At 72.0% G+C, this 56,767-nt stretch carries 48 protein-coding genes and 3 tRNA genes; 29 read left to right on the top strand and 22 right to left on the bottom strand.

All coding sequences use genetic code 11. The features are described 5' to 3' along the window. Positions 1–506: 506 nt before the first annotated feature. The gene (locus ACFXAZ_RS16155; RefSeq protein WP_384590519.1) at positions 507–941 is read left to right on the top strand and encodes a hypothetical protein; all 435 of its coding nucleotides are present in this window, start codon (positions 507–509) and stop codon (positions 939–941) included. 220 nt (positions 942–1,161) lie between these two features. Here ACFXAZ_RS16155 and ACFXAZ_RS16160 read toward each other — a convergent pair whose 3' ends face one another. The 3 genes from ACFXAZ_RS16160 to ACFXAZ_RS16170 form a co-directional block, all read right to left on the bottom strand. After that, entirely contained in the window at positions 1,162–2,964 is a 1,803-nt protein-coding gene (locus ACFXAZ_RS16160) for a stealth family protein (RefSeq protein ID WP_384590522.1), read from the bottom strand. Positions 2,965–2,978: 14 nt separating this feature from the next. Continuing rightward, a complete protein-coding gene (locus ACFXAZ_RS16165; protein ID WP_384590525.1) occupies positions 2,979–4,676 on the bottom strand; it encodes a stealth family protein in 1,698 nt (565 codons plus the stop codon). Positions 4,677–4,938: 262 nt separating this feature from the next. Next, positions 4,939–5,676 (bottom strand): SDR family oxidoreductase, encoded by a 738-nt coding sequence (locus ACFXAZ_RS16170; protein ID WP_384590528.1) that lies wholly within the window; start codon positions 5,674–5,676, stop codon positions 4,939–4,941. Between the two features lie 186 nt (positions 5,677–5,862). On the opposite strand from ACFXAZ_RS16170, the gene ACFXAZ_RS16175 reads away from it, so the two are divergent. After that, a complete protein-coding gene (locus ACFXAZ_RS16175; protein WP_384590531.1) occupies positions 5,863–6,309 on the top strand; it encodes an SRPBCC family protein in 447 nt (148 codons plus the stop codon). Positions 6,310–6,314: 5 nt separating this feature from the next. Here the strand turns inward: ACFXAZ_RS16175 and ACFXAZ_RS16180 are convergent, their stop codons facing one another. Further along, on the bottom strand, positions 6,315–6,956 hold the full coding sequence (locus ACFXAZ_RS16180) for a response regulator (protein WP_384590534.1): 642 nt from the start codon (positions 6,954–6,956) through the stop codon (positions 6,315–6,317). Continuing rightward, positions 6,953–8,242, bottom strand: coding sequence for a sensor histidine kinase (locus ACFXAZ_RS16185; protein WP_384590739.1), 1,290 nt, complete (start codon positions 8,240–8,242; stop codon positions 6,953–6,955). Before ACFXAZ_RS16185 ends, ACFXAZ_RS16180 begins: the two co-directional genes overlap by 4 nt. A 352-nt stretch (positions 8,243–8,594) precedes the next feature. Between ACFXAZ_RS16185 and ACFXAZ_RS16190 the strand changes: the two genes are divergently transcribed. Continuing rightward, the gene (locus ACFXAZ_RS16190; RefSeq protein ID WP_384590537.1) at positions 8,595–9,254 is read left to right on the top strand and encodes a heme-binding protein; all 660 of its coding nucleotides are present in this window, start codon (positions 8,595–8,597) and stop codon (positions 9,252–9,254) included. A 6-nt stretch (positions 9,255–9,260) separates the two neighbouring features. Here ACFXAZ_RS16190 and ACFXAZ_RS16195 read toward each other — a convergent pair whose 3' ends face one another. After that, positions 9,261–11,069 carry a copper resistance CopC/CopD family protein gene (locus ACFXAZ_RS16195; protein ID WP_384590540.1) on the bottom strand — a complete coding sequence of 603 codons (1,809 nt, stop codon included), beginning with the start codon at positions 11,067–11,069 and terminating at the stop codon, positions 9,261–9,263. A gap of 241 nt (positions 11,070–11,310) precedes the next feature. Then, complete coding sequence (locus tag ACFXAZ_RS16200) at positions 11,311–13,569, bottom strand: penicillin acylase family protein (protein WP_384590543.1); 2,259 nt, start codon at positions 13,567–13,569, stop codon at positions 11,311–11,313. A gap of 164 nt (positions 13,570–13,733) precedes the next feature. Between ACFXAZ_RS16200 and ACFXAZ_RS16205 the strand changes: the two genes are divergently transcribed. From ACFXAZ_RS16205 to ACFXAZ_RS16240, 8 genes are all read left to right on the top strand, one after another. Continuing rightward, positions 13,734–14,447 (top strand): siderophore-interacting protein, encoded by a 714-nt coding sequence (locus ACFXAZ_RS16205; RefSeq protein WP_384590546.1) that lies wholly within the window; start codon positions 13,734–13,736, stop codon positions 14,445–14,447. A gap of 27 nt (positions 14,448–14,474) precedes the next feature. Further along, a complete protein-coding gene (locus tag ACFXAZ_RS16210; RefSeq protein WP_384590549.1) occupies positions 14,475–15,188 on the top strand; it encodes an HhH-GPD-type base excision DNA repair protein in 714 nt (237 codons plus the stop codon). Positions 15,189–15,258: 70 nt separating this feature from the next. After that, positions 15,259–15,942, top strand: a complete 684-nt coding sequence (locus ACFXAZ_RS16215) for an HdeD family acid-resistance protein (RefSeq protein WP_384590552.1) — start codon at positions 15,259–15,261, stop codon at positions 15,940–15,942. Then, positions 15,939–16,451 carry a hypothetical protein gene (locus ACFXAZ_RS16220; RefSeq protein WP_384590555.1) on the top strand — a complete coding sequence of 171 codons (513 nt, stop codon included), beginning with the start codon at positions 15,939–15,941 and terminating at the stop codon, positions 16,449–16,451. The genes ACFXAZ_RS16215 and ACFXAZ_RS16220 overlap by 4 nt, the downstream gene beginning before the upstream one ends. A gap of 50 nt (positions 16,452–16,501) precedes the next feature. Continuing rightward, positions 16,502–16,639 carry a hypothetical protein gene (locus tag ACFXAZ_RS16225; protein ID WP_384590558.1) on the top strand — a complete coding sequence of 46 codons (138 nt, stop codon included), beginning with the start codon at positions 16,502–16,504 and terminating at the stop codon, positions 16,637–16,639. Between the two features lie 139 nt (positions 16,640–16,778). Continuing rightward, positions 16,779–16,967, top strand: coding sequence for a YegP family protein (locus ACFXAZ_RS16230; protein ID WP_384590561.1), 189 nt, complete (start codon positions 16,779–16,781; stop codon positions 16,965–16,967). Positions 16,968–17,238: 271 nt separating this feature from the next. Then, positions 17,239–17,535, top strand: a complete 297-nt coding sequence (locus tag ACFXAZ_RS16235) for a type II toxin-antitoxin system VapB family antitoxin (RefSeq protein ID WP_384590564.1) — start codon at positions 17,239–17,241, stop codon at positions 17,533–17,535. A gap of 150 nt (positions 17,536–17,685) precedes the next feature. Next, positions 17,686–18,375 carry a LytR C-terminal domain-containing protein gene (locus ACFXAZ_RS16240; protein WP_384590567.1) on the top strand — a complete coding sequence of 230 codons (690 nt, stop codon included), beginning with the start codon at positions 17,686–17,688 and terminating at the stop codon, positions 18,373–18,375. A 65-nt stretch (positions 18,376–18,440) separates the two neighbouring features. On the opposite strand, the gene upp is transcribed toward ACFXAZ_RS16240, so the two are convergent. Beyond that, complete coding sequence (gene upp / locus ACFXAZ_RS16245; protein WP_384590570.1) at positions 18,441–19,076, bottom strand: uracil phosphoribosyltransferase; 636 nt, start codon at positions 19,074–19,076, stop codon at positions 18,441–18,443. A 1,051-nt stretch (positions 19,077–20,127) separates the two neighbouring features. Here upp and ACFXAZ_RS16250 point away from each other — a divergent pair. From ACFXAZ_RS16250 to ACFXAZ_RS16280, 7 genes are all read left to right on the top strand, one after another. Next, the gene (locus ACFXAZ_RS16250; protein WP_384590742.1) at positions 20,128–20,661 is read left to right on the top strand and encodes a hypothetical protein; all 534 of its coding nucleotides are present in this window, start codon (positions 20,128–20,130) and stop codon (positions 20,659–20,661) included. A 5-nt stretch (positions 20,662–20,666) separates the two neighbouring features. After that, positions 20,667–21,161, top strand: coding sequence for a tRNA adenosine(34) deaminase TadA (gene tadA / locus ACFXAZ_RS16255; RefSeq protein WP_384590572.1), 495 nt, complete (start codon positions 20,667–20,669; stop codon positions 21,159–21,161). A 64-nt stretch (positions 21,162–21,225) separates the two neighbouring features. Continuing rightward, positions 21,226–21,313: transfer RNA gene (locus ACFXAZ_RS16260), tRNA-Ser, on the top strand. A gap of 370 nt (positions 21,314–21,683) precedes the next feature. Next, positions 21,684–21,860 carry a hypothetical protein gene (locus ACFXAZ_RS16265; protein WP_384590575.1) on the top strand — a complete coding sequence of 59 codons (177 nt, stop codon included), beginning with the start codon at positions 21,684–21,686 and terminating at the stop codon, positions 21,858–21,860. Further along, positions 21,860–22,153 (top strand): Dabb family protein, encoded by a 294-nt coding sequence (locus tag ACFXAZ_RS16270; RefSeq protein WP_384590578.1) that lies wholly within the window; start codon positions 21,860–21,862, stop codon positions 22,151–22,153. The genes ACFXAZ_RS16265 and ACFXAZ_RS16270 overlap by 1 nt, the downstream gene beginning before the upstream one ends. 494 nt (positions 22,154–22,647) lie before the next feature. Next, positions 22,648–23,436, top strand: a complete 789-nt coding sequence (locus tag ACFXAZ_RS16275; protein WP_384590744.1) for an RNA polymerase sigma factor SigF — start codon at positions 22,648–22,650, stop codon at positions 23,434–23,436. Between the two features lie 495 nt (positions 23,437–23,931). After that, positions 23,932–24,843, top strand: coding sequence for an RNA polymerase sigma factor SigF (locus ACFXAZ_RS16280; protein ID WP_384590581.1), 912 nt, complete (start codon positions 23,932–23,934; stop codon positions 24,841–24,843). A gap of 268 nt (positions 24,844–25,111) precedes the next feature. Here the strand turns inward: ACFXAZ_RS16280 and ACFXAZ_RS16285 are convergent, their stop codons facing one another. Then, positions 25,112–25,303 carry a hypothetical protein gene (locus ACFXAZ_RS16285; RefSeq protein ID WP_384590584.1) on the bottom strand — a complete coding sequence of 64 codons (192 nt, stop codon included), beginning with the start codon at positions 25,301–25,303 and terminating at the stop codon, positions 25,112–25,114. Positions 25,304–25,624: 321 nt separating this feature from the next. Between ACFXAZ_RS16285 and ACFXAZ_RS16290 the strand changes: the two genes are divergently transcribed. From ACFXAZ_RS16290 to ACFXAZ_RS16305, 4 genes are all read left to right on the top strand, one after another. Then, positions 25,625–26,077, top strand: coding sequence for a MarR family winged helix-turn-helix transcriptional regulator (locus ACFXAZ_RS16290; RefSeq protein ID WP_384590587.1), 453 nt, complete (start codon positions 25,625–25,627; stop codon positions 26,075–26,077). Between the two features lie 124 nt (positions 26,078–26,201). Next, positions 26,202–28,826, top strand: a complete 2,625-nt coding sequence (locus ACFXAZ_RS16295; protein ID WP_384590589.1) for an MFS transporter — start codon at positions 26,202–26,204, stop codon at positions 28,824–28,826. Positions 28,827–28,868: 42 nt separating this feature from the next. Then, positions 28,869–29,690 (top strand): YceI family protein, encoded by an 822-nt coding sequence (locus ACFXAZ_RS16300; protein ID WP_384590592.1) that lies wholly within the window; start codon positions 28,869–28,871, stop codon positions 29,688–29,690. 97 nt (positions 29,691–29,787) lie between these two features. Then, the gene (locus tag ACFXAZ_RS16305) at positions 29,788–30,261 is read left to right on the top strand and encodes a PPOX class F420-dependent oxidoreductase (protein WP_384590595.1); all 474 of its coding nucleotides are present in this window, start codon (positions 29,788–29,790) and stop codon (positions 30,259–30,261) included. A 202-nt stretch (positions 30,262–30,463) separates the two neighbouring features. Here the strand turns inward: ACFXAZ_RS16305 and ACFXAZ_RS16310 are convergent, their stop codons facing one another. From ACFXAZ_RS16310 to bla, 7 genes are all read right to left on the bottom strand, one after another. Then, positions 30,464–32,989, bottom strand: coding sequence for an MMPL family transporter (locus tag ACFXAZ_RS16310; protein ID WP_384590598.1), 2,526 nt, complete (start codon positions 32,987–32,989; stop codon positions 30,464–30,466). A gap of 140 nt (positions 32,990–33,129) precedes the next feature. Further along, positions 33,130–35,253 (bottom strand): ArnT family glycosyltransferase, encoded by a 2,124-nt coding sequence (locus tag ACFXAZ_RS16315; RefSeq protein WP_384590601.1) that lies wholly within the window; start codon positions 35,251–35,253, stop codon positions 33,130–33,132. Beyond that, complete coding sequence (locus ACFXAZ_RS16320) at positions 35,250–36,911, bottom strand: glycosyltransferase (RefSeq protein ID WP_384590605.1); 1,662 nt, start codon at positions 36,909–36,911, stop codon at positions 35,250–35,252. Before ACFXAZ_RS16320 ends, ACFXAZ_RS16315 begins: the two co-directional genes overlap by 4 nt. A gap of 13 nt (positions 36,912–36,924) precedes the next feature. Next, positions 36,925–38,520, bottom strand: coding sequence for a sensor histidine kinase (locus ACFXAZ_RS16325; RefSeq protein ID WP_384590608.1), 1,596 nt, complete (start codon positions 38,518–38,520; stop codon positions 36,925–36,927). Next, entirely contained in the window at positions 38,517–39,257 is a 741-nt protein-coding gene (locus ACFXAZ_RS16330; protein ID WP_384590611.1) for a response regulator transcription factor, read from the bottom strand. The genes ACFXAZ_RS16325 and ACFXAZ_RS16330 overlap by 4 nt, the downstream gene beginning before the upstream one ends. A gap of 204 nt (positions 39,258–39,461) precedes the next feature. Continuing rightward, positions 39,462–40,355 (bottom strand): DUF2797 domain-containing protein, encoded by an 894-nt coding sequence (locus tag ACFXAZ_RS16335; protein ID WP_384590614.1) that lies wholly within the window; start codon positions 40,353–40,355, stop codon positions 39,462–39,464. Between the two features lie 142 nt (positions 40,356–40,497). After that, entirely contained in the window at positions 40,498–41,451 is a 954-nt protein-coding gene (bla, locus tag ACFXAZ_RS16340; protein WP_384590617.1) for a class A beta-lactamase, read from the bottom strand. A gap of 208 nt (positions 41,452–41,659) precedes the next feature. On the opposite strand from bla, the gene ACFXAZ_RS16345 reads away from it, so the two are divergent. From ACFXAZ_RS16345 to ACFXAZ_RS16355, 3 genes are all read left to right on the top strand, one after another. Beyond that, positions 41,660–42,607: a LysR family transcriptional regulator gene (locus ACFXAZ_RS16345; RefSeq protein ID WP_384590620.1), complete on the top strand. Its 948-nt coding sequence runs from the start codon at positions 41,660–41,662 to the stop codon at positions 42,605–42,607. Positions 42,608–42,620: 13 nt separating this feature from the next. Further along, the gene (locus ACFXAZ_RS16350) at positions 42,621–43,529 is read left to right on the top strand and encodes a serine hydrolase (protein WP_384590623.1); all 909 of its coding nucleotides are present in this window, start codon (positions 42,621–42,623) and stop codon (positions 43,527–43,529) included. 538 nt (positions 43,530–44,067) lie between these two features. After that, on the top strand, positions 44,068–44,199 hold the full coding sequence (locus ACFXAZ_RS16355) for a hypothetical protein (protein ID WP_384590626.1): 132 nt from the start codon (positions 44,068–44,070) through the stop codon (positions 44,197–44,199). Positions 44,200–44,709: 510 nt separating this feature from the next. Here the strand turns inward: ACFXAZ_RS16355 and ACFXAZ_RS16360 are convergent. Beyond that, complete coding sequence (locus ACFXAZ_RS16360; protein ID WP_384590629.1) at positions 44,710–45,807, bottom strand: DUF1152 domain-containing protein; 1,098 nt, start codon at positions 45,805–45,807, stop codon at positions 44,710–44,712. A gap of 79 nt (positions 45,808–45,886) precedes the next feature. Here ACFXAZ_RS16360 and ACFXAZ_RS16365 point away from each other — a divergent pair, with 79 nt between their 5' ends. Beyond that, a complete protein-coding gene (locus ACFXAZ_RS16365) occupies positions 45,887–46,627 on the top strand; it encodes a GntR family transcriptional regulator (RefSeq protein ID WP_384590631.1) in 741 nt (246 codons plus the stop codon). 275 nt (positions 46,628–46,902) lie between these two features. After that, positions 46,903–47,340, top strand: a complete 438-nt coding sequence (locus ACFXAZ_RS16370) for an ATP-binding protein (RefSeq protein ID WP_384590634.1) — start codon at positions 46,903–46,905, stop codon at positions 47,338–47,340. Positions 47,341–47,511: 171 nt separating this feature from the next. On the opposite strand, the gene ACFXAZ_RS16375 is transcribed toward ACFXAZ_RS16370, so the two are convergent. Continuing rightward, positions 47,512–47,584 (bottom strand) — tRNA-Arg (locus ACFXAZ_RS16375). A gap of 213 nt (positions 47,585–47,797) precedes the next feature. Continuing rightward, positions 47,798–47,888 (bottom strand) — tRNA-Ser (locus tag ACFXAZ_RS16380). A gap of 253 nt (positions 47,889–48,141) precedes the next feature. On the opposite strand from ACFXAZ_RS16380, the gene ACFXAZ_RS16385 reads away from it, so the two are divergent. Both ACFXAZ_RS16385 and ACFXAZ_RS16390 read left to right on the top strand, forming a co-directional pair. After that, positions 48,142–48,612: an SSI family serine proteinase inhibitor gene (locus ACFXAZ_RS16385; protein ID WP_384590637.1), complete on the top strand. Its 471-nt coding sequence runs from the start codon at positions 48,142–48,144 to the stop codon at positions 48,610–48,612. A 309-nt stretch (positions 48,613–48,921) separates the two neighbouring features. After that, the gene (locus ACFXAZ_RS16390; RefSeq protein ID WP_384590640.1) at positions 48,922–53,439 is read left to right on the top strand and encodes a PAS domain-containing protein; all 4,518 of its coding nucleotides are present in this window, start codon (positions 48,922–48,924) and stop codon (positions 53,437–53,439) included. Between the two features lie 71 nt (positions 53,440–53,510). Here ACFXAZ_RS16390 and ACFXAZ_RS16395 read toward each other — a convergent pair whose 3' ends face one another. The 3 genes from ACFXAZ_RS16395 to ACFXAZ_RS16405 form a co-directional block, all read right to left on the bottom strand. Next, positions 53,511–55,178 (bottom strand): long-chain fatty acid--CoA ligase, encoded by a 1,668-nt coding sequence (locus ACFXAZ_RS16395; protein ID WP_384590643.1) that lies wholly within the window; start codon positions 55,176–55,178, stop codon positions 53,511–53,513. A gap of 106 nt (positions 55,179–55,284) precedes the next feature. Continuing rightward, on the bottom strand, positions 55,285–55,842 hold the full coding sequence (locus tag ACFXAZ_RS16400) for a SigE family RNA polymerase sigma factor (protein ID WP_384590646.1): 558 nt from the start codon (positions 55,840–55,842) through the stop codon (positions 55,285–55,287). A 495-nt stretch (positions 55,843–56,337) separates the two neighbouring features. Beyond that, on the bottom strand, positions 56,338–56,664 hold the full coding sequence (locus ACFXAZ_RS16405) for a hypothetical protein (protein WP_384590649.1): 327 nt from the start codon (positions 56,662–56,664) through the stop codon (positions 56,338–56,340). Positions 56,665–56,767 lie beyond the last annotated feature (103 nt).

Below are 56,767 nucleotides of genomic sequence, written 5' to 3' on the forward strand. Positions count from 1 at the left end.
CTTGTGGGGTGCACCACCCACCACCAGTTGTATTAATCCCCCCCCCCCCCGCTGGCCCCCGGGCCCACGTGGCCCCGCCCCCCCCCCCGGGGGGGGCCCCCCATTCGACGTTGTCCAGTTTCTTCCAGTTGTGACAGTCCGTGTTCGGGCTGAGCGGGCCACCGAGCGACTTGGTGTTCTTGGTCTCCTCCCTCCGCACCTGCGGGCGCTTGGGGCGGTATCCGGCCTTCCTGCCGTCGATGTCGTAGTCCGCGCATACACATCGGCGCAACATCGTATCGACGACGATCTGATACTGGGTGAGGGGCCGGAACCGTGAACACAGTCAGTCCTCGAATGCCGCCGAAGTGACTTCGCGCTCCAGCTCCGCGCGGTGGTGCTCGTAGGTCCCTGTACCGCTAGCGCTGAAGGGGCGGGTGCGGTGCGCCTGTGCCTGGTTCGCTGGGGGTATGGAAGTCGTTGCGACAAGTCTCATAGCCGTGGTCGGTACGCTGCTCGGCTCGGCCGTGACCCATCTTTTCCAGCGGCGCACCGCGCTGCGGGCCGAGCGGTTCACCCGTGACGAGCAGTTGCGGCGGGAGCGGATCGACGCGTACTGCGCCTACGCGGGTGCGCTGGCGAATTATCGGCGCGGTCAGCTGGACTTCTGGTTCGCCAGGCACGATCTCCGTTCGGGCGGGGAGGGTTCGGTGACTGAGTTGCGGCGGGAAACGGAGCGGTCGCGGACCGCGGCCATGGAGGCCATGTTCCGCTCCGAGTTGCTCACGCACTCGGCGGCGCTGGATGCGCTGGGGCGGGAGGCGCTCAAGGCGGCCGACCGGATCCACGGTGCGCGGTCGCGGGAGGAGTTGGAGTCGGTCCGGGACGCGTCACGGTCCTTGATCTATGAGTTCGTCGCGGGGTCTCGGCTGCATATTCCGGGGCTGTACGTCGACCAGTAGTCCGGCGGACGGGGCACGCCCCTGTCGTCGGGACGGCCGAGAGCGCCGTGCGCGTCGGCAGTTCACCGTCCTGGGGGGCGCCGCTCCCGGAACGGCGTTGCTCGACTGCGCAGTGCCCTTCGCGGGGGACGCGAAGCACATCTGACCTGCGTCCCTCAGTTTGCCCTGCCGTCGATTCCGGTGGGCCCGTCACCATCGGGGAACAGCGCCGGGCCTGCGGTCAGTCGTGGGGCTGCGGCTCCCGGTGGACGGGCTGGGGTGGCACCGTTTGCGGGGCCGGGGGGCGGTGGGGGGAGGTCTCGTAGCGGCTGGGGAAAGGGTATTTGCGGGTCAGGAAGGTGTGGATCGCCGACTGGGCCGCCGCTCTGGACTCGGGTGGGGTGTCCACGTCGTTGAGGCAGAAGAAATCGACGTCTTCGCCGGAGGCCAGGCGGGCCAGGCGGCGGGGCATGTCGGGGGTGCCCAGTTGGACGTAGCGGAAGTGGTATTCCGCGGGGATGGCCCGGCCGGTGGCGATGGCCCAGTGGTGGTGGAGGGTGGAGGCGGGGGCCAGGTCGGTGGTGGAGCGGAAGCGGGAGTAGGAGGTGCGGTCGAGTTCCTCGATGCCGAGGGACTCCATTTCGCGCATCACCGAGAGGAGCTGGGGGTGGGGGGTGTGGAGGGATTTGTGGGTGATATTGCGGCCGTGGTAGCGGCTGATCACCTCGCGGGTGTTTTTTCCCGCTGAATTGGGGGCCGGTTCCAGGGGGTGGGGGGTGCCTACACCCAGTTTGAGGGGGGAGAAAGGGATGCGGGCTATTCCGTTGCCGTGGAAGAAGTGTTCGGCGGTGACCGGGCGGTTGATGAAGACGTCGTCGTTGAAGTAGAGGTAATGGTCCGACAGGCCGGGGATGTGGTGCAGTCGGCTTTCGATCGCGTGTGAATTGAAGACGGGGAGGGCGTCCGGCGGGAGGATGTCCCGGTGGTCGATGACCGTCAGGCCGGGGGTCGCCGGGTCCAGCCAGGATGGGGTCTGGCCGTCGGTGACCACGTAGACATGGCGGATGAAATCCGCGTACATCTCCAGTGAGCGCAGGGCGTACTTCAGCTCGTCGTGGCTCGTGTAACGGGACGCCCCGGTCTCGCGCGCGGCGATCTCGCCCGCCGACCGGCTCTGATGCGCCCGGCGTTTCGCGGCCAGCGCCGGATCGTCGCCGTCGACCCAGGTGTACACGGCGTCGACGGGGAAGAGCACCTCGTCGATGCCGGGCTCGGCGAACGGGGCGAACGTCGGCACACTGCGGCGGCGGCCCGTGATCGCGGCCGGGAGCTGCGCGGCCGGCGGGAGCACCTCCGAGACCGGGTTGCGGCGCGGGGCGACGAGCGCCGGGCCGAAGACGTCGGGCAGGCGGCTGCCCGGCACGGTGAGCCAGGCCGGGTCGGCGCCGGGGGAGGTTTCCAGGTCGCGGCCGTGGCGCCAGAACTCTATGTCGCAGCCCGCCTCCAGGCCGCTGAGCAGCTGGCCCGCCGGGCCCAGCCGGATCACGCCGGTCCGCAGCACCGGGGCCCCGCGGAGCGGCTTCGGCAGCCTGCCGTCCGCCCACAGCACGGCCCGGGGCACCGAGCCGTCCTGAGCCACCTCGGCCACATAGACGGGGGTGCCCGCGAACCGCTGCGCCGCCCGGGACAGGACCGTGGCCCGGTGCCGCTCCTCGACGCCGATGATCTGGCGGGGCGCGCCGCGGCCGTGCTCGGCGGGGACCAGGAAGTACGGGACGCCGATGGCCTCCAGCAGCGTGCACACGCGTTCGAGGTCGGCCTCGGCGGCGTCCGCCGCGGTGTAGGCGGCGACGGTACGGCCGTACAGGCGCGTCGGTCCGAAGGTGATCCGGCGCAGGCCGGGGACGGCGGCGCGCAGGCGGCGGCGGGACCGGGCGCGGCGCAGGGTCCACAGGCGGGACGACAGCCCGCGCCGCAGCCCGACCAGCAGATCCCGGGTGGCTCGCAGGCCGGTCGGGGCCGCGAGGTGCTGTCGGAAGTCCATGCCCCCGGCCCCCGTCAGTCGCGCTTCTCGAACGGGCTCGGGAAGGGGAAGTAGTCCTCCAGGAACTCGGCCATCCGCACGCTGACCTGCTCGCGCTCCTCCTGCGGTACGTCGACGTCGTTGAGGCAGAAGAAGTCGAAGCGGCGGTTGCGGCGCAGGTCCGCGAGGCGGCGCTCGGCGTCCGGGCGGCTGATGTTCACGTACCGGAAGCTGTAGCGGCCCGGCACGCCCTGGCCGGTCATCAGGGAGTACTGGTACAGGAGCGGGGCCGTCAGGGCGATGTCCTGCGGGGAGCGGAAGCGGGAGGCCGTGGTGCGGCGGATGTCCGCCGGGAAGGTCTCCTCCAGCGTGCGCAGGGTCTCGCGCTGCTGGGGCAGCGGGGTGTGCATGAAGTTGTTCGTGGTCATCCGGCCGAACTTGTCGAACAGCAGTCGCCGTACGTTCTTGCTGGCGGAGTTGGTGGCGGTCTCCTCGGCGTGCGGCTTGCCGACGCCGATCTTCAGCGGGGAGACCGGGATCTTCATCAGACCGCTGCCGTGGAAGAAGTGCTCGGCGCTGACCGGGCGGCCCACGAACACGTCGTCGTTGAAGTAGAGGTAGTGGTCCGACAGGCCCGGGATGTGGTGCAGGCGGGTCTCGATCGCGTGCGAGTTGAAGACCGGCAGGACGTCCGCCGGGAAGATGTCCCGGTGGTCGACGACGGTGATCCCGGGGGCGGAGTCGTCCAGCCAGTGGGGCTTCTGGCCGTCGGTGACCAGGTAGATGTGGCGGATGAAACCGGCGTACATCGCGAGTGAGCGCAGCGAGTACTTCAGCTCGTCGTGGCTGGTGTAGCGGGAGGCGTTCGTCTCCTTGTCCAGGATCTCGGCGACGCCCCGGTCCTGGTAGCGGGCACGCTTGGCGCGCATGGCCGGCTCCTCGCCGTCCACCCAGGTGTAGACGACGTCGACCGGGAACGTCACATCGTTGACGGTGGGCAGGGTGAGCGGGACGAAGCTCGGCACCTCGCGGTCGCCGACGCGCACGGTGGTCGGCTTCTGCTCGGCGGCCGGCAGGACGTCCGTGAGGCCGTTGTTGCGGGGCGCGACGAGGGACTCGGCGAACACGTCCTCGGACGCCTGCGGCTGCACCTTGGCCAGCCGGCGCTCGCCCTCCTCGCCCGCGAGGAGCGTCGCCCCGTCCTCCCAGAACTCCACGTCACAGGCCAGCTCGAACCCGGCGAGCAGTTGCCCGGCGGGGCCGAGGTGGTTCTCGCCGATGCGCAGCACGGGCGCGGTGCGCAGCGGGGTCGGCAGGACGCCGTCCATGAACAGCGCCGGGTGCTTGAGCTTGCCGCCGGGCAGGGGGCGGCCGATGGACACCGCCTTGCCCGCGTTCTGCGCCTCCAGGGCGGTGAGGAAGCGCTCGCGGTCCACGGCGTTCACCCCGACGGTGTGCCGGGTGCGGGAGGCCGGGACCAGGAAGTACGCGATGCCCTCCTGCTCCAGGGCCGCGACGACCAGGGCGAGGTTGGCGGCGGCGGCCTCGGCCGCGGTGAACCGGGTCACCACCCGGCCGTAGAGCTGCTGGCCGCGCACGGCCACGGGGCGGAGCACCGGGTCCGTGACCGCCGCCCTGCGTCGGCGCCGCATGGTACGCAGCTGCCACACCTTCTCGGACGCCTTCCGCTCAACTCGCGGTCGTATCCGGCGGGCGAAGGAACGGACGGTCACGTTCTGTGCTCCTCTTCATGTCCACCTGCACATCCCTGCCTTAGGCAGACGGACACACGTGGCGGAAGGTTGTAGAAACTTTCCTTGAGAATTAACTAGGAAAGAGTAGTTCGCATAGCCGAACGACAGACGCGAATGCTAGGGCCTTCGGCGGGCTGGGGGGTGTGATGGTTGTCACCAGATGGTTGTCACCAGCGACCATCGCCCGGGCGAGGGCCCTCGCCGGTCCTCAGTCGGTTCTCAGCCGGTCCTCGGCGTGCCCTCAGCCGGTTCTCAGCCAGTCCTCGTACCGGGTCGCCGTCGTCTCGATGTCCTCGGGGCCCGTCAGGACGTCCGGCACCCCCGCGAACAGGCTCGCGTGCTCGTCCGTGACGACCGTGCGGCCGTCCGGGCGGGCCGTCAGGGTGATCTCGCCGAGGCGGTCGAGGCCGTGGATCTCCGGGCCCGCGATCTCGCGCACCGCGTTCGCCGGGGCGCCCTGGGCCGCCTGGGCCACGGCCGCGGCGACATCCGCCGAGGCGATCGGGCGCAGGGGCAGCGACGGCAGCCGGACCCGCGTGCCCTCGGTCGCCAGGTCCATCACCGGCGCGATGAACTCGTGGAACTGCGTCGCCCGCACAATGCTGTACGGCATCCCGCTGCCGCGCACCGCCCGCTCCTGGGCGACTTTCGCCACGTAGTAGCCGTAGTCGGGCACCTGGTCCACGCCGACGATGGACAGGACGACATGGTGGCGGACGCCCGCCTCGTGCTCGGCGGCGAACAGGTGCTGGGCCGACCGGGTGAAGAAATCCAGCGCCGGTCCGTCCTCGAAGGACGGGGAGTTCGAGACGTCCACGACCACGTCGGCGTCCTTGAGCGCCTCGGGCAGGCCCTCTCCGGTGAGGGCGTTCACGCCCGTGGAGGGGGCGGCGGGCAGGGCCTCGTGGCCGTTCGCGCGCAGCAGCGCGACCACCTGCGAGCCGATGAGGCCCGTACCTCCGACAACCACGATCTTCATCACTGTCTCCGTTCGCCGATGTTCGCTGGTGCTCGCCGATATTCGCCGATATTCGCCGGTTCTCTCCGGTTCTCTCCGTTGGTCTCCGGTGGTCTCCGGTGGTCTCCGGTGGTCTCCGGTGCGCGGATGCGCGATCCGTCCGGGGGCGTTTCGCTGGTCGTATCGCCCTTTGAGGAGTGTGGTCCTGTGGCACGCAGCCGGCGATTGATCCTCAGTGCGCCCGGCGATGTCTGGGCGCTGCTCGCCGACGGGCACCGGTACGGGGAGTGGGTCACCGGCACCCGGGCCGTGCTGGCCGTGGATCCGCGCTGGCCGCAGGTCGGGGCGCGGCTGCGGGTGCGGGTGGGGGCCGGGCCGCTGACGCTGGACGACAGCTGTGTCGTACGGATCTGTGAGCCCGGACGGCGGCTGGAGCTGGAGGCGCGGGCCGATCCGTTCGGGGCCGCGCGGATCGCGATGCGGCTGCTGCCGTGGGGCGAGCACACCCTGTTCACCCTCGACTGGCATCCGCTGCGCGGGCCGGGCACCCGGATGCACGGGCTGCCGGTGGACTATCTCGTCGCCGTGCGCAACGGCATGATGCTCACCAAGTTCGCCCGGATCGCCGTACGGGAGTCACCTCCGGCGCGCTGAGCCCGTCAGCCCAGCAGGCGTCGCTCGTTCGCCGCCGCGACCGCGCCCGAACGGGTGTCCACGCCGAGTTTGTCGTACATACGGCGGAGATGGGTCTTGACGGTGGCCTCGCTGATGAACAGGGCGCGGGCGATCTCGCGGTTGGGCAGGCCCTGGGCGAGATGGGTGAGGATGTCGCGCTCGCGGGCCGTGAGAGTGGGGGCGGGGCTGCGCAGCTGGGCCATGACCCGGCCCGCGACCGGCGGGGACAGGGCCGTACGTCCCTCGGCCGCCGCGTGGATCGCCGCGAAGAGTTCGTCGGGGCCCTCCGCCTTGAGGAGGTAGCCCGTGGCGCCCGCCTCGATGGCGCGGGTGATGTCGGCGTCCGTGTCGTACGTCGTGAGGACCAGGACGTGCGGGCCGCCGGCCGGGGAGCGGTCGGCGACGAGATGGCGGGTGGTCGCCACGCCGTCCATGCCCTCGCCCAGTTGCAGATCCATCAGGACGACGTCCGGGCGCAGTTTGCGGGCCAGCGCCAGGGCCTCCTCGCCGCTGCCCGCCTCGCCGATCACCTCGATGTCCGGCGCGCTGCCCAGCAGGGCGAGCAGGCCCGCGCGGACCACCGCGTGGTCGTCGCAGAGGAGGATGCGGACGGGGGGCGCGATCATCCGGGTTGCCCTTCTGTGGGGGGCGGGGCTGTCGGGGGCGGGGCTGTGTGCAGCGGCTCCGTGGGGGGCGAGGCCGTGTGGGGCGGCTCTGTATGCAGGGGGATCGACGTATGCAGGGGGATCGACGCCGATACGACCGTGCCCTCGCCCGGCGTCGACTCCACCGTCAGCGTGCCGCCGAGCTGGCGCAGCCGGGCCCTGGACGCCGGGAGGCCGTGGCCGCGCGCCCTGCCCGAGGGCCGCTCGGCGCGGGTGTCGAAGCCGGTCCCGTCGTCCGCCACGTCCAGCACGATCTGATCGTCCAGGCAGGTCAGGGTGACCGTGACGGTACCGGCATGGGCGTGTTCTCGTACGTTGGCCAGGGCGCCCTGGGCGATACGGAGCAGCGCCGCCTCCACGGGGGGCGGGATGGGGGCCGCCGGGGTGCCCTCGGTGTGGACCCGGACCTTGAGGCCGGTCCCCGACCTGGGCCCCGACCCCGACCCACCTCCAGCCGTGGGCCCGGCCCCGGCCCCGGACTCCCGCTCCGCCACCGCCCGCAGCGCCGCGACCAGGCCGCCCGCCTCCGCCAGGTCGGCCGGGGTGAGGTCGTGCACGAAACGGCGGGCCTCGGCCAGATTGCTCTCGGCGATGGCCGCGGCGGTGTGGATGTGGCCGCGGGCGGTGACCGTGTCGGTGTCCCACAGCCGGTCGGCCGCCTGGAGCAGCATCCGCTGGCTGGACAGGCCCTGGGCGAGCGTGTCGTGGATCTCCCGGGCCAGCCGTTCGCGCTCGGCGAGGGTGCCCTCGCGGCGCTCGGTGGCGGCCAGTTCCCGGCGGGTGCGGATCAGGTCGTCGATGAGGGCGCGCTGACGGGCGGTCTGCCGTTCCATCGTGACGAAGACGGTGGTGGCGACGGCGGCCACGGCCGGGGGTGCCAGCAGGACGTTCGGATCCGGCCAGCCCGCGAGCTTCAGCTGGGCCGCCACCGTCAGCGCGGTGAGCAGACAGACCAGGGTCACGGCGGCGCGCAGCGGCAGGGTGCGCAGGCCGGTGTAGAACAACGGCACCGCGCACCAGGCGAAGCTCGGCGCCAGCACCACCAGCACCGCCCAGGCGGCCACCACCGCGCCCAGCCAGGTCACCCGGCGCAGGGTGAGCCGGGCACCGAGGGCCGGGCCGAGCACGTACAGCGCCGCCAGCAGCACCGACAGGGCGATGACCGGCGGGGACAGCGGATCGCCGGGGTGGCGGGAGAGATAGCGGGCCAGGGACGCGCCGAGCAGCACGAAGAAGGCGGTGTGCATGACGAGGGTGAGGGGGGTGTGGGTGGTGTCGTCGTCCACGGTTCCCGGTGTCGCTTCCTTGAGGCGCTCTCCCTTGAGCGGCTCCTCCTGGAGTGCCTCCGCCTCGCGCGCGTCTCCCTTGAGTGCCATCGCCTCGCCCTCCCTCCGCCTCCGCCGCTCGCACACGCTGCCGATCTGGGCAAACACCTCCATTCTTCCCTCCGCCACCCCGGCCCCCTGTCATCCGAACGGACGACCCGGCCCTCCCCCGATCCGTACGGCGGCCCGAGCCGGTCCGGCGACGGGGACGGCCCGATCCCGACCCGAGGATCGAGGCATCACCCCGACGTACACCTCGGAAAGGTCACCCACCATGCAGCAGCCCGCCAAGCACCGCACCGACAGCGACACCGGCACCGGCACCGGCACCGGCATCGACACCGCCACCGGCATCCGCACTCGCACCGCCTCCCGCCGCGCCCGCCTGTTCACCGGCGGTGCCGTCCTCGCCGTGGTCGTCGCGGGCGGCGCCGGTACGGTCGCCGCGAACGCCGCCGGTTCCGTCCCGGCCGGTGCCGCCGCCGCGCCCGTGTCCCGCGCCGCCTCCGGTGACCCGGCGCGCGGCAACCTCACGCAGTCCACCCACCTGACCGTCGACGCCGCGACCAAGGCCGCGCGGGCCGCGCTGGACGCCGCCGAGAAGGAGAACCAGCGGATCTCCGTGGCCGTCGTCGACCGCAACGGCAACACCCTGGTCACCCTGCGCGGCGACGGCGCCGGCCCGCAGTCCTACGAGTCCGCCGAGCGCAAGGCGTTCACCGCCGTCTCCTGGAACGCCCCCACGTCCGAGCTGGTCAAGCGCCTGGAGCAGACGCCGAACCTCAAGGACATCCCCGGCACCCTGTTCCTCGGCGGCGGCGCCCCGGTCACCGCCAAGGGCGCCCCGATCGCGGGCATCGGCGTCGCGGGCGCCCCGTCGGGCGACCTGGACGAGAAGTTCGCGAAGGCGGGCGTCGCCGCGCTGAACCGCTGACGCCGGTCAGCGCCCCACCCGTACCGTCCGGGTCTCGCTCACCTGGTCCAGCTCGGACACCCGGACCGTCAGTCTCATCGTCCAGGTACCCGCGAGGGGCAGGGTGAGCGTGTCGGTGGCCCAGTAGCCGCCACGATCGGTCAGCCCGGCGTCGATCGGGCCAAGTCCGTCGTCGGGCAGGGTGAACGACAGCCGCAGCTCGGGCAGGACGACGAGCCCGCCGTCCGGCCCGAAGACCACCGCCTGGACGGAGTTGTCCCCGACCCGGGCCGGGTCCAGCGTGATCTCGACCGTCCCGGACCCGCCGGGCGTCCCCGTGTCGAAGGGCACCGACACCGACGCGGTACGCGGCTGCCCCGCCACCGGCCCGGCGGCAGCCGCCTCGGCCTCGGCGCGGGCGGGCAGGGTGGCGGTCAGCACGGTGGTGACGAGGAGGACCACGAGCACGAGGGCCGCCTCGATGAGGACGGAACGGCGAAGGGCCCGGCGGTGGTGATCGGCGGAGGCGTTGGCGTCGGGGTCGGGGTCGGGGTCTGCGTAGGCGTCCTTCTCCGCGACGGGCGAGCGGTCGGAAACGCCCCCCGCGTCCACCCGGGCCACCTCACCACCCGCGCCCCCGGCGCCCACCCCCACCGGCACCCTCACCCGTACCGTGTCCACCCCCGCCCACCGCAAGGTGAACCTCCGCGAGAACCCCGCCACCCCCACCAGCACCACCACCACCGCCAGCTTCATCAGCAGCAGCCGCCCGTACGGGGTCCCGGTCAGCGCGGACGGCGAGCCCAGCCCCCGCCACGACTGATACACACCGGTCGGCACCAGCACCACCACCGCGGCGAACGCGACCCGCGAGAACCGGCTCACCACCGCGACCGTGAGCCCGCCCCCTCCCCTCCGACACAGCGTCACCAGCACCGCGGTCAGCCCGCCCAGCCACACCCCCGTCGCCAGCAGATGCAGCGTCGCGGACGCGATGGCCACCGGCACCTGGATCCCGGCCGACGCGTGCTCCGCCGCCGCCCAGGTCACCGCGAGACCGACCGCGACGGCCGCCCCCGTGCCGAGCAGTACCGGAGACCGGCGCCCGGAGAGCCGTACGAGTAGCAGGGCGGCCGGGGCCAGCAGGAGCAGCCGGGCGGCCAGCAGGATTCCGGGGCGGCCGGAGAGGGTGCGGGTCAGGCCGGCCGGGTCCAGGGCGGTCGCCGGGGCGGTGCCCGCCTCGTAGGGGGCGCGGAGCAGCAGCAGGGAGACGGTGGTGACCAGCAGCGTCCACCAGGCCGTGCGCAGCAGCGGGCCGAGAGCGGCGATGCCGGACGGGCGGCAGACCAGCGCGAAGGCCGCCGCGCCGATGAGGACCGCGCCCGCGAGATACGCGAGGTAGCGGGCCGTGTTCTGGAGGGCGCTGGTGGCCCGGTTCTGGGGCGGGCCGGTGTCCACGGCGGCCGTGGTCGGGGAGGGGGCGCCGACGGAGAAGGTGAAGGCGCCGGAGACGGGGTGACCGTCGGAGGACACCACCCGCCAGGCCACGGTGTAGGTGCCCTCGTCCAGAACGGCGGCGGGAAGCGTGACCCGGACGGCCTCGGAGCTGCCGGGGGCGTGGGCGACGGACTCCGGGCGGACGCGGTGGCTGCCGGGGTCGTACACCCGTATCGAGCCCTCCAGGAGTCCGACGGACTCGGTGAAGGTCAGGGTGAGGGTGCGCGGGGCGGTGGCGGCGACGCTTCCGTCGCCGGGGTCGGTGGAGCGCAGGGCGGCGTGGGCGGACGCCGGTCCGGCACCGGCGAGGAGCAGGACCAGCAGGACGCCCAGCAGCACCAGCCCACGAAGGCACCGGATTTCGCCGGTTCCGGTTCCGCCGGTTCCGCCTCGGCCGCCGCCATGTCCGTCATCGCCCTCGCCGTCGCCCACCACGTCGTCTCTCCGTCTTCGGAAGCCTTCCGACTACGGATACGGACGACGGCCCCCTTCTGCTCAGCAACGAGCCCGCTCAGCGGCGAACCTGCTCGGCAACGAACCCGCTCGGCAACGAACCCGCTCGGCAATGAACCCCGCGTGCTCAGACATCGGTCTCCTTGACGAGTTCGTCCCAGTCGGTGACGACGGGCAGCAGTTCGCCCCTGAGCCACAGCGGCAGCTGATCGCGATGATGCGGTGAGCCGGGGACGCCGGACGCGCCGAGCGGCACCACCCAGCGGCTGTCCTCGCGCCGGGCCAGGTCCCAGACACAGCGGGCGGCCGGGCCGCGCACGGCGAGATCGGTGACGCCGGGCACGGAGGAGGTGGACAGCACACAGTCGTGGTCGCCGGAGAGCGCGGGTCGCGCGTACGGCTTCCGGGGCGCCGTCCCCAGGGCCCGCCACGGCACCAGACGGTGGGTCTCGCCCCAGGTGCGCCGGGTCAGTTCGGGCCGCCCGGCGGTCTCCTCCAGCGCCTCGCGGAGGATCGGTTCGCGGTCGATGCCGTACAGGTGTTCGGCCGTCAGCAGTCGGGTGAGGGCCCGTCCGATACGGGGGAGCAGGGCGAGCCAGGGCTGGAGCGGCTCGGGGTAGGCGGGCGGCTCGGTGAGCGGGGCGAACGCCGGGTGCGCGGCGAGCCGGCGGACGACACCGGAGCGCAGGGCGGCGAAGGCGGCGGCGTCCCGGCTGGTGGCCGCCATCCGGCGGTCCCAGCGCAGCAGCCGTGCGCGCAGGGCGAGGGCGGCGGGCGTGAGGGTGCCGTCGGGCAGCGCGGCGAGGCCGTCCAGCAGGGCTCCGGCGCTGGTCAGGACGGTGTCGGTGTGCAGGACGGCCATGTCGGCGGCGGACCAGCGGTCCCGTTCGGCGAGCCGGGCGGTGATGCGGTCGGCGCGGTGCGGGGCGGCGAACTCGACGCCGAGCGGGGTGGCGGGGCCGCGTTGGTCGGCCATCACCGCGATGCCGTCGGTGAGCGGGGCGCGGGGCGTCTCGTGCCAGCCGGTCCACTCGTGGCCGGGCGCCCAGGCGGGCACCGGGCGGACCCGGTTGGCGGCGGCCCGCGTCGGCACCCGGCCGGCCACCCGATGCAGGGTGCCGCCCTCGGTGTCGGCGGCCAGCACGACGTTGACCGGCTCGGCCCAGCGGTCGAGGGCACGGTCCACATCGGCGACCGTACGGGCGCGCAGCAGCGGCAGCAGGGCGGCGAAGCCGAGGTCGGAGGTGACGCGGGGCGGGTGCCGGAGGCTGAGGGCGAGGGGGGTGAGGTCGCCGGGGGCGAGGTCTCCGGGGGCGAGGTCTCCGGGGGTTGATTCATGCAGAGCGGCGTCACCCCGTAGGACATCACCCCATAGGACATCACCCCACAAAACCCCATCGCATACGGCATCCCCCCGGCCCTCAACCGCCCCACCGAGCCCGTCCATCACCCCACCCTCCAACCCCTCCGGCCCACCCGCGATCACCGGCCCCCGCTCGGTCTCGATCACCTCGACCGGCACCCGTTCCTCTCCGGCCACGGCCACGAACTCGGTGTGCAGCCGGGCCCGGCGCCAGGTGCCGTCGGGGCCGAGGGCCTCGACGCCGGCGCCGGTGCGCCGCAGCCGTTCGCGGTAGAGGTCCTGGTGGTCGGCCATGGCGTCGGTGAGGGCCCAGGCGACCGGGCCGGTGTGGCCGAAGTGGGCGATGCCGGGGACACCGGGCACGGCGAGGCCGAGCACGTCGAACTCGGGGCAGGCCAGCCGGATCTGCTGGTGGTCGCCGGGGTCCTCGATGACCCGGTGGGGGGCGCCGGCGAGCACGGCGTGTCCGGTGACGGTCCGTTCGCCGGCGACCAGCCAGCCGTTGCCGCCCGTGGTGCCGGGACCGTCGGCGGCGAAGAGCCCGACCGCGCCCGGCCCCAGGTGCCGTATCGCCTCCTCCCGCCAGAGCTTGAGCGGCAGGCCGGTGGACAGGACGTGGGCGGCCAGCCAGACGCCGAGCGGGGTCCAGGGCTCCCACCGGCCGGGGGCGAGACCGGTCGCCGCGAACTCGGGGGTGCGGCGGGCGCCTTCCGCGAGGGAGACGTTGACGCCGTCGACGTAGGCGCCCACCCAGTCGGCGGTCTCCGGGTCGTCGGCGGCGAGCCGGTCGAAGCAGCGGCGGGCGGTGTCGGCGAGGCGGGCGCGACGGGCGAGGACGTCCCAGGGCAGGGCGGACGGACCGAGGAAGGAGGCGGAGGTGCCGAGCAGCCGGTGGCGTCGGGTCTCCAGTTGCCAGGCGCGGTCCAGGGCGGTCACCCGGCCCTGGGCGTGGGCGAGTTCGCGGGCGCCGGGGGCGCGAAGGTGCGGGATGCCGTGGGCATCGCGGTAGATCTCGGTACTCACCCTGTCGTCCTCCGCACTCTTCTTCCCCGACCCCGACCCCGGCGACGACGACGGCGACGGCGACGACGGCTCTTCCCGGCCCTGGCGCTCCCCGGAGATCTTAGGTTAGGCTTGCCTAAGTAAACCGGTGGGGAGAGATCGTACGCGACATGTGAAGGGGCACCATGGCGCAGGGGCACGGCTGGCAGGGCAGGGTCCTGCGGCTGATGGGCGCGAAGGACTTCGTCCTGACCGTGACGGGCGTGGAGGACGTGAGCCCGGTCTACCGGCGGCTGCGGCTGCGCGACGGCGACCTGCTCACCGCGCACGGTCCGCACCCCACGATGTGGGCGCGGCTGTGGTTCGACAACGCGGGCAAGCCCCATCAGCGCGCGTACACGCTGGTCGACCCGGACCGGGAGACCGGCACCTTCTCCCTCGAATTCGCACTCCATGAGGGGTGCGCCAGTGACTGGGCGCGGGCGGCGCGACCCGGGGACACCATCGAGGCGACGGTCCAGGGCACGGGCTTCCAGCGGCCCCAGCCCGAGCCCTCGCACGTCTTCGCGATCGGTGACCCGGCCTCGCTGCCCGCGCTCAACTCCCTCCTCGACGCGTTCCCGTCGGCCCCGGCCACCCTCTGGTTCGAGGGCAGCCTCGACGGCCTGCCGAGCCGCGCCGACGCCGACCGCCACGAGGTCCGCGCGATCCCCCGCCAGGGCTCCGCCCTCACCGACCGCGTCCGCGCCGAACTCCCCGGACTCCTGCGCGCGACCCCGCACCCGTACGTGTGGATCGCCTGCGACACGGCGACGACCCGCACCCTGTCGTCGTACGTACGCAGGGAACTGGGCGTGCCGAAGGAGCGGACGCACGCGCTGGGGTACTGGCGCGCGTAACCGCGAGGGGCGGGGGATCATCGACGCATGGACGTCAGCCTTCACCTGGCCCAGGACCCGGACGCCGACGCGCTGCTCGGCCGCTCGCCGCTCGCCGCGCTGGTGGGGATGCTGCTGGACCAGCAAGTGCCGATGGAATGGGCCTTCAGAGGACCTCGTACGATCGCCGACCGGCTCGGCGCCGACGATCTGGACGCGCACGAGATCGCCGCGCGCGACCCGGAGGCGTTCGCGGCGCTGCTCTCCGAGAAACCGGCCGTGCACCGCTACCCGGGGTCGATGGCGCAGCGCGTCCAGCAGTTGTGCCAGTACCTGGTCGAGCACTACGACGGTGACGCCGAGGCGGTCTGGCGGGGCGTGGCCGGCGGCGCCGAGCTGCTGAAGCGGCTGGAGCAACTGCCCGGCTTCGGCAAGCAGAAGGCCCAGATCTTCCTCGCCCTGCTCGGCAAGCAGCTCGGCGTACGGCCGACGGGCTGGCGCGAGGCCGCCGGGGCGTACGGCGAGACCACGTCGTACCGCTCGGTCGCCGACATCACCGGCCCGGAGTCGCTCGCCAAGGTCCGGGCCCACAAACAGGAGATGAAGGCGGCGGCGAAGGCCGCCAAGACGGCGACGTCGGCGACGACGGGGAAGTCAGGGACGTCGGGGAAGCCGACGACGGGGAAGCCAAGGACGTCGGGGAAGCCAAGGACGTCGGCGACGTCGGCGAAGCCAGGGAACCCGGCGAAGAAGAAGGCGTAGGGCCGGGCGGCGGTCAACCGCTTGGACCTCCCGGGTGGCGGGTCCGCCGGGCGCGATCCAAGCATGGATCATGACCGAGCCATCGAGCGGTCCCTCCTGGGATCCCGAGTACGACGACCGCAAGGTTCACGGCGGCCGGCACACCGCGGCCTCGCCATCCGGCGCCGGCGGCTACGAGCCGGAGCCGCCCTTCGAGGGCCCGCTGCACGCCCTGTCCCGCGCCGCCTGGCAGGTGGTGCTGGTCACCGGCATCGCGTCGCTGATCCTGGGCGTGCTGATCCTTGTCTGGCCCGGCGCCTCCCTGCGGGTCGCGGGCATCCTCTTCGGCCTCTACCTCCTCGTCAGCGGCGTCTTCCAGCTCGCCGCGGCCTTCGGCACCCACCGCACGACCTCGCTGCGGGTGCTCGCGTTCATCAGCGGCGCGGTGTCGATCCTGCTGGGCCTGTTCTGCTTCCGCGGCCCGACCCAGTCGATCCTGCTGCTGGCCCTGTGGATCGGCATCGGCTGGCTGATCCGCGGCATCACCCAGACGCTGGCGGCGTCCTCCGACAGCGCGATGCCCGCCCGCGGCTGGCAGATCTTCCTGGGCATCGTCACCTTCCTCGCCGGGATCGTGCTGATCGTCTCCCCCTTCGAGTCGATCGCCGTACTGACCCTGGTCACCGGCATCTGGCTGCTCGCCGTCGGCATCGTCGAGATCATCACCGCCGTGATGATGCGGGGACGCGCACGAGAGGTGCCCCGGACGCTGTGAACGAGGGGCGCGGCCCGGCTGGCGTCCGGGAGACCGGGGGAGAAGGTCCACGCCGGGCGGCCGGATCGCCGATCCGGCACGCGTTCCCCGGCGGGCTGCCCGCCGTACGGAGTGCCGTACGGACTGCCGTACGAACCACCGGACCGCCCGTCGCGCTGCCCTGGGCGGACCGGACGGTGATGCCCCGGCACCACGCCCACCACCCCACCTGGTGGCTGCGGACCGCCGTCCTGCTGCTCGCCCTCCTGGTACCGGGCACGCACACCGGAGCGCACGCCCTGCCGCTCACGGTGGGCGTCCACGAGAACGGCGGTACGGCGGCCGAGTGCGACCTCCTCGACTCCGCCCTGCGCCCGGTCACCCGGGTCTCCCGCCGTCCGGTCACCGCCGCGCGCCCCGTCCCCGAACGCCCCGCCCCGCCGGGCCGCGCCGCTCACCGCCCGCACCCCGCGCCGCCCGCCCCCTCGTACTCCCTGCACCACCTGCGCTCGGTGGTCCTGCGCTGCTGACGGGCCCCGCCCCGGAAACAGCCCCCACCCCCCGAGCGAGGTAGAACGTCATGCCCAGCGACCCGTACGCCGTCCTGCGTGCCCTGCTGCGCGCGGAAGCCCGCCGCAACCCGCCCGAGCCGGAACCCGAACCACAGCAGCCCGCACCGCGCCCCGCCCCCGTCCTGCGGGAGCGGCAGCGCGGCTGACCCGGAGCCGGACGCCTCACGCCGGGGCGTCCGGCTCGGCGACGACGGGCCGCTCCGGCCGCTCCCCCGGCCCGAGCTGCGCCGGGCGGCACTCTGGATTAGCGTCACTTGAGGGGGCACGTCCGAGAGGTGGCATGCCATGGCAGGCAAGTTCGAGATGTACAAGGACAGGTCGGACAAGTACCGGTTCCGGCTCAAGGCGGGCAACGGCGAGATCATCGCGGTCGGCGAGGCCTACGAGACCAAGGCGTCGTGCCTGCACGGCATCGAGTCCGTGAAGGCGAACGCAGCCGGTGCGCCGGTGGTCGAGAAGGAACCGACCCTCTAGGCGACCGGCACCCGGCGACCGACACCCCGGGCGAACAGACCCGCACAGGCGGCGGATCCGGACCCATGGGCCCGGCGGACAGCGCCGATTCGATGGCCGCGGTGGCGGGCTCGCCGCCGCTCAGGTCAGTCCCCCGCCCCGCTCAGGTCGGACCTCCGCCCGAACCCGCGCCCACCGCCCTTCCGTTCTGCCCCGAATGAGGGCATCTTTCCGGGCTCGTACTGCCTCTCCATGGCTGCGCCGCGAAGCGCTTGGCCGGTAGGCTTTCCGTGTGATCTTCAAGCGCATCGGAAACGGCCGGCCGTACCCCGACCATGGCCGGGACAGCACCCGGCAGTGGGCGGACGTCGCGCCGCGCCCGGTCCGCCTCGATCAGCTCGTCACGACCAAGCAGCAACTCGACCTGGAGACGCTGCTCGCCGAGGACTCGACCTTCTACGGCGATCTCTTCGCGCATGTCGTCAAGTGGCAGGGCGATCTCTATCTGGAGGACGGACTGCACCGCGCGGTCCGCGCCGCGCTCCAGCAGCGTCAGGTGCTGCACGCGCGCGTCCTGGAACTCGGCTGACCCAGCCGACCCGACAGCACCCTGAGTCCCCCCTGCGCCCCCTGCCCCCTGACCCCACTCGGGCCCATCCGTTGGCCCTTTCGGGTTGACCGGGCCACGTCGAATGATCATCTAGTAGGCATCACCGCTCGGGCGCACTACGCTGCGCTCATGAGCATGCTGACTCCCCCCGGCATGGGTGGCCAGTACCGGATCACGGGGGACAAGTTCCCGCGAATGCGCCGGCCCCGGCGGCGGGGCAGGCTCGTGCTCGCCCTGGTGGCCTCGACGACCGCGATCGGGTTGATCGGCTGGGGCACGTTGCAGCTCATCGACGTCTTCACCGGTGGCGGCGACAGCGCGGCGGCGGCGAGTGCGGACGGGCGCTGTCCCGGATCGGCGAGTCCGTCACCCCGTGCGGGTGCCTCCGCGCGGGCGGGCGGAGCGGCGGAAGGACCGGCCCAGGGCTCGGCCGCCGTGCCGGCCCCCGGCACGATCACGGTGAACGTCCTCAACGCCACCACCCGCGCCGGGCTGGCCAAGAAAACCGCCGACGAACTGGCGAAACGTGGCTTCAAGATCGGTGAGGTCGGGAACGCGGCGAAGCAGTACGACAAGAAGGTGAAGGGCGCCGGGATACTGCTCGGGCCGAGCGCCTCCCTGAACACCTCGCTGCCGGTGCTGGCGACCCAGCTCGCGGGCGCGGAGCGGCGCACCGATGCCGGGCGCAAGGGCACGGAGGTGGATCTGATCCTCGGTGACGCCTTCAAGCAACTGACCGTGCGGGCCACGGCCGACCAGGCCCTGACGGCCCTGACGTCACCTTCACCGACGCCGAGCGGGACCACGAAGGGCTGCTGACCGTCGGGGGCCCGACGGGGTGCCGGCGGGACAGGACCTCGCTCCCGCCCACCACCGCGGCGTCCCTACTCGGCCGCCCCATACATACGATCCCCCGCGTCCCCCAGCCCCGGCACGATGTACCCCTGCTCGTTGAGCCGTTCGTCGACCGACGCGGTGACGACGGTGACCGGCGTGCCGGCGAGTTCGCGTTCCATGATCTCGACGCCCTCGGGGGCGGCGAGCAGCACCACGGCGGTCACATCGTCGGCGCCGCGCCGGATCAGCTCCCGGATCGCGGCGACGAGCGTGCCCCCCGTGGCCAGCATCGGGTCGAGGACGTACACCTGGCGTCCGGAGAGGTCCTCCGGCATGCGGGTGGCGTACGTGGACGCCTGGAGGGTCTCCTCGTCGCGGATCATGCCCAGGAACCCCACCTCGGCGGTCGGCAGCAGCCGGACCATGCCGTCCAGCATGCCGAGCCCGGCCCGCAGGATCGGCACCACCAGGGGACGCGGGTGGGACAGCTTGACTCCGGTCGTCTCGCTGACCGGCGTGGCGATGTCGACCTGCTCGGTGCGCACGTCCCGCGTGGCCTCGTAGGCGAGCAGGGTGACCAGTTCGTCGGCGAGCCGGCGGAAGGTCGGGGAGTCGGTGCGCCGGTCGCGCAGCGTGGTGAGCTTGTGAGCGACCAGGGGGTGGTCGACGACGTGGAGACGCATGCCCATAACAGTAACCGCGGCCCCTCCACCCGCGCGCTGGCATCAAACCGCCCATCCGGGGGAAAATGGGATGGACCGACCGGGGTGGTGAAACCATGCGTGACCTGCCGGACCTGCCGGACCCATCAGATCCAGCGGGCCCAGCGGACCTGCCGGGCCCACGGGATCCAGCGGGCCCAGCGGACCCGTCCAACCCACCGGTCCGACGGGACCCACCGGACCCGGCGGACCCACCGGACCCGGCGGACCCACCGGACCCGGCGGCTCCGCCGGACGTGGGCGACTCGGCCCGGGGGTCGGCCCAAGAACCCACGCGGCGGCCGACCCGGCAGCCCACCCGGCAGTCGGCCCGGCGGCCCGCCCGGGAATCCGCCCCAAAATCCGCCGGGGAGCCGGAGGCCCAGGAGCCCACAGAGCAACCCCCGCCGCAGCCCCCGCCACAACCCACCCGGAAATCGGCCCGACAACCCGCCCGGAAGTCGCCCCAGGGTCCCACCCGGCAGCCGACCCAGGAGCCCGCAGGGCAGTCCGCGCGGGAGCGGGCACAGCAGCCCACACAGGAGCCCCCGGCGGACTCCGCCCAGGACCCGGATGCCGGAGCGCGCGAGGCGGATGCCGAGCGCCGGAGGCGCCGGGCGCAGTTTCTGCGGGAACTCTCCGAGGCACGCGCACTGCGCGATCGGGTGCAGCCCCGCCGGGCCAAGACCGCCCGGTTGCGGCACGCGATGCGCATGCGAACATTCCGCTGGTAGACCCGCCGGGCGGACCACGCCGGGAAGATCCGTGCGGCGTACGGGCGTTGACCGGGTGGTCGTGCGAGGCGCCGCAGGAAACCCGCGTACGATCCGCACGTGGTGGCGACAAGTGCGCTGGTGACTCTTTGCTCACGTGCGATCAAAAGTGCCAGACACAGGGAGCCGAAGACGTCCCCTGGACGCCTTGTTTCTGCCACGATTCCGAGTGGGTGGGGCTCGGAGCACCGCTCCTCCACCCGCGACCTCCGCCGGGGGGACCCCCAACCGGCACGCCTATGACCAGTGGGAGAGTCACGGTGTACTTCGCCGCACTGCTCGCGCGCACCGAAGACGGGTGGGAAGCGAGCGATACAGAGCTCGACGATGTGGAGACCCTGTCGGATCTGGCCGACCTGGCCCGGGAAGCCGCTCCGGACGAGGACACGGTGCTCGTTCTGATCGAGCAGGAGGACGCCTGGTTCGGCGTCGTCCGCTTCGACGGCGAGGACGACGCCCGGATCTATGTCTCCGACGCTCTCGCCGCTGCCCGCAGCAGCTACGGCGAGATCCTGCTCACCGACGAACTGCTCGGCCGGGATCCCGACGACCCCGGCGACGACCTGGACGCCCTCGATCTCGACGGCACCGAGGACGGCGAGAACGACAACGAGAACGACGACACGGACGACGCCACCGGCGACGATTCGCTGCCGCACGGCCCCGTCGGCGACCGGGCCATCCTCGACGACCTCGGCGTCAGCGAGAAGGAGCTGCTGTCGCTGTCCGGGGACGCCGTGGGCGAGATCGCCGACGCCCTGGGCGCCTCGGAGGTGCTGGAGACCGTGCGCTGACCGCGATGCCCCCGCCCCCCGACCTCGACCCCGCTCCCGACCCGGTACGTGACCCCTGGCGGGCCGCCATGCGGCTCGCCCTGGACCAGGCCGGACGGGCCGTCGCCGGTGGTGACGTGCCCGTCGGAGCCGTCGTACTGGCCCCGGACGGCACGACCGTGCTGGCCACCGGGCACAACGAGCGCGAGGCCACCGGCGACCCCACCGCGCACGCCGAGGTGCTCGCGGTACGCCGGGCCGCCGCCGCGCTCGGCCGGTGGCGGCTCACCGGCTGCACCCTGGTGGTCACCCTGGAGCCCTGCACGATGTGCGCGGGCGCCCTGGTGCTGGCCAGGGTCGACCGGGTCGTCTACGGCGCCCGGGACGCCAAGGCGGGCGCGACCGGCTCCCTCTGGGACGTCGTACGCGACCGCCGGCTCAACCACCGGCCCGAGGTGATCGAGGGCGTGCTCGCCGACGAGTGCGCCCGCCTCCTGACCGACTTCTTCCGCACCCGCTGAGCCGTCCCCCGACGGCCGGATACCGATTTCAGACCATGCCGCGCCTTGTTGTAAGGTCTCTCTCGGTAGCGTGTCCGAGCGGCCGAAGGAGCTCGCCTCGAAAGCGAGTGTGGCGCAAGTCACCGAGGGTTCAAATCCCTCCGCTACCGCCACCGAGAAGGGCCCCGTCGAAAGACGGGGTCCTTCTTCTGTCGGACCCTTTGCCGGACCGGTGACGGTCCTGGACCGGTGTGGGTCGGGGAAGACGGTCGCGAGGGATCGGCCGTCTCCCCCGGCGGGGGTGGACCCTCAAGTACGCGCCGGTCACGGGGAGACCGGTGGCGCGTACCCCGCAGTGAAGGTCCGTCCCGGCCGCCGCGGACTCCTGCCAGAACCGCTTCGGCCTCGTCCCCATGGTGGTCCGCGCGGCGGTCCGGGGCACGGTGGCGAACGGCCCCGCCGATTGGGCCGTTGGTCCTCAAATCACGCGTGAAGCTACACTCACCGCCGGCAGCAGCGAGGGCAGTCCCAGGGGAGGCCGCGGTGGCGGTGAACGCGAAGAAGATCGCCGTCTATCTACTCGTGGTCTTCGTGCTGTATTTGATCATCACGGATCCGGCGAAGGCAGCGGACTACGTCCAGATAGTGTTCGAAGGCATATCGGACGCCGCCAGGGCCATCGGTGACTTCATGACCTGGGCCGCCAACGGAGGTAAGTGATGATCCGCCATCTGGTTCTGCTCAAGCTCAACGAAGGCGTGGAGCGTGACGACCCCCGGGTCGTCGCGGGCGTCGAGGCGTTCACCGCGCTCGGCGGCACGATCGCGGAACTCCGCTTCTGGGAGGTGGGCTGGAACATCAGCGACCGCCCCATCGCGTACGACTTCGCGATCAACTCGGCGGTCGACGACGCCGACGCCCTCAAGCGCTATCTGGACCACCCGGCCCACCAGGCGGGCGTGGCGTTGTGGCGCGAGTTCGCCACCTGGGTCGTCGCCGACTACGAGTTCTGAGAAACGGCCGGTCAGACCGGCCCGCAGAGCCCGCGCAGAGCCCTTCGCCGCAATGGCGGAGGGCTCCTTCGCGTCACATGAACCCATGCGTGAACCCACGTATGAATCCACGTATGAAGCAATTCACCCTCAACACGGAGTAATACGGTGCTTGCACACAGTGCACATGTCTTGTGATGCTATGACCGCTTTTGACGGATGAGTTGACAGATTACGAGGTGGAGTTGACCGTGCCGGCCAGTACTGCGCCTCAAGCACCGCCCCAGGGCTCCCCGGCGGACACGCCCCGGCGGCCCCCGATGGGCGCACCCCAGCAGTCCCCGGCGGTCCTACAGCCCCCGGTGGTCCTGCAACCCCCGGCGGTCCTACAGCCCTCGACAGACCCACGGTCCCCGGTGGACCCACAGTCCCCGGTGGACCCACAGTCCCTGGCGGACCCACAGTCCTCGACGGACCCGCAGCCCCCGGCGGACAGCCCCCCGCCGCAGCCCCCCATCGCCGCCACCCCGCAGCGCAGCACCCGGGGGGCGGACACCCGGGCGCTCACCCAGGTGCTGTTCGGGGAGCTGAAGCAGCATCAGCCGGGCACGCCGGAGCACAACCGGGTGCGCGGCGCGCTCATCGAGGCCAATCTCCCGCTCGTGCGCTACGCCGCCGCCCGCTTCCGCTCCCGCAACGAGCCGATGGAGGACGTGGTCCAGGTCGGCACCATCGGGCTGATCAACGCCATCGACCGGTTCGACCCGGAGCGGGGCGTGCAGTTCCCCACCTTCGCCATGCCGACGGTCGTCGGGGAGATCAAGCGCTACTTCCGGGACAACGTCCGCACGGTCCACGTACCGCGTCGCCTGCATGAGCTGTGGGTGCAGGTGAACAGCGCGACCGAGGACCTGACCACCGCCTTCGGGCGCTCCCCGACCACCGCCGAGATCGCCGAGCGGCTGCGGATCTCCGAGGACGAGGTGCTCTCCTGCATCGAGGCCGGGCGGTCGTACCACGCGACCTCGCTGGAGGCCGCCCAGGAGGGCGACGGCCTGCCCGGACTGCTGGACCGGCTCGGCTACGAGGACCCGGCCCTGGACGGGGTCGAGCACCGGGATCTCGTACGGCATCTGCTGGTTCAGCTTCCGGAACGTGAACAGCGAATTCTGCTGCTGCGGTACTACAGCAATCTCACGCAGTCCCAGATCAGCGCCGAACTCGGCGTCTCGCAAATGCATGTCTCCCGGCTGCTGGCGCGCAGTTTCCAGCGGCTGCGGACGGCGAACCGCATCGACGCCTGACGGCCGCGCCCGGCCCGGGGTGGCCGGAAGCGGCCCGCGCCGGGCCGGAAGCGGAGCGTCCGGTGACGCGTGACCGGCTGGGCGGCAGGGACGTATCCGGAGCGGGCGGGCCGCCGGTGGGCCGGGGCACCCGGACGAGCCCGGTGGCCGGTCCGGATGAGACCGGCGGGCGGATCGGGTGCGACCGGTGAGCGGTCCGGGTGCGACCGGTGGGCGGACCGGCGCACAACCGAAAGCGAGAGCGATCTGTCACCTCCGCGAGCGAATCGCCCACCAGGGATGTTGGTGGCGGATTCGGGCTGAAAAACCGTCACACCCCCTTTTTCCAGGGCCGATTCGCGTCTCGCATGTCGACATGTCACTACAGCGTGTTGCCGACATGTGACATTCTGCGGGAAGCGCGTTTGCCGTGGCTCCGGCTCCGGTATTCAGGTGAAGGCTGCGCTCCTCGGCAGAGGAGCGGCCACGACCGTCCCGCGACCCAAAGGGGGTGGCATGTCCGCAGACCAGGGCAGCTCGAAGGTGCTCACGCTGACGAAGAGCGATGCGCCCGAGGCGCTCGACACGCTCGGCCCCATCGACGTCATCGACGCCACGTCGGCTCTCCCGGCCGTCCCGGCCCCGGCCGTACCGGCCGCCTCGGAAGCCATCGACACCCGCACCCTGTCCCGCTCGCTGTTCCTGCGGCTCGCCGCCCTCGACGAGAACAGCCCCGAGCGGGCCTATGTCCGGGACACCTTGATCGAGCTGAACCTTCCGCTGGTGCGGTACGCGGCGGCCCGGTTCCGCTCACGCAACGAGCCGATGGAAGACATCGTCCAGGTCGGCACCATCGGGCTGATCAAGGCGATCGACCGGTTCGACTGCGAACGCGGGGTGGAGTTCCCGACGTTCGCCATGCCGACCGTCGTCGGCGAGATCAAGCGGTTCTTCCGGGACACCTCGTGGTCGGTACGGGTGCCGCGCCGGCTCCAGGAGCTGCGGCTGGCCCTCACCAAGGCCAGCGACGAACTCTCCCAGAAGCTGGACCGCTCCCCGACGGTCACCGAGCTGGCCGCGGTCCTCGGTGTCTCCGAGGAGGACGTGGTCGACGGCCTGGCCGTGGGCAACGCCTACACCGCGTCCTCGCTGGACTCCCCGGCGCCCGAGGACGACGGCGGCGAGGGCTCCCTCGCGGACCGCCTCGGCTACGAGGACACCGCGCTGGAGGGCGTCGAGTACCGCGAGTCCCTCAAGCCGCTGCTGGCCAAGCTGCCGCCCCGCGAGCGCCGGATCATCATGCTCCGCTTCTTCGCCAACATGACCCAGTCCCAGATCGGCGAGGAGGTCGGCATCTCCCAGATGCACGTCTCCCGGCTGCTGACCCGGACCCTGGCGCAGCTCCGCGAGGGCCTGATCTCGGACTAGAGGCCGGGAGGCCGGGTATCCGGAGTATCCGGGGTATCCGGCCGAGGTCACCTTGCGGGGGGGGATCCGCCCCCGCACTGCTTCTTTACTGGCGTGCCGTCAGCCACATTGGCCGCTTTCCGCGTGCGGGGGGGCGGAGGCGACGGTTCCGTGGCGGTGGGCTCAGGAGACGGCTCCGTGGGCTCGGGAGACGGCCGTACGTCGTCGGCGGCGCCGCCTTCGCAAGGAGTACGGCTTCGGCGGCGCCGGGTGGAAGCGGGGCTTCCCCCTACTTCAGCGCCAGCCAGGCCACCGCCGCCACGATCACGACCGCCGCGACCACGCCGAGGATCAGGCCCAGCCTGGGGCCCGAGGAGGTCTGCTGGGGGCGGCTGCTCTGGGGGTCGTCGACGAAGGCGCGGAACATCTGAGTGCTGCCCGCGGGGTCCGGGGTGCCCTGGGGATTCTGGGAGTTGGCCATGGGTCGAGACGTTCGCTTCGTCGGCGGCGCCGCCTATGGGGGGGGTTCGGTGGGGGGGGTGGTGATGTCACCCGGAGTTGGGTCTTCTGGGGGCTGTGCCCCCAGACCCCCCTTTCGGCCTGAACGGCCTCGTCCTCAATCGCCGGACGGGCTCAGAAGACACCTGCCGTCCACCGGGCTCCTCCCCCGCCCCACCTGCCTCTTTACACCCGTCAATACTTGCCTTTGCCAAACTTTTGCTGCCCTCAGCATCCTTTTATTTGCCTGCGACAACCATCCGCTTTTAAGGTTGCCTCAAGCAACGATCTTGGGGAGGGCTGGGTGGCGGAGTCGACGCAGTACGCCGAACTGGCGCGGCAGCTCAGTGCCGTTGGCGCGGTCAAGCGGGAGTTGGCGCGGATCGCGCCCGCTTCCTGTCCGGCCGGATCGATCGCCGCCCTGATGGTGATCGACCAGCACGGGGACATCCGGATCGGGCAGCTGGCGGAGTCGCTGGTCGTGGACATGTCCGTCACCAGCCGGCACGTCGCCCATCTCGCCGACCGTGGGCTCATCGAACGCAGCTGTGACCCCGCCGACAAACGCTCCCGCATTCTGCGGTTGACCCCCGCCGGGCACGAGGTGCTCGACGACATGCAGCGGCGCACCACCGCGCTGGTGGCCGAGCGGCTGAGCGACTGGACCGAGGGCGAGATCGGGGACCTGACCCGGCTGATGGCCCGGCTGCGGGCGAGTTTCAGCGAGCATCGGCCGAGTGCTATTGCGAACGTCTGACCGTCGAACGTCAGTTCAGGCAGTGCCGTCAGTGCAGTCGGCGCGGTCAGTGCGGTCAGTGCGGTCGATTCAGTCCACCCCGACACCCGTACATCTGCGCACGTAGAGGAAGAAAAGGAAGTCCATGGCAACAACCACACCAGCCGGTGTGCGGGCGCACGCCAAGCATGGGGGAGGCTCCCACGGCGAAGCCATGTCGCACCGGCAGATCATGGAGGCGCTGACCGGGCTGCTGCTCGGCATGTTCGTGGCGATCCTGTCGTCGACGATCGTCTCCAACGCGCTGCCCGACATCATCACCGACCTCGGCGGCGGCCAGAGCGCGTACACCTGGGTCGTCACCGCCGCGCTGCTGGCGATGACCGCGTCCACCCCGCTGTGGGGCAAGCTCTCCGATCTGTTCTCCAAGAAGCTGCTGGTCCAGATCGCCCTGGTGATTTTCGTACTGGGCTCGGCGGCGGCCGGACTCTCGCAGAACCCGGCGACCCTGATCATCTTCCGTGCCGTGCAGGGCATCGGCATGGGCGGGCTGTCGTCGCTGGCCCAGATCATCCTCGCGGCGATGATCTCCCCGCGCGAGCGCGGCCGGTACAACGGCTACCTCGGCGCCACCTTCGCCACCGCCATGGTCGGCGGCCCGCTGATCGGCGGTGTCATCACCGACACCTCCTGGCTCGGCTGGCGCTGGTGCTTCTACGTCGGCGTGCCCTTCGCGATCGTCGCCCTGGTCGTGCTCCAGCGCACCCTGCATCTGCCCGTCGCCAAGCGGCGGGTGAAGGTCGACTGGGCCGGGGCCTTCCTCATCACCGCCGCCGTCAGTCTGCTGCTGGTCTGGGTCACCTTCGCCGGGAGCAAGTACGACTGGGTGTCCTGGCAGACGTACGCCATGGTCGGCGGGACGCTCGCGCTGCTGCTGCTGTTCGTGTTCACCGAGTCCCGGGCGAGCGAGCCGATCGTCCCGCTGCGGCTGTTCCGCAACCGGACCATCTCGCTGGCCTCGCTGGCCTCGCTGTTCGTCGGCATCGCGATGTTCACGGGCACGATCTTCTTCTCCCAGTACTTCCAGCTCGCCCGCGACAAGTCGCCCACCATGTCCGGCGTCATGACCATCCCGATGATCATGGGTCTGTTCCTGTCCTCCACGGTCTCCGGCCGGATCATCACCCGCACCGGACGCTGGAAGAGCTGGCTGCTCATCGGCGGCGTCCTGGTGACCGCCGGACTCGGGCTGCTGAGCACCATCGAGTACGACACCGCCTACTGGCACGTGGCGATCTACATGGCCCTGCTGGGTCTCGGCGTCGGCATGATGATGCAGAACCTCGTGCTGGCCACCCAGAACCAGGTCGCCCCGAGCGACCTCGGTGCCGCCAGCTCGGTCGTGAACTTCTTCCGCTCCCTGGGCGGCGCCGTCGGCGTCTCCGCCCTCGGCGCGGTCCTCGCCCATCGGATCACCCACTACGTCGAGCAGGGCGCCGCCTCCCTCGACCCGCGGTCGGCCGCCCAACTGGCCGGCGGCGGCGACACCAGCGGCGCCCTCCCGGACATGAACGCCCTGCCCGGCCCGATCCGCACCCTCATGGAGAGCAGCTACGGCAGCGGGATCGCCGATGTCTTCCTGTACGCGGCGCCCATCGCCCTGCTCGCCCTGCTCTGCGCCCTGTTCATCAAGGAGGTGCCGTTGCGCACCCAGGGGGCGCTGGCCCAGGCTGCCGCCGAGGCGGCCCCGGGTCCGGCGGGGAGTGAGGGAGCGGCGGGAATGGCAGGGGCGGCGGGAGCGGCGGAGGCTGCGGTCGCCGAGGTGAAGGTGCCGGTCATGGTCGGCGCCGCGTCGGTCGGCGATTCGGCCGGCGATTCGGTCACCGGATCGGTCGGCGGATCGGTCGGTGGATCGGCCGGTGCGGAGATCGGCGGCACCCGGCGGCTCGCCGGCGTCGCCTCCGCCACGTCCGAACCGGCGTTCGGCGCCGCCTCCGGTTCCGGTGGTGGCACGATCCCCGTGCGCGGGACCGTGCACGGGGCCGAGCACGCGCCCGTGCCGCAGGCCGCCGTCACCCTGATCTCGCTGGGCGGGCGGCAGCTCGGCCGCTCGATCGCCCAGGGCGACGGCTCCTACGCGCTCGACGCGCCCGGCGCCGGATCGTACGTCCTGATCGCCTCCGCCGACGGGTTCCAGCCACAGGCGTCCACGATCGTCGTGAACGGTGAGCCGTTCTCGTACGACATCCTGCTCAGCGGGACCAGTGGGCTGACCGGTGTGGTGCGGGCCGCGGTGGGCGGGCTGGCGGTCAAGGACGCGATGGTGATCGTCACCGATGTGCGCGGGGATCTGCTGGCCACCCAGACCACCGGCGAGCAGGGCGAGTTCGTGCTCGCGGAGCTGGTGCCGGGGCCGGTGACCGTCGCCGTCACCGCCGCCGGTTTCCGGCCACGGGCGCTGCCCGTGGAGGTCGGGGGCACCGGGGTCACCCGGATCGAGGTCGACCTGGACGCGGGGGCCCGGGTCCAGGGGATCGTCCGCGCCCCGCACGGGCCGCTCGCCGATGCCCGGGTCACCCTGGTCGACGCGGCCGGGAACGTGGCCGGCACCGCGACCACCGGGACGGACGGGGCGTACGCCTTCACCGATCTGGACAGCGGGGAGTACACGGTCATCGCGACGGGCTATCCGCCGCTGGCGACCTCGCTGACCGTCTCCGGCCACGGTGCCGACGACCACGACATCAGCCTCGCCCACCCCGGCGAGTGACCCGACAGACGACCGTTGCGCACGACCTTTGGGGAGAACGGGATGGGACTGACCGCGCAGATCCGTACGCGGGACGGGTGGGCCGTGTCGCACGCGGTCGTGACGGTGATGGACATGACCGGCACGCAGGTGCTGCGGCTGGAGGCGGACGTGGAAGGCACGGTGGCGGACCCGGCCGCGCTGGCGCCGGGGGCGTACACCGTGATCGTCACGGCGATCGGGTACGCGCCCGAGGCCCGCAGCGCGATCGTCACCGCGAGCGGCCGGGCCGAACTCGGCACGCTGACACTGGCCCGGCAGGGCGGCACCGAGCTGCCCCCGCCGGGGCCGTGGACCATCGACCCGGCGCACTCCAGCGTCGGCGCGGTCGCCCAGCACCTGGGGATCTCCAGCGTGCACGGGCGGTTCACGGAATTCTCCGGGTCGATCGAGATCGCCCCCGACGAGGTGGCCAAGTCCCGGGTGACGGCGGTGATCCGGGCCGCGTCGATCGACACCGGGAACGGGACGCGGGACGGGCATCTGCGCTCGGCCGACTTCCTGGACGTGGAGCGGTTCCCGGAGATCGGCTACCGCTCGACCGGGCTGACGACGGCGGGCCCCGACCGGTGGACCGTCCACGGCGAACTGTCGCTGCACGGGGTGGTACGGCCGGTGGATCTCGGGCTCGCCTATCTCGGCACCGGCCCGGACACCTGGGGCGGCGTCCGCGCCGCGTTCCGCGCGACGGCCGAACTGCGGCGCGAGGACTTCGCCATGCACTACAACCAGGTGGTGCGGGCGGGGATCGGGGCGATCGGTACGACGCTGAAGGTGCGGCTGGACATCCAGGCGGTGCGGGGGGAGGTGCTGCCGGAGGGCTGATGTCCCGTGCGGCCTGAGGGGCCAGTGGATCTGACGTCCTGTGCGTAGGCACGGCAGTGACAGGCAGCGGCGGCGACGGGCGCCTAGGCTGCCCGGTATGGCACCGAACATCGCGACGAACACAACGGTCTCCCTGGCCGAGCTGCTGGAATTCGTGCGTCCCCGGCACCGGGCGATCCTGCTGACCCGGCGGGCCGACGGCGCTCCGCAGGGCTCGCCGCTGGCCTGCGGGGTCGACGACTCCGGGCGGATCGTGGTCTCCACGTATCCCGAGCGGGCGAAGACGCGCAACGCCAAGCGGGACGCCCGGGTGAGTGTGATCGTGCTGAGCGACGAGTGGGACGGGCCGTGGGTGCAGGTGGACGGCACCGCCGAGGTCATCGACCCGCCGGACTCCGTCGAGCCGCTGGTGGAGTACTACCGGAACATCGCCGGGGAGCACCCGGACTGGGACGAGTACCGGGCGGCGATGGTGAAGCAGGGGAAGTCGATCGTGCGGGTGACGCCGGAACGGTGGGGGCCGATCGCCACCGGCGGTTTTCCGGCCCGGGTGGTCGAGGGCGGGCAGTGAATCGCGGTCACTTCGGCCCTTGACGCGGGCCCGCCATGGCCTCGATACCCGCGATCAGGAGGTCCGGGGCGAGGGCGAAGCCCCGGTCCAGCAGGTCACCTCGGTGATCCGGCCCCGGTCGAGGTGCGACGGCTGCCCCTCGCTTCCGCCGTTCCCCCCGTTGCCCCCGTTCCCGCCGTCCCGCCGTCCCGCCGTGACAAGGCTAGGGTCCTTCTGACGGATCACCAGAAGGACCCTGGGGTCCTCGGCCGACGACGGGCGGCTGGGGCCGGGGTTGGGGCTGGGGCTGGGGCCGCGGTGTGGCGGATGTCGGCCGGACGCCGGAAGACGGCTGGGACTGGGACTGCCTCGGCTCGGGCTGGGGCGGCTGGGTCTGCGGCGGCTGAGACTGCGGCGGCTCGGGCTGGGGCTGCGGCTGCGGCTGCGGCTCAGGCTGCGGCGGCTCGGGATGGGGCTGCGGCTCAGGCTGGGGCGGCTGGGGCTCCGGCTCGGTCCGGGACCGCGGCGGCTGGGCGGAGCCCTTCCCCACCTTCTCCCCCTCCGCGTCGATCTGCGGCAGCAGCCGGTCCAGCCACTTCGGGGTCCACCAGGCGTGCGGGCCGAGCAGTGTCATCACCGCCGGGACCAGCAGCAGCCGTACGACGGTCGCGTCGATGAGGACGCTCACGGCCAGGCCCAGGCCCAGCATCTTGACCACGATGTTGTCGCTGATGATGAACGCGGCGAAGACGCTCACCATGATCAGGGCCGCGCAGGTGATGACCCGCGCGGTGATCTCCAGGGCGTGCGCGACCGCGGCCCTGGCGTCGCCCGTGCGGAGCCAGCCCTCATGGACGCGGGAGAGCAGGAAGATCTCGTAGTCCATGCTCAGGCCGAAGATGATCGCGAACATCATCATCGGGACGTAGCTCTCGATGGGGACCGTGCCCGAGACACCGAGGGCCGGGCCGCCCCAGCCCCACTGGAAGACGGCCACGACGACCCCGTACGAGGCCGCGATGGACAGGACGTTGAGGACGGCCGCCTTCACGGCCACGAGGAGGCCGTGGAAGACCGCCAGGATGATCAGGAAGGCGAGGGCGACCACGACCCCGATGATCAGCGGCAGCCGCTCGGCGACGATGTCCCGGAAGTCGACCTGGGCGGCCGTGGAACCGGTGACATAGCCCTTGGCGGCGGTGCCCTTCAGGGCCGCGGGGAGGGTGTCGTGGATCAGCCGGTTGGTCAGGGCCGTGGTGTCGGCGCTCTGCGGGGACGCCGACGAATAGACCGTGCCAACCAGGACGTCCCCGTCCCCGGCGGGCATCAGCGGGGTGACCGTCGCCGCGCCCGGTACGGCGTTCAGGGTCCGCTGCGCCTGGGCGGCGACGGCCTGACGCTGGCCGGCGGGCACCGCGGACTGGTCGACGACGATGGTCAGCGGGCCGTTGGAGCCGGGCCCGAACGCGTCGGTCATCAGGTCGTACGCCCGCCGGTCGGTGAAGGACGTCGGGTCGGCGCCGTCGTCGATATGGCCGAGCTGGATGGAGAAGACGGGGATCGCGAGGACGACGATGGCCGTCACCCCGGCCGCCAGATAGCGCAGCGGCCGGCGCTGCACCCGCCGCGCGTACCGGTGCCACATCCCCTGCGGTGCCTCGCCGGGCGGGGCGTCGGTCTCGGCGACCGGGCGGCGTACATGCCAGCGGTCGATCTGATTGCCGATCAGCCCCAGCAGGGCCGGGACCAGCGTCAGCGCGCCGAGCACCGCCGAGATCACGGTCACCGCGGCGGCGGCGCCCAGCTTGCCGATGAAGGAGACGCCGGAGGCGTACAGGCCCGCCAGCGCCACGATCACCGTGCAGCCGGAGACCAGCACGGCCCGGCCGCTGATGGCGTTCGCCAGCCCGGCCGCGCGCACCGGGCTCGCCCCGTCGATGATCCGCTGGCGGTACCGGGTGATCAGGAACAGGGCGTAGTCGATGCCGACGCCGAGCCCGATCATCGTGGCCAGGGTCGGGGAGACGGTGGCGAAGGTGAAGGCGGCGGCGAGCAGTCCGAGGCAGGCCAGTCCGCCGATCACCCCGATCAGCGCGGTGAGCAGCGGGATGAAGGCCGCGATGACACTGCCGAAGCCGATCAGCAGCACGACGACGGCCACCGCGAACCCGATCAGCTCGCTGACCCGGTCGTTCGCCACGGGCCGGGCCAGCTCGCCCAGCGATCCGCCGTACTCGACCTGCGCCCCGGCCGCCCGCAGCGGCTGTACGGAGTCGTCGACGCCGTGCAGATAGCTCCCGCCCAGGTTGGAGGGCATCACGTCGAAGCGGACGGTGATGTAGGCCGTTCTGCCGTCGGTGGCGAGCGGGCCCACGCCCGGGGCGGCCGGCGGGGTGGTCAGCGGGTTCTGCACCGACTGCACATGCGGGAGTCTCTGGAGGCCATCGACCGTCTGCGCGATCTCGGTGCCGAGCGCGGTCAGCGGCTGTCCGGCGTCGTGCAGCACGATCTGCGCGCTGTAGCCGCTGGCCGCCGGGTAGTGCTGCTTGAGGATGTCGCTGCCGTGCTGGGACTGGGCGCCGGGCAGCTCGAAGTTGTCGGCGTAGTTGCCGCCGAAGGCGTGTTCGAGGGCTTGCAGTCCGGCCATCGCGGCCAGCCACGCCACGATGACGATCACGAAATGGCGGGCGCACCATTCCCCGAGCCGTTGCAGGAGGCCGGATCTCGCCCGGCTCAGGGCGCTTGACACGCTCTCATTGGATGCCGGGAGGATCGTCCCGGCATCCTGAGGGGGGCCACATGGGCCATATGGGCCACATGGGGCGGTGCCCCGGAGCCGCTCGCTCCGGGGCACCTGTTCATGCCGTGGATACGGCCCTCATACGGTCCTCAGCCCGCGGTGGGGCTCACCGGCTGGGTCAGGTCGTAGAACGTGCTGGTCCCGGCCGTGACCTCGGTGAAGTTCTCCTGGATCCAGGTGGAGATCTCCGCCGCGGTGCCGCCGTCACCGCCCCCGCCGAAGCCGCCGGCGACGATGAAGTAGTGGATCTGTCCCTCCTCCACGTACTGCTGGAACTGGGCCAGCGTCGGCGAGGGGTCGGTGCCGTTGAAGCCGCCGATGGCCATCACCGGGTCGCCGGTGGCCAGCTGGTAGCTCGCGGCGTTCTGGGCGCCGACGGCCGCCGCCGACCAGGTGAACCCGTCGGAGTCCTCCAGCAGTTGCTTGGCCTCGTCGCTCACGGCGGCCCCGTCGAGCAGGCCGCCCATCGCGCCGCCACCGCCCGCGCCGCCGCCCGTACCGCCACCGGTGCCGCCGCCCTGTTCGGTGCCGCCGCCCGGGGCCTGGCCGCGCGTTCCGCCGCCGAAGCCGCCACCGGCGGGGGGCTGCCCCGTCTGGCCGCCGCCCTGCTGGCCCTGGGTGCCGGGCGGGACGCCACCGGCGCGGGTGCCACCCCCGGCACCACCGCCGCCGCCGAAACCGCCCCCGCCGCCCCGGCCGCCCGCGACCGCCGGACCGGCCGTCACGATCGACCCGGTGTGCCCCACGTCGAGCGTGCTCAGGGTGTACGCCGTCGGACCCGCGAGCGCGGCGACCGCGCCGAGTCCGAGGACGCCGAGGGTCAGCGGACGGCCGAGCCGGGTGACGAAGACCAGACCGAGCGCGGCGGTCAGACCGCCGATCAGCACCAGCCACTTCAGCCACGGCACATAATCGGCCGACTGGTTGAGCAGCACGTACCCCCAGGCCGCCGTCGCCGTGAGGGCGCCCGCGAGGGTGAGCGAGGCCCAGGCCCGGGCGCGCTCCTCCCACAGCACGCTCGCGCCCATGCCGATCAGCGGGGCGATGTAGGGGGCGAGGGCGACGGTGTAGTACTCGTGGAAGATGCCCTGCATGAAGCTGAACACCACCATGGTGATCAGCATCGCGCCGCCCCACAGCAGGAACGCCGAGCGGGCGGTGTCCGTGCGCGGCGCCCTGCGCAGCAGCCAGATCGCCGCGAGGAGCAGGATCAGCGCGGCGGGGATCAGCCAGGAGATCTGGCCGCCGACGGTCGAGGTGAACATCCGGTCCCAGCCGACCTCGCCGCCGCCGCGCCCGCCGCCCCCGCCGACGCTGCCGGTCTCCTCGCCGTTGAGCCGCCCGAGGCCGTTGTAGCCGAAGGTCAGCTCCAGGAAGGAGTTGGTCTGCGAGCCGCCGATGTACGGGCGGGAGGACGCCGGCCACAGTTCGACGATCGCGACCCACCAGCCGCCCGCGAGGACCACCGCGAGCCCGCCGAGCAGTACCTGGCCGATCCGCTTGCGCACGCTCGTCGGCGCGAGGACGAGATAGACGAGGGCCAGCACCGGCAGGATCAGGAACGCCTGGAGGGTCTTGACCAGGAAGGCCAGGCCGATCGCCGCGCCCGCCCACATCAGCCACTTGGTCTGCGCCCGCTCCAGCGCGCGCAGGGTGCAGTACACGGCGGCGGCCATCAGCAGGGCGAGCGCGGCGTCCGGGTTGTTGAAGCGGAACATCAGCGCGGCGACCGGGGTCAGCGCGAACACCGCCATGGTGATCAGCCCGGCCCCGGCGCTGAACCGGCGGCGGACGGCGGCGTACAGCACGCCTGCCGTGGCAACCGCCATCAGCACCTCGGGGAAGAGGATCGCGAAGGAGTTCAGCCCCAGCAGCCGTACCGACAGGGACATCGGCCACAGCGACGCCGGTGGTTTGTCGACGGTGATGGCGTTGCTCGCGTCGAGCGAGCCGAAGAAGAACGCCTTCCAGGACTCGCTGCCCGCCTGGACGGCGGCCGAGTAGAAGGAGTTGGCGTATCCGGAGGAGGTGAGGTTCCAGGTGTAGAGGGCGCCGATCACCACCAGCGTGGCGAGGAACGCCGGGCGCACCCAGCGCGGGTCCTCGGGCCGCCCGCGCCGGACCCGGTTGAGGAAGGGCGGCTTGCGGTGCGGGGCGGCGGGCTGTGTGCCGGACGCCGCGGCGGGCTCGTGGGGGGTGGTCGTCGACGTCATCGGGGGTTCCTCGGGTCCGTCGGATCGGTGTCCTGCGGGTCGCCCGGGCGGGGGCGGAAGGGATCGCTGTCGTGGGGGGTGGGGCCGCCGTCGTCGTACGCCGGGCCGCCGACGTCGTACGCCGGACCGCCCGCGTCGTACGCCGGGCCGCCGGGGTCGTAGGTCCGGCCACTCCCGTCGTACATCCGGCCGCTCCCGTCGTACGACCGACTGCCCTCGCCGTACGACCGACCGCCCCCGTCGTACGGCCGCTGGGGCGGTGGCCCGGGATACGGCTGGCGTCCCGCCGCGCCGGGCGGGCCCGCGTAGGTCGGGGCGGGCGGGCCCTGCGGGGGCCGCGGGGCGAGGCGTGGATCGTGCCCGGCGACGATCGTCGTACCGCCGTGGCCGGGGCCCTCGCGGTGGTCCGGGAAGACCCAGATGCGGAAGAGCAGGAACCGCAGCACGGTCGCGGCGAGGTTGGCGGCGATCAGCACGGCCAGTTCGGTGGAGTGCCCGGGGTCGCCGCTCGCCGCGTTCAGGGCGGCGAGGGAACCGCTGGTCAGCACCAGGCCGATGGCGAACACGACCAGCCCCTGCGCCTGATGCCGGACCACACCCGCCCGGCCGCGCACCCCGAAGGTGAGCCGCCGGTTGGCGGCGGTGTTGCCGAGCGCGGAGACCAGCAGCGCCAGCGCGTTGGCCACCTGCGAGCCGGTGAAACCCCGGAAGGCCGTGTACAGCAGCAGATAGAAGAGGGTGGACAGCGCGCCGACGACACAGAACCCGACGAGCTGGCGGGCCAGCCCCCTGGGTACGTTCGTCAGCTCACGGTCGCGCGGATCGTCGCCGAACGGGCGGGTCAGCCGGTCCAGCGGCAGCGAACCGGTGGCCAGGGCCTTGCCCACCCGCCAGACGCCCTTGAGGTCATCGGTGGCGGTCCGCACCAGGTGCACGGTGGAGTCGGGGTCGTCGACCCAGTCCACCGGCACCTCGTGGATGCGCAGGCCCGCCCGCTCGGCGAGCACCAGCATCTCGGTGTCGAAGAACCACCCGGTGTCCTCGACCAGCGGCAGCAGCGCCCGGGCGACATCGCCGCGGATCGCCTTGAAGCCGCACTGCGCGTCGGAGAACCGGGCCTGGAGCGAGCCGCGCAGGATCAGGTTGTAGGAGCGGGAGATGAACTCCCGTTTGGCGCCGCGCACCACGCGGGAGCTTCTGGCCAGCCGGGAGCCGATCGCCAGGTCCGAGTGGCCCGAGATCAGCGGGGCCACCAGCGGCAGCAGCGCGTTGAGGTCGGTGGACAGATCGACGTCCATGTACGCGAGGACCGGGGCGTCGGAGCCGGACCACACCGTGCGCAGGGCACGGCCGCGGCCCTTCTGCTCCAGCCGCACCGCGCGGACCCCGGGGAGCGTGTCCGCCAGCCGGGCGGACACCTCGGGGGTGGTGTCGGCCGACGCGTTGTCGGCGATCGTGATGCGGAACGGGTAGGGGAAGGTGCGGGTGAGGTGCTCGTGCAGCCGCAGCACACACGGCTCCAGGTCCTTCTCCTCGTTGTAGACGGGAATCACGACGTCGAGGACCGGCGCTCCGGCTGCCGCGGCCGGGAGGTGCTCCCGGGCCGGCAGCGTGGGGGGTTGGGCGCCGCTTGCGGGCGCCCGAGAGTCGGTTCGCATGGAACGACTGTTGTCACGTGCCCTGTCGCACCCATGTGGTGGCGCTGTGCTGTGACTGTGATTGGTGTTGCCAGTTCATTGCACGCGTCCGGGGCCCTTCCAGCGCGGGCAGATGGACCGTGAACACCGTGTGTCCGGGCCTGCTGTCGACGCTCACCGCACCGCCGTGCGCGGTCGCCACGGCCTCCACGATGGCCAGGCCCAGGCCGGTCGAACCGGTCGAACCGGCCCGCCGGGTGCGCCCGGAGTCGCCGCGCGCGAACCGCTCGAAGACATGCGGCAGCAGTTCGGGCGGGATGCCGGGCCCGTCGTCCTGCACGTCCACGCACAGCCCCGGCCCACCGCACCGCACCCGGGCGGTGACCGTCGTACCGGCCGGGGTGTGGGTGCGGGCGTTGGCCAGCAGATTGACCAGCACCTGCTGCAACCGGGCCGGGTCCGCTCTGACCAGCGCGGGCTCCTCGGGCAGCGCGAGCCGCCAGTTGTGGTCCCGCCCGGCGGCACGCGCGTCGCTGACGGTGTCCACGACCAGCGGTACGAGGTCGGTCTGCTCGAACTGGAGCGGCCGGCCGGCGTCCAGCCGGGCCAGCAGCAGCAGATCCTCGACCAGCAGCGTCATCCGGGCCGCCTCGGACTCGATGCGGCGCAGCGCGTGCCGGGTGTCGGGGCCGACCTCCTCCCGGCCGCGCCGGGTCAGCTCGGCGTACCCGCGGATCGAGGCCAGGGGGGTACGCAGCTCATGGCTGGCGTCGGCGACGAACTGCCGGACCCGCGTCTCGCTCTGCTGGCGGGAGTGCAGCGCCCCGTGCACATGGTCGAGCAGCCGGTTGACGGCGAGGCCGACCTGGCCGACCTCGGTGTGCGCGTCGGTCTGGGACTCCGGGACCCGCTCGTCGAGGTTCACCTCGCCGCTGTGCAGCGGGGTCTCGGAGACCCGGATGGCGGTGGCGGCGACCCGGCGCAGCGGGCGGGTGGCGACGTTGACGATCACCACGCCGGCCAGCGAGGCGGCGATCAGCCCGGCGGCGGTCACGCTGATCTCGATCAGCAGCAGGGTGCGCAGGGTGTTGCTGACGTCGGTGGTCGGTATGGCCACGTAGTAGTCGCGGGAGCCGTCCGCGTTGCTGCCGAACTGGACCCGGTACTCGCCGAGTCCGGGAATGTCGGTGGTGTGCGGGTTACCGTCGCGGGGCGCGGAGTCCAGCGCCGCTATCTGCGCCTGGCTGAGGTTCTGGGGCTGGGTGTAGTCGGCGGACCGGTCGCCGACCACGGCGCTGACGACGGTGCCGCCCACCAGTTCGGCGCCGATGGTGCCCTGCGGCTGCGGGCCGCGCGTGACGAAGTCGACGAGATTGGTGGGGTCCTTCTTGACCGACTTGCCCAGTCCGTCGATGTACGGCCCCGGCCCGACCACCCGCGCGACCGACTCCCCGAGCCGGGAGTCGAGTTCGGCGTACAGATGCGAGCGCAGGGCGAGTGTGGTGACGGTGCCGATGACCGCGCACACCACGGCGATCAGCACCACCGAGGCGACGACCAGCCGGGAGCGCAGCGTCCGGGGCTGACCCGGCGGACGCCGCCGCGGTCGCGGCTGTCGCCGTGGGGTCATGACGTGGCGGGCTTGATCAGATATCCGGCGCCGCGCCGGGTGTGGATCATCGGCTCGCGCCCGGCGTCGATCTTCCGCCGCAGGTAGGAGATGTACAGCTCCACGACATTGGCCTGACCGCCGAAGTCGTAGGACCACACCCGGTCGAGTATCTGCGCCTTGCTCAGCACCCGGCGCGGATTGCGCATCAGGAACCGCAGCAGCTCGAACTCGGTCGCGGTCAGATGGATGCCCTGCCCGGCGCGGGTCACCTCGTGGCTGTCCTCGTCCAGCGTGAGGTCACCGACGACCAGTACGGAGTCGGAGCGGCGGTCGGCGGCGCCGGAGCGGCGGATCAGCCCGCGCAGCCGGGCGACGACCTCCTCCAGGCTGAACGGCTTGGTGACGTAGTCGTCCCCGCCGGCCGTCAGCCCGGCGATCCGGTCCTCCACCGCGTCCTTCGCGGTCAGGAACAGCACCGGCACATCGGGCAGCTCGCGGCGCAGCCGCCCCAGGACGGTGAGCCCGTCCATGTCCGGCAGCATCATGTCGAGCACCACGGCGTCCGGCCGGAACTCGCGCGCCGTCTGCACGGCCCCCTGGCCGTCGCCGGAACTCCGGATCTGCCAGCCTTCGTAACGCAGGGCCATGGACAGCAGCTCGGTGATCGACTGCTCGTCGTCCACCACAAGCACCCGGACGGGGCTCCCGTCCGGCCTCAGCAGTTCGGTGCGCCCTTGGGGCGAGGTCGTGGTCATACCGGACACCTTTTCCGCGGCCTCTTAGAGAGCCCTTTCCAGAACCTGTGATTTCTCTGAGAAATCCACAGCGGGGTCCAAGGGAGGGTGAAGTGTCCCGTGGGAACCGAGTGGGGGAACGGGGTGGAGGAACTGAGGAACTGAGGAGCTGGGGAACCGGGGAACCGGGGAACTGGAGGGAGAAGGCCATAGGCCCGACCGCCCTCAGAACAGCCCGTCCTGCCGATGGTCCTCCCTCCTGAACTCCCGCACCGGCACGGACACCTCTCCCGGCCCCCCGCCCTCCCCCTCGGCGGCCACCGGCGTCAGCTCCCACCCCCGCATCAGCCGCGTGTCGAGCACGACCACCCCCCGCCCGGTCCGCAGATGCAGATCCGGCCCGGCGGCGGCGACCAGCTCACCGCTGACCCTCCCGCCCGCGACCAGCTCGCTCACCTCGCCGACGGCATCCGGCAGCCCCGCCAGCCCGAACACCCCGACGTGATCCACCACCCCCAGCGGCGCCCGCGTCAGCGACTGGGGCCAGGCGGGCAGCGCCACGGCCCGCGCGTGCAGCTCCCCGATCTCCGCCGCCCGCTCCGCCTCGCCCCCCGGCAACGCGGAACGCACCGCGCGCTTGGCGGCGTAGGGAATCCGGTCGGGCACGCCCAGGGCGGCCCGCAGCAGCTCTTCGGCGCGGCGCGCGGCCATCAGCGGCCCGGCGCCCAGCCAGCTGAAACAGACCGCGCCCTGCTCCAGCAGCCGCACCGGCCCCCGCTCGACACCGGTGATCCCGACCTTGGTCATGCCGGGCCCGAACCACGCCAGATACACGTGGTACGGCCGAGGGTCGTCCGCGAGGGTGTCGGCGGCCACCGAGTGCGCCCGGTCCAGCCGCGCGCACTCCTCGCACCGCACGCCCGTACTGCGCCCCGACACCGCCGCCCGCACGGGGCACGGATTCCCCCGCGCTCCGACACACGTCCGCCCACCCCCCGCAGCGACCCCGAAGGCCACCCTTTTCCCCCAGGTCAGCGCGGACCGCCGACCCCCGTCCCACTCCAGCCCCGGACCCCGCGCCGACCACCGCAGTCCCGAGCAACGCCATGACCGATCCATTGCCCGAAGCGTAGAGGCGACCACTGACAACGGGCCGGGGACGGGGGCGGGGGGACAACGGGCCGGTCGCGAAGCTCTTCAGGGGCGGGAGGTCCCCGGGGCGGAAGCCCCCCCCCCCGGCGCGGAAGGCCCCCCCGAGGCGCTAGCCCCTCCCCAACCCCTTGACGGCCACAGCCGCCGCCTCGGCGACCACTTCGTCGCGCCGCTCGGCCCCCTCCTGGTCACGGGAGGTGAGGACGGACAGGACGATCGGGTTGCCGCCGTCGTCGGGCCACACCACGGCGATGTCGTTCCGGCCGCCGTAGCCCGCGGTGCCGCTCTTGTCGCCGACGGTCCAGCCGTCCGGCACCCCGGCGGCGATGAGGGTCTCGCCGGTGGTGTTGGTCTGCATCCAGGTGCGGAGCAACGCCCGCTCGTCCCGCTCCAGCCCGTCGCCGAGCAGCATCGCCCGCAGACTGCCGGTCAGGGCGCGGGGCGTGCTGGTGTCCCGGATGTCCCCCGGCTCGCCCTCGCTCATGTCCGGCTCGAAGCGGTCCATCTCGGTGACGTCGTCGCCGAGTTCCTCCAGGACCGCCTCCAGCGCGTCGGGCCCGCCGAGGTCCTCCAGGAGCAGATTGACGGCGGTGTTGTCGCTGTACCAGAGGGTGGCGGCACACAGCTCGCGCAGGCTCATGCCGGTCTCGACGAAGTTCTCGGTGACGGGCGAGTTCTCGACGATGTCCTCGCTGGTGAAGTGCACGACCTTGTCCATGCCGTCCACCCCGTGCTTGCGCAGCACGGCACCCGCGGCGAGCGCCTTGAAGGTGGAGGCGTAGGCGAACCGCTCGTCCGGCCGGTGCCCGACGGTACGTCCCGTGCCGGTGTCGAGGGCGTAGACCCCGACGCGGGCGCCGAACTCCTTCTCCAGCGCCTGGAACTCCCGTTTCACCGTCTGGGCGTCCGGCTGTTCGTTGTCGGCGGCGGCCTGCGCGCCCACGGGCCGCTGCCCCGCCGCCCCCTGGTTCTCCCCCTGGGCACAGGCGGGCAGGGCGGCGAGCACGAACACCCCGGCCGCGGCGGCGGCACCCCGGCGGACCCGAAGCACGTACGACGTCATGGCATGACCTCCGGAGAGCGAGCGCGAGAAACGCATCGGCGAACATCTGCGGCGGCACCCCGGACAAGGGCCGAATCCCCAGGCCGGGACCGCCTTCCGCCCCTCACCCTGGGCCCCGCCCACCCCGGCCGTCCAAGACGCGGGCGGGCGTATCCATGCTGTTTCGGCATAGCGGTGATGGCGGCGCCGTTTTGACATAGTGAGAGCTGTGGATCTTCTGGGGGCATGCCGTGCGTTCGTCCATGTGAGCGAGCACGGGAGTTTCACGGTGGGCGCGGCGGCGGCACGGATGGCACAGCCCGTGGCGAGCCGCCGCGTGGCCGCGCTGGAACGGCACTTCGGCGAGCGGCTGCTGTCGAGATCGTCGCGTACGGTGGCGCTGACCCCGTTCGGCCGGGACGTACTGCCGCTGGCCCGGCAGCTCGTACGGCTCGGGGACCGGCTGGAGCACGAGGCGGAGGCCGCCCGGCACCGCCCGCTGCGCCTCGCCGTCCCGCCCGACCGCCCCGCCGGCGCGCTGGCCCGGCTGATCGCCGCCGCCCAGCGGCACGGCATCCCCCTGGACCCCCGCCCGGCCGGCCCCGCCGAACGGGCCGAACTGGTCGGCTCACGGGAGGTACGGGCGGCGCTGCTCGCGGTGGCGCCGGACGCGGCGGCATGGACGGTACCGCTCGGCCTCGCGGTCACCGACGCGCCGGGTACGGGCCCGATCTACCTCGACACCCTGCGCCCGGCCCGCGCGGACGGCGAGCGGCGCGCACGCCGTGTCTGGCTCCAGCCGGAGGACGACGTACCGCACATCCGCGACCGGCTGACCCGCCTCCGCGACGCCCTGGGCCTGCGCCCGGCCCAGCTGGCGGTGGCCCCCCACCTCACGGCAGCCGCCGCCGAGGTGCTCGCGGGCGGCGGGGACGCCCTGATCTGCGCAAGGGGACAGGCCGACGCGCTGGGCCTGCGCTGGCGGGAGATCGGGGAGCTGCGCCAGGGACCACACGCGGGCCTGGCGCGCGGGTACGCACTGGTGGCGGCGGAGGAGAGCGACACGGACAGGACGGACCGCCTCCGCAGGGAATGCGGGAGGCCGATGGCCGCCTGCCTGGACGCGAAGCAGACGGACGAGAGGAACGAGAAGAACAAGAAGAACAGGACCCCATGAAGAACAGGACCCGATGAAGAACACCACAACCCTCCTCACCGACCTCCGCGCCACCCTCCGCGAGAGCGGCCTGCATGGATCCTTCCTGGTACGGGACCTGGACACGGGCGAGGAGGTGGGCATCGACCCGGAGATCGAGTTCCCCGTGGCGTCCCTCGTGAAGATCCCGCTGGCGCTGGCGACCCTGGAACGGGTCCGCCGGGGCGAACTGGACCCCGCCATGCCGGTGGAGGTGCAGCCGGGCCGGATGACCATCCCGGGCCCGACCGGCACGAGCCGCTTCCGTCATCCGGCGCGGATAGCGGTGGAGGACCTGGTGTATCTGAGCACGTGCGTCAGCGACGGAGTGGCGGCCGACGCCCTCTTCGCACTGACCCCGCCCACCGAGGTGGCGGCGATCCTCGCGGACCTGGGGGTGACCGGGATCGCCGTACGCCACACCATGGACCAGCTCACCGACACCCCGGCGGAACGCTTCACCCCCTCCGACCTCCACCTGGCCCACGCCCTCGCCATCGACGCGGGCACCCCGGGCCGCGGCCACCGGGTCCCCCAACTCGACATCTCCCACGCGAACACCGGCACCGCCAGGGCCTTCGTGGACCTCCTCCAGGCGATCTGGCACCCATCCCTCCCACCCGAGGTGGCCACGGCCCTACGCACCCTCCTCGCCGCCAATGTCCTACGCCACCGACTGGCCCCCGACTTCGCCTCGGACGCGGCCACCTGGTCCTCCAAAACCGGCACACTGCTCAACCTCCGACACGAGGCGGGCGTCGTGGAACACACCGACGGCCACCGCTACGCGGTGGCGGCCCTCACGGAATCCCAGGTGGCAGCGGGCCACCAGCCGGGCGTGGACGCGGCAATGGGCCAGGTGGCCCGCCGCTTGCGGGACCATGTGCGGGCGTGGGGGACGTAACGGAAGCCCCCCGGCCGCCACCGGATGACCGATGCCCTGATCCCCACACGGTGGCCACGCTCGCAGCACGACCATCACATCCTTGCCCACAGAACCGGCGCACCAGCCACCGCCGTTGGCCCGACGGCCCCGAAGACACCGCCACACCACACGAAAAACCCCTCCGGGATGATCCCGGAGGGGTTTGACCTGCGTGCACTCGGCAGGATTCGAACCTGCACCTTCTGATTCGTAGCTCTGTGGAGATCTGTCATTGAAGCCCATATGGGCTCGGGCTGCGGGCACGGCTGCGAGGACCGATGACGGGCGATGACGATTGCTGGGGTTGCTGTACTTCGTTGCTGTACCGCAGGATCGGACGATGTCCCGCTCAGTAGGCGCGCAGACCGCTGATCCGTGCCCCCGGTGCCTCGTCGAAGCGGTCCGTCCGGGCAGCCCGATGACCGTTGCGGGACACGATGTAATCGCCTACCACTGTGATCACTGCGCGAAGTCATGGACGCGGCCGGTTGAGGATGACCTCGACATCCATGACGTCGTGCGAGTGGACCTCCCCGATGCCACGCTCTACGGCACCGTCTGGCAAGTGGAAGGCGACCGCGTCCAGGTACGCGGAACGGGCGGTGAGTGGCTGCTGTGGACCGACCGCTGGCGAGTCATCGTCTACTGAAGACTCTCCCCGCCCGCGCCCCGACAGATCCCCGAACTCGGCAAGCATCCGGCCTGGCCGACGCCGACCCACGCGCCAGCGCAGTGCGACGGCACCTGCACGCTTCCCAACTGTGGTGGTGGGGCGATGGGATGCGCACGGGGACCTCCATCTGGGTTCATGAGCGGTCAGCTTCGAGAGCGGCTTCTGCCTTCAGCCCCGGCTGAGCGGCCCTGAACGGTGCTGAATGAGACGGAAATTGAGACGGACGGTTTGTGGACCTGCCTGGTAAGGCACGACGTTGGGGCCACGATCTGCGAGGCTCGCGCCAAAGTGGCTCTGTAAAGCCGTGGAGCGGACCGCCCCAGCCGCGGTGTACCCCTTCTCTGGCGTGAGGTGGCTGCATGCTTTGAGCACGGTGCGGGCGTCGGTCGGGCTGGAGCGGGGCGGAGACAGGAGTGCAGGCACGGCCGGGGGCTGGGCCGCGTGCGGGGAGCGGAGCGAGCCGCCTTGAACCAGTAGAGAAAGTTGTTACTCAGGCTCACTCGTGGTGATGCGCCACAGGGGAGCGTCGTACTGCTGGGGACGGCTGTTGATCAGCAGCTCGCGTAGGTGCTGGCGCTGGCTGCCGTGGAGGTTCAGAGTCTCGGTGAGGTGGCGGAACGTCGTGTGTGTGACTCCGCGTTGCCGTGCCTCGGCCTCGAACTGGTCCAGCCGGGGCAAGAGCGTCTCCGGGTCCAGCTTCCCGGCCGGCTGATCCGTGAGCCATGCCGCCTTGTTGCGCTCGTAGTCGATCTCGGAGTAGCCGCAGATCTCGCGGCTGAGGGCTTCCACCTCGTCCAGGCTCGCCGTCGCCATGATCGCGCGGGCCAGCTTGTTGCGGCTCAGCGCGTCGTCCATGTCGGCCTGGTGGACCGTCGGCCCGTCGTCCGTGAGCGGTACGGGAAGCCCGGCGTCCCTCACCTCGCAGATGCCCCGCGCTCCCCGCGCGGTCGCCGCGAGCATCCCGGTGGCCTCAGACGGGTGCCACTCCAGAACCGGGCTGATCCGGTCCGTGTCCTGCGCCGTGAAGGTGTGGATGACGGGCCCGAGTGTGCCCCGCAAATCCTCAGACGAGAGCTCGCCGTCCAGGCCCGGCCCTGCCACCAGGAGGCGGACCGGCGCGTTCACCTGGCAGCACGCGGCCAGGGCGAGGGCATCGGCGAGCGGGCTCTTCAGGGTCGGCTCGTCTCCCCGGGCCAGGATGTCGCCGCCTACGTCCAGGAGGTCGACGGACTCGGGCTGCAAGTGCCCTACCAGCTCTTCGAGTTGGCACGTGACCCCCTCCGCGCCATGGTTCGGGTCGATCAGCGCGAACGTGTGCGGTAGCTCTGCCGCGAGCCGCGGGAGCGTCGAACCCGCCGGAGCGATCGGCCGGGCCGTCGCCGGCACGGCCCAGACTGCCGACGTGAGGCGTTCGGTCCCCGTGAAGTCCACCACTCCACGGGGACCGGGCAAGGGATCGATCAAGAGGCGGTCCCACGCATACGTGAAGACCACCGCTCTGTCGTCGCCGTACAGGGCGGCGGCGAGCATCGCGGCGGCGACCGCGTCGCCCCCTCCTCCTGCTGCGACGATCAACCTCGTCATGCCGACAGCGTACGGGCCTGGGACTGGCCACTCACTCTATAGTGGCTAGAGGCCACAGCCACTTGGACAGGGAGGGAGCATGCCTCAGATTGAGGAGGCTCAGCCGAAGTATCTCCAGATCGCGCACTTCATCCGCGATCAGATCCTTCGGGGAGACCTGCGGCCGGGGGACGAGGTTCCGTCGGAACGGCAACTCGCCGCGGCCTGGAAGGTGTCGAGACCGACGGCCGCCCGCTCGCTGGCGGCGCTGAGCCATCAGGGCCTGGTCGAGAAGCGGCAGGGATCGGGCACGTACGTACGGAGCCTGGAGGTCAATCGGCGGGCGCGCGAACTGTACGGGCGTGCCCGGCAGACGGGGAAGATCTACACACCCGGTGAGTACGCGGTCATCACCTCGGCCGGATGGCTGGACGCGCCGGATCACGTGGCTGAGGCGCTGGGGCTCGTCAAGGACCGGCGGGCGGTGCATCGACGGCGCGTGACCAACAACCAGGACGGTCCCATCACACTGTCCATCTCGTGGTTCGCGCCGGACGTCGGCCAGAGGGCACCCAAGCTCACCGACCCTGAGCGGATCCAGGAAGGCACCCTGATGTACGTCGAGAGCATGACGGGACGTCAGGGGAGCTACGCGGAAGACCGCATGTGCGCTCGGGCTGCCACGGACGAGGAAGCCGCAGATCTCCGCCTGGAACCCGGCTCCCCCGTGCTGATCGTCCATCACGTCGTCTTCGACCTCCAGGACCGGCCGCTGGAGTTCGCCGAGGCCACCTACCCGCCTCACCGCTGGGCGTTCGAGCAGGGCTATCCGCTTACCTGACGATTCCTCGGGTGGGTGGAAGAGCTTGCACCGGACGAGTGGCTAGTGCCACTATCCAGTAAGTGGCTAAGGCCACTTACTGGAAGGGGCGCGGTGTGACGAGTCAGCGGCCGGATCAGGGCGAGCGTTCAGCCTGCCGGGGATGCCGGGGGCGTGGCCGGAAACGCGTCAGCTCGCGTACGACGCTGACGCTCTCCACCGTCAACGACCGTGCCCGTGCCACATCGAAGCGGCGGTGCCTGGACTGCGACGGCACCGGCAAGGAGTGAGCACGGATGATCTACATCATCGACAACCACCCCGGCCCGGACTCACCGCGACTTGGGGCGATGACCCTGCACCCGAGCCCGGAATCCGTACCCCGAGCTCGGCGCTGGTTCCGGAAGTTCATCGCCCCCTACAACCCGGCCTGCTCGGTCGACGACTGCGTGCTGATGATCTCGGAACTGATCACCAACGCCATCGTCTACGGCCGGTCCGATGATCCATGGCACGTCCGGGTGGCCTGGTACCGCGAAGGAGACTCACTCAGGGTGGAGGTGCACAACCCCGGCTACCCGGCCAACGTACAACTGCGCCGGCCGGACGCGAACGACGCACACGGGCGCGGTCTCCTCCTCGTCGACGCCATCGCCGACTCGTGGCATTCCGGCCCGAGCCGCTTCGGCGGCACGGTCGTGTCCTTCACCGTGGCCGACGCCTGGCCGACATGAGACATGGGAAGGCCCGTCTGTCGCGAGGGGCGAAGTGCCATTGGGCTGGTTGACCAGTTGACTTGGCCCATCTCGGCAGGCGGCGGCGCTCATGGCGGCCACCAACAATCACTGCCGTCACGACATACGACAGAGGCCCTCAGGATCTCTCCTGAGGGCCTCTGTCTGCTGTGCACTCGGCAGGATTCGAACCTGCAACCTTCTGATCCGTAGTCAGATGCTCTATCCGTTAAGCTACGAGTGCTTGTGTTCTGTTTTTCTGTCTTCGCTTTGGGGCCGCGAGGGCCGCTCGCGGCGACAGGAGGAACATTACATGACTGCCGCCGACATGTGAAATCCATTGCCCACACCCTGCATGACCTGCGAAAACGATGCCAGAAGGGCAGGGACTGCCGGGCGTGTCACGCAACGAATCAGGGAGCCCAGCCGACTCGGCTGAGCTCCCTGATTCTCGGTGCGGAGGCGGAGGGATTTGAACCCTCGATGGGCTTTAAGGCCCAAACCGCATTAGCAGTGCGGCGCCATAGACCGGACTAGGCGACGCCTCCAGCACAACCGTTCGCGCGAGCGCGAATGGCGCGTGCAGATGATGACACAGACGAGCGGGGTGTCACCAATCGCCCCCACCGTACTAGGCAGGTGGGGGGCAGGGCAAAGGCGTTCGCGGGGGTGGAGCCGGCGGGCCGTGGTCCGCAACGTCCTGGCCGTCCCGGCGTTAATCAGGTCATGTCGCAGGTCATGTCAAATGTCGTGTCAAAGGTCGGGGCAAGGGGCGAGTCGAGGGGCGAGTCGAGGGGCGTGGTGGCCGTCGGGTCGGCCTGGTCGCGTCGTCTTCTGCGTGCCGGGGTCCTTCTCCTCGCCGTCGGGGCGCTCTCCGGTGCTCCCTCCGTCGTCGCCGCTCCCTCTCCCGCGCTGCCGCCGCCCGTCCGGCTGGAGGACCGGGTCGCCAGTGGGCGGCTGGAGGTCACGTTGCGGGACGCCGACGGGAAGGAGACCTCGTACGACGTCTCCTGTCAGCCCGATGGGGGCAGTCACCCCGATGTCCGTGGGGCGTGCGGGGCCGTGGAGCGGGAGGTCGCGGCGGGGCGGGATCCCTTCGCGGCGGTCGCGGAGGGGAGCGTCTGCACCATGCTGTACGGCGGGACGGCCACCGCCCAGGTCACCGGGACCTGGTCCGGGCGGCGGGTCGACGCGCGGTTCGAGCGGACCAATGGGTGTGAGATCGATCGGTGGAACCGGCTGGTGCCGTTGCTGCCCGAACTGCGGGGCTAGTCGGCGGGCCCCGGGCGACCTCCAGTTCCTACCCTTTTGGGTATTCGTACCTGAGGTGTAAGGGGTTGCCGTAGGGGGTGCGGGTAAGGGGTGGAGGTGGCCGGATGTGCTGGCCGGGGGGCCGTGCCGGTGCCTCCGGCCCGCCTCTCCGCCGCCCCGTACCCCGTCACCGGGTCGTGGGACCTCTCTTCCATCCGGCGTCGCGAGCGCCGGCCCAGCCTTTAGACTCCCTCGCGTGACACGTAGCGGGCAGGTTGGCAAGATGGCCCGAGCGGTCGGCAAGGTGCGGTAACAGGGAGGAAGCGTCTCGTGAGCAGCAGGCCATCCCGAGGCGCTGCTCGCCTCGCAGCGATACTCGACGCGCTTCCCGACGCGTTGTTCCTGGTCAACGCCAACGGGACCGTCGTCAACGCGAACACCATCGCGCTGGAGGCATTCGAAGCCCCGGGCACCGCACTCGTCGGACGCGGCCTGCTGGATCTGCTGCCGCAGTTCGACTCCAAGCTGATCCCGGGCGGTATGCGCCGGCCCGATCACATCGACCCACGGGCGCGCACCAAGCCGACCCGGATGGTCGCGCGCCGCACCGACGGATCCGAGTTCCCCGTCGAGGTCACCAGCGCCAATCTGGAGAACGGCCAGCAGGCGTACGACGGGTACGGCTACACCTCCGCCCCCGACGAGCTGCTGATGCTGGTCGTACGGGATCTCTCCGGGACCGTCGACACCGAGGCCGAGCTGGCTCGCTCGCAGCGGCAGACCGAGATGATCCTGCGCGCCGCCGCCGAGGGCGTGGTCGGCACCGACACCGACGGGCGGATCGTCCTCGTCAACCCGGCCGCCGCCCAGATCCTGGGCTACCGCGCCGGTGAACTGGGCGGCAAGGAGCTGCACACCCTCGTTCTGCACTCGAAGGCCGACGGGTCGCCCTTCCCGTACGACGAGTCGCCGCTCGCCGACACCCTGCGGTCCGGGCGCAAGCACCGGGTGCGCGGGCAGGTGCTGTGGAACAAGGGCGGCAACAAGGTCTCCGTAGACCTGACCACCGCGCCCGTGCGGGACGGGGACCAGTTGGTCGGTGCCGTCATGGCCTTCACCGACCGGCGGGCCTACGACACGCTCGCCGCCGAGAAGGACGGCGTCGAGCAGCGGCACGCCGAGGAGCTGGAGCGGCTCTCCGAGGAGCACGCCTCCGATCTGACCGCGCTGCGCCAGCGGCAGGTCACCGAGACCGAGGAACTGCGCGAGGCGCACGCGGAGGAACTGGCGGCCGGTGAGGACCGCTACGCCGCCCTCGCCGAGCGCGAGAAGGATCGCTACGAGGCCCTCGCCGGACGGCACGAACAGCTCCTCACGCTGCTCGCCGACTCCCTGCGCGGCCCCCTCGACGAACTCCGCCGCGATCTGTCCGCCCTCGCCGCCGACGACGCCGGTCAGCTCTGGCCCGAGGCCAATCAGGTGCTGCACCACCTGTCCGCCGGCTACTCCCGGATCACCACCCTCATCGACAACGTCCTCGGCTACCAGCGGCTGGACAGCGGCACCGACTCCGTCACCCGTACGAAGGTCATGCTGGACTCCGTCGTCGCCTCCGGGGTCGACGGAGCCGTCGAGCTGATCGGGCCGGGGCGGGTGCAGTTCGCCGTGCACGCGCCGCCCATCGAGGCCGAGGTCGATCCGGTGCTGCTCGCCACCGCCCTCGCCCATCTCGTCGCCGATGTTGCCGGCGTCGACTCCACCGGCAACTCGCCCGTCTCCGCGGGCGGGTACATGGACAACACCGTCGTCGTGGCGGCGGCACAGCGCGGTGAGGTCGTACGGATCGAGGTGCGCGGGCCGTACGCCGGGGGCGACCCGGTGCACGAGCCGATCGTGCGCGGGATCGTGCGCGCCCATGGCGGGGTGCTCCAGACCCATGTGGTGCCGGGGATGAGCGGCAGCGCGTATGTGCTGGAGGTGCCCATCGGGGGTGGCGCCGGGGCGGTGGCCGCGCCGCCGCGCCCCGAACTGTCCTCCGGGTCTTCCTCCGGGCTGCCGTCCGGCGCCCAGAGCCCCGCCGATCAGCATGCCGACCCGGGCGCCGATCACACCTCCGGCGGTGGCCGGCGGCGGGCCCGGCGGTCCTCCGTCGACGCCTTCCTCGACGGCGAGGTGCCGGGGGCGGGCGGTGACGGTGACGGGCCCACGCCCACCGGACGGCGGCGTCGGCGCGCGGCCGAGGATGCCGAGGCCCGGGACGGGGAGCAGGCGGTAGGAGCGGCGGCTCCGGCCGAGATCGAGAGCGGGAGTGGGGGCGGGGGCGGGACCGGGAGCGGGAACGACGGGTCCGCTCCGACCGGGCGGCGTCGGGGACGGCCCGCCGATGTGCATCCCTCGGGCGTGCCGGGCTCGCCTGGCGCTCCCGCGCTCATGGCTTCGCCGTCCGCCGCCGTCGAGCCGGTGGCCGCCCAGGGGCACGCTCCGCACGCGCTTGGGCAAGCTGTTCTCCCCCAGGGGATGCCTCAAGGGGGCGGGCAAGGGGTTTCGCAAGGTGCCGTCGTCACCGCCGCCGAGCACGCGGCCGGGGCCGCCGCCTCGGGGTCGGGGCTGGGCGGGACCGTACCGCCGCAGGGGGTGCCCGCCGGGGCCTCCGGGCGGCGGGCCCGGCGGGCCGGTGGGGGCGGTGGCGAAGCGCCCGCCGCGCTGCCGCCCGCGCTTCCCGCGGCCGGCACCGGCGGTTCCGTCGGGTCGGCCGCCGGGCCGGGCGACACCGGGCCGGACGACACCGAGGGCGGCGAGCCCTCCGGCCGGCGCAATCGGGCGCTCGCCGCCGCGCAGGAGCGGGCGGTGGCGCAGGAGGCGGCTCCTCGTACGGTGTTCGCGCTGCCGCCCGCCGAGGCGGATCGCGGGGCGGAGGCTCCGCAGCAGGTCCAGACTCCGCTTCAGGCCCCGGTTCCGGTTCAGGTTCCGGTTCCGGTACCGGGCTCCATGCCGGTGGCTCCGGCTGCGCCCTCGCCCATGTCGGCACCCGTGCCCGTGCCCGCGCAAGGGGTTGCGGACGGGCGGCATGACGCCGTACCCCACGATCAGGCCGATGACCACACGCCGCCGCAGCCGCATCCCTCCGGGGCTCCGGCGGGCGTGCCCACCGGGCGTCGGCGGCGGGCCGTCGCCCCGCCCGGGGTGGAGGCGGGGCAGGGGGCCGGAGCGGGTGAGGCTCCCGCGCCGGCCGGCCCGGTGCCGGGGGGGCACACGGGTGGTCATGTGCAGGTGCCCGCGCAGGGCGTTCCGGCGGATGAGGCCGTACGGCCCGGTGGCCGGCCGGTGGCACAGCCCCCAGCGGCGTCCACGTCCTCCCCGGCGCCCGCACCCGCGCTTGCCGCGGGCCCGTCGACCCCGGCCCCGGGCACCCCTCTTCCCCCGGAGAACGCGCCTCAGCACCGGGCCGCCCAGCCGCTTCCCGCCGAGGCCGCGGCTCCCATGTCACCCGTCGCGCCCGCGCCGGTCGACCCCGACTCCACCCAGGGCAGGGCCATAAGCGTCCGCACGCTCGGGCAGGGCGTGCCCTTCACCCGGCAGGCCGCGCAGGTCCAGCAGCCCCAGGTCCAGCAGCCCCACATCCCGGGGCAGGTCCCGCCGCAGGGGCACGTACCTGGGCAGGCGCAGGGGCAAGGGCACCCGCAGGGGCAAGGGCATCCGCAGGGGCAAGGGCACCCGCAGGGGCAGGGGCACGTACCGGCGCAAGCGCAGGGCCATGCCCAGGCTCAGGCCCAGATCCAGATCCAGCCGCAGGCTCCGGCCATGGCGAATCCGGCCAGTGGTGGGGCCACCCCGGCGCCGCACAACCCCTCCGGTTCCGGCCGACGGCGCAAGCTCGGCACCCGGAACGAACCGGCCGGGGCCCAGGAGCCACAGGCCCGCCCGCATCCCGCCGCCGAGCAGGCCCCGGTATCCGCCCCCTCCGCCCCGCAGTCGCGGGCGGCGCAGCACACCGAGGGCGCCGGACGGTCGTACGCCATCGGCGCGCCGGACGTGAACGCGGCCGAGGGGCCCGAGCCGCTGGACGGGCCCGGGGGGGCCGTCGAGGTGCCGGATCCGCCGCGTCCGCAGCCGCTGGACGACGAGCTGCCGCCGGAGCCGCTGGACAATCCGCGGCGGCTGCTGGTGTGGCCCGCGCCGGACGTCTCCACCCAGCAGGCGCTCAGCGACCGGGGTTATCGGCCGGTGATCGTGCACTCGCGCGAGGAGGTGGACGCGCAGATCGCGGCGTTCCCGGCGGCGCTGTTCGTCGACCCGCTGACCGGGCCGATCACCCGGACCGCGCTCCAGTCGCTGCGGCAGGCGGCGGTGGCCGCCGAGGTGCCGGTGATGGTGACGGCCGGGCTGGGACAGGCGACGCGCGAGGCGGCGTACGGTGCCGACCCCGCCGTACTGCTGAAGGCGCTGGCGCCTCGGGACAGCGAGCAGCATCCGCCCCGGGTGCTGCTGATCGAGGAGCACGCGGAGATCGCGCTGGCGCTCACCGCGACGCTGGAGCGGCGCGGGATGCAGGTGGCGCGGGCCGCGAGCGACGCGGACGCGGTGGCGCTGGCGGGGCAGTTCCGGCCGAACCTGGTGGTGATGGACCTGATGCAGGTGCATCGCAGGCAGGTCGGGATCGTGGACTGGCTGCGCGCCAACGGACAGCTCAACCGCACCCCGCTGGTCGTCTACACGGCCGCCGTCGACCAGGCCGATCTGCCGCGGCTGGCCTCCGGCGAGACGGTGCTGTTCCTGGCCGAGCGGTCCACCAGTACGGAGGTGCAGAGCCGGATCGTGGAGCTGCTGGCGAGGATCGGGACGAACTGACGCCGGGTGGGGTGCCCCTACGGGTTTCGCCCCTAGGGATCGACGGAACCCGTGGAAACACCCCCCGTTCGTCAGATCTCCGTTATCTCCAGCTCCCCCTCCGCGTACTGCCTGCGCAGCACCTTCTTGTCGAACTTGCCGACGCTTGTCTTCGGGACGGCCGGGAGGATCGTCCAGCGTTCGGGGAGCTGCCACTTGGCGATCTTGCCCTCGTCGGCGAGGAAGGCGCGGAGGGTCTCGAAGTCGGCGGTGGCGCCCTCCTTGAGGACGACCGTGGCCAGCGGGCGCTCACCCCACTTCTGGTCGGGGACGGCGACGACAGCGGCTTCGGCGACGGCGGGGTGGGCCATCAGGGCGTTCTCCAGCTCGACCGAGGAGATCCATTCGCCGCCGGACTTGATGACGTCCTTGGCACGGTCGGTGAGGGTGAGGAAGCCGTCGGGGCTGATCGTGCCGACGTCGCCGGTCTTCAGCCAGCCGTCCTCGGTGAACTTGTCGGCGGGGCGCAGGGGTTCGCCGTCGACGCCGTTGTAGTACGCGCCGGCTATCCAGGGGCCGCGGACCTCCAGCTCGCCCGCCGATCGCCCGTCCCAGGGGAGCCGCTCGCCGCCGGGGCCGGTGAGCCGGGCCTCGACGCCGGTCGGGAAACGGCCCTGGGTGATGCGGTACGCGAATTCCTCGTCCGTGCCGGCCGCGTGGGCCGGGGGCCGGGCCACCGTGCCGAGCGGGCTGGTCTCCGTCATGCCCCAGGCGTGGCAGACCCGCATGCCGAGCCGGTCGAACGCCTCCATCAGGGCCGGTGGGCACGCCGAGCCGCCGATGGTGACCTGGGTGAGGGAGGAGACGTCCCGGGGGCGGACGGTCAGCTCGCCGAGCAGGCCCTGCCAGATGGTCGGGACGGCGGCGGCGTGGGTGGGCCGCACGCGCTCGATCATCTCGGCGAGCGGGGCGGGCTGGAGGAAACGGTCCGGCATCAGCAGATTGACGCCGGTCATGAAGGTGGCGTGCGGCAGACCCCAGGCGTTGACGTGGAACTGCGGGACCACGACCAGGGAGGTGTCCCGGTCGGTCAGGCCCATGGACTCGGCCATGTTGACCTGCATGGAGTGCAGATAGACCGAGCGGTGGGAGTAGACCACGCCCTTGGGGTCGCCGGTGGTGCCGGAGGTGTAACACATGGCGGCGGCCTGCCGCTCGTCCAGCTCCGGCCAGTCGTACGCGGTCGGCTTGCCGGCCAGCAGATCCTCGTACTCGTGCACCTGGACGCCCGCTGTCGTGGCCGCCTCGATGAGGGCGGAGCGGTCGCCGGGGCCGGAGACGACGACATGCCGGAGCGTCTTGAGGTGGGGGAGGAGGGGGGCGAGGAGGGGGAGCAGCGAGCCGTTGGCTATCACCACGCGGTCGGCGGCGTGGTGGACGATCCAGACGAGCTGCTCGGGGGGCAGCCGGAGATTGAGGGTGTGCAGGACGGCGCCCATGGAGGGGATCGCGAAATACGCCTCGATGTGGGGGGAGTTGTTCCACATCAGAGTGGCGACGCGGTCGTCGGGGGCCACGCCGAGGTCGTCGCGCAGGGCGTGCGCCAGCTGGGCGGCGCGGGTGCCGATCTCGGCGTAGGAGCGGCGGTGCGGCTCGGCCTCGCCGGTCCAGGTGATCACCTGCGATGTGCCGTGGATCGTGGCTCCGTGGGTCAGGATCCTGGAGATCAGCAGCGGTACGTCCTGCATGGTGCTCAGCACGGCGTCCTCCCGGGGCGACTTTGCCTACGCGGCGGTAACGTTTGCGCTGATTCTGCTCACGTACCACTCGGTATGTCACTAGATCCGGGCGATCGATCACCTCACGCTAGCGGGCCAGCACCAGTTCCGGGTCCTCTCTCAGCTTGCCCAGGGCGCGGGAGACCGCCGATTTCACGGTGCCGATCGAGACGCCGAGCACTTCGGCCGTCTGGGCCTCGGAGAGATCCTCGTAGTACCTGAGGACCACCATCGCGCGCTGTCGGTCCGGCAGGCGCATGATCGCCCGCCACATCGCGTCGTGCAGCGCCTGGCGCTCGGCCGGGTCGTCGCCCGACGGCTCCGCCTCCGGCTCGGGCAGCTCGTCGCAGGAGAACTCGTCCACGCGCCGCTTGCGCCACTGGGACGTGCGGGTGTTCAGCAGGGCACGGCGGACGTAGCCGTCGAGGGCGCGGTGGTCCTCGATGCGTTCCCAGGCGACATAGGTCTTGGTGAGCGCGGTCTGTAGCAGGTCCTCCGCGTCACTGGGGTTGGCGGTGAGCGACCGCGCGGTGCGCAGCAGCACCGGTCGCCGGGCCCGTACGTACGAGGAGAAGGACGGGTAGGCCGCATGCGGCGAGGGCCGCCGGGCGGCGTCCGAAGCGCTGGTGCAGACGGGTGTGGTCATGTCTCCACGCTAGGAGTGAGACGGCATCACGCGGATCGCCCGTAGGTGCCGAAGCGAAGTCCCCCTCAGGTTGTAGGGGTGGGGGTGGCTGCACCTCCCAGAGGTGGACTGGGGGTGGAGAGGTACTGGGGTTTCCCCTCAGGGGTGGGGCGGGGGCTCGGGGGTGGGGGGGAGGCTTCAGGGGTGGAGTGGGGGGTGGAGCCGCCTGGATGGGGGGGGAGGTGGGTGGGGGAGCTGCGGAGGCAAGGGCGCAGGCGGGGGGCCTGTGGGGGTTGGGGGGGAGGTAGTGGGTGTCCTGTGGCGAGGGCCTCATCCGTGCCTCCCCAGGACCAGCGCCGACGTTGGTACCCCGGTACCGGACGTGGCCGGCGAGAAGACCGCCGAAAACGACTGCGCGGCGATGCCGGAGCACCGCCGCGCTGACGCTGTTTCCCCACAGAGCACACCCACACAGAAGGGACGAGGGGCGGCCGGCCGGACCGGCCACCCCTCACCTCACCAGAAGAGCGGGGTGAAGCTGACCGCCACGTTGTCGTTGCCCTGGTTGACGGCTGTGAAGGCGGAGCCGTCGACCTGGGCGGTGTTGTTCTGGTTCGAGGCGCCGTCGCCGATCGCCTGCTGCTGAGTGGTGGCCGAGTTGCCACTGTTGTCGCCGCCGACGCCGCTGCCGAGGCTGCCCTGAATGGCGTTGGTGACGGTCGCGCTCGATCCGTCGTTCGCGAGAGCACCGTTGTCGGCCGTCGCGACGCCGGTGAACAGGGCGGCGGCGAGCGGGAGGGCGGAGACGGCGGCGATGACGCGAGCGGTACGGATGCTTGCCATGTGTATTTCCTCCGGAACGGGGACACCCGGCTTCGTGAGCCGCGATGAGTGAAGTACGGCTGGTTCCAAGGCAGTTGGCCATCCGCCTCGGTGCTGTGCACGA

The sequence above is a fragment of the Streptomyces sp. NPDC059477 genome (assembly GCF_042749375.1).
GTDB lineage: Bacteria > Actinomycetota > Actinomycetes > Streptomycetales > Streptomycetaceae > Streptomyces.

Bases quoted from the DNA above. Each gene is read 5' to 3' on its own strand.
- ACFXAZ_RS16185 (WP_384590739.1), bottom strand. From the start codon at position 8,242: ATGCACACCGCCTTCTTCGTGCTGCTCGGCGCGTCCCTGGCCCGCTAT.
- ACFXAZ_RS16370 (WP_384590634.1), top strand. From the start codon at position 46,903: ATGATCTACATCATCGACAACCACCCCGGCCCGGACTCACCGCGACTT.
- ACFXAZ_RS16230 (WP_384590561.1), top strand. From the start codon at position 16,779: ATGGCAGGCAAGTTCGAGATGTACAAGGACAGGTCGGACAAGTACCGG.
- ACFXAZ_RS16190 (WP_384590537.1), top strand. From the start codon at position 8,595: ATGCAGCAGCCCGCCAAGCACCGCACCGACAGCGACACCGGCACCGGC.
- ACFXAZ_RS16240 (WP_384590567.1), top strand. From the start codon at position 17,686: ATGAGCATGCTGACTCCCCCCGGCATGGGTGGCCAGTACCGGATCACG.
- ACFXAZ_RS16285 (WP_384590584.1), bottom strand. From the start codon at position 25,303: ATGGCCAACTCCCAGAATCCCCAGGGCACCCCGGACCCCGCGGGCAGC.
- ACFXAZ_RS16270 (WP_384590578.1), top strand. From the start codon at position 21,860: ATGATCCGCCATCTGGTTCTGCTCAAGCTCAACGAAGGCGTGGAGCGT.
- ACFXAZ_RS16225 (WP_384590558.1), top strand. From the start codon at position 16,502: ATGCCCAGCGACCCGTACGCCGTCCTGCGTGCCCTGCTGCGCGCGGAA.
- ACFXAZ_RS16210 (WP_384590549.1), top strand. From the start codon at position 14,475: ATGGACGTCAGCCTTCACCTGGCCCAGGACCCGGACGCCGACGCGCTG.
- ACFXAZ_RS16350 (WP_384590623.1), top strand. From the start codon at position 42,621: ATGAAGAACACCACAACCCTCCTCACCGACCTCCGCGCCACCCTCCGC.
- ACFXAZ_RS16280 (WP_384590581.1), top strand. From the start codon at position 23,932: ATGTCCGCAGACCAGGGCAGCTCGAAGGTGCTCACGCTGACGAAGAGC.
- ACFXAZ_RS16360 (WP_384590629.1), bottom strand. From the start codon at position 45,807: ATGACGAGGTTGATCGTCGCAGCAGGAGGAGGGGGCGACGCGGTCGCC.
- ACFXAZ_RS16295 (WP_384590589.1), top strand. From the start codon at position 26,202: ATGGCAACAACCACACCAGCCGGTGTGCGGGCGCACGCCAAGCATGGG.
- upp (WP_384590570.1), bottom strand. From the start codon at position 19,076: ATGCGTCTCCACGTCGTCGACCACCCCCTGGTCGCTCACAAGCTCACC.
- ACFXAZ_RS16160 (WP_384590522.1), bottom strand. From the start codon at position 2,964: ATGGACTTCCGACAGCACCTCGCGGCCCCGACCGGCCTGCGAGCCACC.
- tadA (WP_384590572.1), top strand. From the start codon at position 20,667: ATGCCCCCGCCCCCCGACCTCGACCCCGCTCCCGACCCGGTACGTGAC.
- ACFXAZ_RS16205 (WP_384590546.1), top strand. From the start codon at position 13,734: ATGGCGCAGGGGCACGGCTGGCAGGGCAGGGTCCTGCGGCTGATGGGC.
- ACFXAZ_RS16325 (WP_384590608.1), bottom strand. From the start codon at position 38,520: ATGACCCCACGGCGACAGCCGCGACCGCGGCGGCGTCCGCCGGGTCAG.
- bla (WP_384590617.1), bottom strand. From the start codon at position 41,451: ATGACGTCGTACGTGCTTCGGGTCCGCCGGGGTGCCGCCGCCGCGGCC.
- ACFXAZ_RS16400 (WP_384590646.1), bottom strand. From the start codon at position 55,842: ATGACCACACCCGTCTGCACCAGCGCTTCGGACGCCGCCCGGCGGCCC.
- ACFXAZ_RS16365 (WP_384590631.1), top strand. From the start codon at position 45,887: ATGCCTCAGATTGAGGAGGCTCAGCCGAAGTATCTCCAGATCGCGCAC.
- ACFXAZ_RS16405 (WP_384590649.1), bottom strand. From the start codon at position 56,664: ATGGCAAGCATCCGTACCGCTCGCGTCATCGCCGCCGTCTCCGCCCTC.
- ACFXAZ_RS16335 (WP_384590614.1), bottom strand. From the start codon at position 40,355: ATGGATCGGTCATGGCGTTGCTCGGGACTGCGGTGGTCGGCGCGGGGT.
- ACFXAZ_RS16180 (WP_384590534.1), bottom strand. From the start codon at position 6,956: ATGATCGCGCCCCCCGTCCGCATCCTCCTCTGCGACGACCACGCGGTG.
- ACFXAZ_RS16170 (WP_384590528.1), bottom strand. From the start codon at position 5,676: ATGAAGATCGTGGTTGTCGGAGGTACGGGCCTCATCGGCTCGCAGGTG.
- ACFXAZ_RS16315 (WP_384590601.1), bottom strand. From the start codon at position 35,253: ATGACGTCGACGACCACCCCCCACGAGCCCGCCGCGGCGTCCGGCACA.
- ACFXAZ_RS16215 (WP_384590552.1), top strand. From the start codon at position 15,259: ATGACCGAGCCATCGAGCGGTCCCTCCTGGGATCCCGAGTACGACGAC.
- ACFXAZ_RS16305 (WP_384590595.1), top strand. From the start codon at position 29,788: ATGGCACCGAACATCGCGACGAACACAACGGTCTCCCTGGCCGAGCTG.
- ACFXAZ_RS16330 (WP_384590611.1), bottom strand. From the start codon at position 39,257: ATGACCACGACCTCGCCCCAAGGGCGCACCGAACTGCTGAGGCCGGAC.
- ACFXAZ_RS16300 (WP_384590592.1), top strand. From the start codon at position 28,869: ATGGGACTGACCGCGCAGATCCGTACGCGGGACGGGTGGGCCGTGTCG.
- ACFXAZ_RS16320 (WP_384590605.1), bottom strand. From the start codon at position 36,911: ATGCGAACCGACTCTCGGGCGCCCGCAAGCGGCGCCCAACCCCCCACG.